This is a genomic window from Pseudomonas sp. NS1(2017), from assembly GCF_002269425.1.
In the GTDB taxonomy this organism is placed as follows: Bacteria; Pseudomonadota; Gammaproteobacteria; order Pseudomonadales; family Pseudomonadaceae; genus Aquipseudomonas; species Aquipseudomonas reactans.
The window spans coordinates 2,374,993-2,429,833 of record NZ_CP022960.1; the positions used below are offsets into that span (position 1 = coordinate 2,374,993).

Here is a 54,841-nt window from a genome sequence, read left to right on the forward strand (position 1 = left end):
GGCTTCGCGCCGGTATTACGGGCCCACGATGTGATGGTGGGCGAGGGCAGCAGTGCCTTGCGCCTGGATCAGGTCGAAGTGGTGCCGGATATGTGGGCCAGCCTGATGGCCCGTGAAGTGCGCATTGCCCATCTGCAAGTTAGTGGCTTGCAGCTCAGCGTCAAGGAAGACAAGGACGGTAAATGGGCGTTGCAGGGCTTGCCGGTGCAGGACGACCAGCCCGTGGACCCTGAGCAGTTGCTCAAGAACATGCAAAAGGTCAAGCGTGTGTCGCTGCTCGACAGTCAGGTGACTTTGCAGCCGTTTGACCAGGCGCCGGTAACCCTGACGTATGTCGGCCTGAGCCTGCACACCGGCATCACCCGTCAACGCCTGGATGCGCGCCTGACGCTGCCCGACGGTCAACCCTTGGCGGTGAACCTGCGCACGCGCATTCGCGCCAACCAGTGGAAGGACGGCGAAGTCCAGGCGTACCTGAGCCTGCCGCAAAGCGACTGGGCCAAGTGGATCCCAGCCAAGCTGACCCAGCAATGGAAGCTCACACAATTCAAGGCTGGTGGTGAATTCTGGCTGACCTGGGCCAAAGGTACCGTGCAAAGCGCGGTGGTGCGCCTCAACTCGCCACAGGTAAAAGGCAGCTACGCCGACCGCAAACCTGTGCATATCGAGAACCTGGCGCTCACCGCCTACCTGCAACGCAGCGATACCGGTCTCAAGGTGCTGTTCGACTCGCTGGCGATGAACCTGGGGGAAACCCGCTGGGAATCGCGCCTGCAACTTCAGCAAACCCTGGCCACCGACAAGGATCAGGAAATCTGGAAGCTCCAGGCCGACCGCCTGGACCTCACGCCGATCACGCCGCTGCTCAATGCCTTGGCGCCGCTGCCGGAGGGTTTCGCCAAGACCATTCAGCACCTCAAGGCGACGGGCCTGCTGCGTAATGTGCTGGTGGATTTCCGTCCTCAAGATACGACGGATCAAAAAGTCAGCTTCGCCGCCAACCTCGAACGCATCGGTTTTGATGCCTACTTTGGCGCACCCGCCGCGCGCAACGTGTCCGGCAGTATCAGCGGTGACTTGGGGCATGGCGAGTTGCGCATGGACAGCAAAGACTTTTCCCTGCACCTCGACCCGATCTTTGCCAAGCCGTGGCAGTACATCCAGGCCAATGCGCGCCTGACGTGGAAGCTCGATAAGCAAGGCTTTACCCTGATCGCCCCGTATATCGAGGTGCTGGGTGAGGAGGGCAAGGTCGCTGCCGACTTCCTGATTCGCCTGCATTTCGATCACGACCAGGAAGACTACATGGACCTGCGGGTCGGCATGGTCGATGGCGATGGGCGTTTCACCCCCAAATACCTGCCGGCGGTGTTGAGCCCAGCGTTGGATGAGTGGCTGCGTACGGCGATTCTCAAGGGCGCGGTGGACCAAGGCTTTTTCCAGTATCAGGGTTCGCTGAACCACGACGCGCTGCCGGCTTCACGCAATATCAGCCTGTTCTTCAAGGTGCATGATGCCGAACTGGCGTTCCAGCCGGGCTGGCCGCATGTGAGCAAGGTCAGTGGCGAAGTGTTTGTCGAGGAGAGCGGCGTGCGCATCCTGGCCAGCAAGGGCCAGTTGCTCGACACCAAGGTCAAGGACGTCTACGTCAATATCCCCCACGCGCCGGCGGGCAAGGACAGTCATCTGTTGCTGACCGGCGGGTTTGCCGGCGGTTTGGGTGACGGTTTGAAAATCCTTCAGGAAGCACCGATCGGCACCGCATCGACCTTTGCCGGGTGGAAGGGGGAGGGCGACCTGCAAGGCAGCCTTGACCTGGATGTACCGTTGGCGAAGGGCACCGAGCCGAAAATCGTGGTGGACTTCAAGACGGATAAAGCGCGCCTGCAACTGGCCGAACCGACCCTGGACCTGACCCAGCTCAAGGGCGATTTCCGCTTCGACAGCGCCAAAGGCCTCAGTGGCCAGAACATCACGGCCCAAGCGTTCGACCGGCCGATCACCGCGCAGATCGTTGCCGATGGCAAGCCGGGCAATATCAGTACGCGTGTGACTGCCAAGGGCCAGGTAACGGTCAAGCGACTGACGGACTGGTTGAAAGTCAGCCAGCCGTTGCCGGTGTCCGGCGATATTCCCTACCAGTTGCAACTGACCCTGGACGGTGCCGATAGCCAACTGATGGTCAGCTCCAACCTGAAGGGCGTGGCCGTGGATTTACCCGCTCCGTTCGGCATGCCGGCGAGCCAGGGGCGTGACAGCGTGTTCCGCATGACTTTGCAAGGTGCCGAGCGGCGTTATTGGTTCGACTACGGCGAGCTGGCCAACTTCACCTTCGCTGCGCCGCCGGACAAATTCAATGAGGGGCGAGGAGAGCTATTCCTCGGTGATGGCGATGCTGTGTTGCCAGGAGCCAAGGGCTTGCGCATTCGCGGCGTGCTGTCTGAACTCGATATCGACCCGTGGAAGAAGCTGGTAGACCGCTACGCGGGCAACGATCCGGGCGGCAGCGCCAAGCAGTTGCTCAGCGGCGCTGACTTCAAGGTGGGCAAGCTGACCGGCTTTGGTACCCAGTTCGATCAGGTCAACCTCCTGCTGGACCGCAAGCCCGCAGCCTGGGGTTTGCAGCTCGACAGCCAGCAGGCCAAGGGCACGGTCAACCTGCCGGACGCCAAAGGCGCGCCGATTGCGATCAACCTGCAGTATGTAAAGCTGCCGGCAGTGGATCCGACGGTGCAGGCTGATGAAAACGCACCGGACCCCTTGGCCGATGTCGACCCCAAAAATATCCCTGCGCTGGATATCGCCATCGATCAACTGTTCCAGGGCCCTGACCTGATAGGCGCCTGGTCGCTGAAAATCCGCCCGACCGCCAAAGGCCTGGCCTTCAATAACCTGGACCTCGGCCTCAAGGGCATGCAGCTCAAGGGTGCGGGTGGTTGGGAAGGGGCGGCTGGTGACAGCAGCAGTTGGTACAAGGGCCGACTGGATGGCAAGAATATCGGCGATGTGCTCAAGGGGTGGGGTTATGCGCCTACCGTCACCAGCCAGGATTTCCATCTGGATGTGGATGGTCGCTGGCCCGGTTCGCCAGCCTATGTCGGGCCCAAGCGATTCTCCGGCAGCCTGGATGCGGCGTTCCGCAACGGCCAGTTTGTGGAAGTGGAAGGCGGTGCCCAGGCGTTGCGGGTGTTTGGCCTGCTGAACTTCAACTCCATCGGGCGACGTCTGCGCCTGGACTTCTCGGACTTGCTCGGCAAGGGCTTGAGCTATGACCGTGTGAAGGGCTTGCTGGCGGCGAGCAATGGGGTATTCGTGACCCGTGAGCCGATCACCATGACCGGGCCTTCGACTAACCTGGAGCTAAACGGCACCCTTGACCTGGTCGCAGACCGTGTCGACGCCAAGCTGCTGGTCACCCTGCCGGTGACCAACAACCTGCCGATCGCAGCGCTGATCGTGGGTGCGCCGGCTATTGGCGGTGCGTTGTTCCTGATCGACAAGTTGATCGGTGATCGGGTTTCACGTTTCGCCAGTGTGCAATACAAGGTCGAAGGGCCGTGGAAGGACCCGAAAATCACCTTCGACAAGCCATTTGAAAAGCCAAACTGAGGGCCTGTGGAGTAGCATGGCCGCATGCCCATGACGGAGAGACGGCCCATGTCCTTTGCGGTAATTCAAATGGTCAGCCAGAGCGATGTGCTGGCCAACCTGGCCCAGGCCCGGCGCTTGCTGGAACAAGCCGCAGCGGGTGGGGCGAAGCTGGCGGTATTGCCGGAAAACTTCGCTGCCATGGGCCGCCGCGACGTGGCCGACATCGGTCGCGCCGAAGCACTGGGCGAAGGCCCGATCCTGCCGTGGTTGAAACAGACCGCCCGCGACCTCACCTTATGGATAGTGGCTGGTACTTTGCCGCTGCCGCCAAAGGACCAGCCGAACGCCAAGTCTAATGCCTGCTCGTTGCTGGTGGATGATCAGGGTGAAATCGTTGCCCGTTACGACAAGCTGCACCTGTTCGATGTGGATGTCGCCGATGCCCGCGGCCGTTATCGCGAATCCGACGACTATGCTTTCGGAGGCAATGTGGTGGTGGCGGACACGCCTGTTGGCCGGTTGGGCCTGACGGTGTGTTACGACCTGCGCTTCCCCGAGCTGTACAGCGAGTTGCGTGCGGCGGGGGCTGAGCTGATTACCGCGCCGTCGGCGTTTACGGCGGTGACCGGCGCGGCGCATTGGGATGTGCTGATTCGCGCACGCGCCATCGAGACCCAGTGTTACCTGCTGGCGGCGGCTCAAGGCGGCGTGCATCCGGGGCCACGGGAAACCTATGGTCATGCGGCGATTGTCGACCCTTGGGGCCGTGTGCTGACACAACAGGATCAAGGCGAAGCGGTGTTGCTGGCCGAACGCGATAGCAGTGAACAAGCGTCGATACGGACGCGCATGCCGGTGGTCAACCATCGGCGCTTTTTCTCGCAGGGCGCACAGCGACCTGCTTCGGAACGATGAATTTAAGGCCATACCTATGAGCGAGTTGTTGTCCTCAGTCAGTGATCACCTCCTGGCGCCCGGTGGCGTGACCATCGAAAGCTTGCAGACCGTACTCGGCGACTTGGCGGGGCCGGGCATCGACGCCGCCGACCTGTATTTCCAGGGCCAGATTTCCGAGTCCTGGGCCCTGGAAGACGGCATCGTCAAGGAAGGCAGTTTCAACCTCGACCAGGGTGTGGGCGTGCGCGCGCAATCCGGCGAGAAAACCGGTTTTGCCTACAGCAACGCAATCACCCTGGAAGCCTTGGGCCTGGCCGCGCGTGCTGCGCGTTCGATATCCCGTGCCGGGCAAAATGGCACGGTGCAGGCATTCAGCACCCAGGACGTAGCGCAGTTGTACGCGCCGGATAACCCCCTGGAAGTGATCAGCCGTGCGGAAAAAGTCGACTTGCTCAAGCGTATCGATGCCGCTACCCGCGCTCTCGACCCGCGTATCCAGCAGGTCACCGTGAGCATGGCCGGTGTGTGGGAGCGCATTTTGGTCGCGTCTACCGACGGCGGCCTGGCGGCGGATGTACGCCCGCTGGTGCGCTTCAACGTCAGCGTGATCGTCGAACAGAACGGTCGCCGCGAGCGGGGTGGTCATGGCGGCGGCGGGCGTACCGACTACCGTTATTTCCTCACCGACGACCGTGCCATGGGTTATGCCCGTGAGGCGCTGCGCCAGGCGTTGGTCAACTTGGAAGCCATTCCTGCCCCGGCCGGCACTTTGCCTGTGGTCCTGGGTTCGGGCTGGTCCGGCGTGTTGCTGCACGAAGCGGTCGGCCATGGCTTGGAAGGTGACTTCAACCGCAAGGGCAGTTCGGCCTACAGCGGGCGCATGGGCGAGATGGTCGCGTCCAAACTCTGCACTATCGTCGACGACGGCACCTTGGCTGGGCGCCGGGGCTCGCTGAGCGTCGACGACGAAGGCACCCCGACCGAGTGCACCACCCTGATCGAAAACGGTGTGCTCAAGGGCTACATGCAAGACAAGCTCAACGCCCGCCTGATGGGCGTGGCGCGCACGGGTAACGGCCGTCGCGAATCCTATGCGCACCTGCCGATGCCGCGCATGACCAATACCTACATGCTCGGTGGCGAAAGCGACCCGGCCGAGATCATCGCTTCGGTCAAGCGCGGTATCTACTGCGCCAACCTCGGGGGCGGCCAGGTGGATATCACCAGTGGCAAGTTCGTGTTCTCCACCAGCGAAGCCTATCTGATCGAAGACGGCAAGATCACCGCGCCGGTCAAAGGCGCAACGTTGATCGGTAATGGGCCGGAAGCCATGAGCAAGGTGTCGATGGTCGGTAACGACCTGTCGCTGGACAGCGGCGTGGGCACCTGCGGGAAAGACGGGCAGTCGGTGCCGGTGGGTGTCGGCCAGCCAACGCTGAAGATTGATGCGATCACCGTGGGTGGCACGGGCTCGTAAGAGGTGGAGCTTCGGGTGACGCAGAGCGCCACCCGGGGCAGAGGATCAACGCAGGCCGCGTTGAGTCTCGTCCAGCTCACGGATGTACTTGAAGATTTTACGGCTGGTCGCCGGCGCCTTGTTATGCGCCAGTTCGTGCTGGGCCTGACGGATCAGGGAGCGCAGTTGCTGGCGGTCCGCGTCCGGATAGTCCACCACGAATTTCTCCAGCACCGCGTCATCGCCCGAGATCAGGCGGTCACGCCAACGTTCCAGGTTATGGAAGCGTTCGTTGTACTGGCGAGTGGAGGCATCGGTTTGATCGAGCAAGGTCAGAATGGCGTCGATGTCCTGATCGCGCATGAGTTTGCCGATAAACGAGATGTGCCGTTTACGCGCGATATTCGCGGTGTGCTTGGGCGCATCGGCCAGGGCACGACGCATTTCGTCGGTCAGTGGCAGTTTTGCAATCAAGTCTTTTTTGAGCGTTGTGAGGCGCTCGCCGAGGTCAACCAGAGCATGCAGCTCACGTTTGACCTGGGTTTTGCTTTTCTCCCCATCGAGGGAGTCGTCGTAAGAATCAACCATGGTGGCAGTCCGCAAAGAAACGCCGCCATGATAACCAGTCGGGGGCCGCTTGTCCGGCCCGGTCGCTCGATGGCCTTAACCGAAAGCAGAATTTGAGTGGAGAAAACCATGAGTGCAGCCCAAAGCGTCGGTCCGCAAGCGTTACCGGCACTGCAGGAACAAGTCGAGCAGATCCTTGCCGAGGCCAAGCGCCAGGGGGCCAGTGCCTGTGAAGTGGCCGTGTCGCTGGAGCAGGGGCTGTCGACGTCGGTGCGTCAGCGGGAAGTGGAGACCGTTGAGTTCAACCGCGACCAAGGCTTTGGTATCACCTTGTATGTCGGGCAGCGCAAAGGTTCGGCGAGTACCTCGGCCAGCGGGCCGGAAGCGATTCGCGAGACGGTGGCGGCTGCGCTGGCAATCGCCAAGCACACCTCTGAAGACGAAAGCTCAGGCCTGGCCGACAAGGCGCTGATGGCCAAGGACTTGCAGGATTTCGATCTGTTTCATGCCTGGGACATCACACCCGAGCAGGCCATCGAAAAGGCATTGATCTGCGAAGCCGCCGCGTTCGACGCCGATGCCCGCATCAAGAACGCGGATGGCACCACGTTGAGCACGCACCAGGGTTGCCGCGTGTATGGCAACAGCCATGGTTTTATCGGGGGTTATGCGTCCACCCGCCATAGCTTGAGCTGCGTGATGATCGCCGAAGCCGATGGCCAGATGCAGCGCGATTACTGGTACGACGTGAACCGCCAGGGCGAGTTGCTGGCGGACCCGGTCAGCATTGGCCAGCGCGCCGCGCAGCGTGCAGCGAGCCGCCTGGGCGCGCGCCCGGTGCCAACCTGTGAAGTGCCGGTACTGTTTTCGGCAGAACTGGCCGGTGGGTTGTTTGGCAGTTTCCTGGGCGCGATTTCCGGTGGCAACTTGTACCGTAAGTCCTCGTTCCTGGAGGGGGCGATTGGCCAAAAGTTGTTTCCAGAGTGGCTGACCATCGATGAGCGTCCGCACTTGATGCGCGCCATGGGCAGTACGTCGTTCGACGGTGATGGTCTGGCGACCTATGCCAAACCGTTCGTCGAGAAGGGCGAGTTGGTGTCTTACGTACTGGGCACGTACGCCGGTCGCAAGCTGGGCCTGCCAAGCACCGCAAACTCCGGTGGCGTACACAACCTGTTCGTCACCCATGGCGATGAAGACCAGGCGGCGCTGCTGCGGCGCATGGGGCGTGGACTGTTGGTGACTGAGTTGATGGGCCACGGCCTGAACATGGTGACCGGTGATTACTCCCGTGGTGCTGCAGGTTTCTGGGTGGAAAATGGCGAGATTCAGTTCGCTGTCCAGGAGGTGACCATCGCCGGCAATATGCGTGACATGTTCAAACAGATCGTCGCGGTCGGAAACGACCTGGAACTGCGTAGCAACATTCGCACAGGTTCGGTGTTGATCGAGCGGATGACTGTCGCCGGCAGCTGATCTTTCCGACGTTTAAGCAAAAAAGGCGCGCCACCCATTGGGTGGCGCGCCTTTTTTTGTGGGCGTTTTGCAGGCGGATCAATTTGCAGCTATTGTTTTGATTCTCAATATCATTTAATAATAAATATCATTACCGAATGAGCGTGGATCATGAGTTCTGTCCTGCATGAGGATCCTTACCTGGAGAGCTGGCGCTGGATGAGTCGCCAGATTCGCTGCGGCCTTGACCCCAACGAGCCGCGCCTGATCGAACACTACCTCAATGAGGGTCGATACCTGGCGTGCTGCACCGCGACCCATCCGTGGACGATCGCAGAAACCTCATTCCGCCTGCTGCTCGATACCGCCAGCGACATCGCGCTGCCCTGGCATTGGCGCTCCATGTGCCTGGATCAGGCGTGGCGCCCATTACGCGACTTGGAAAAACTCTCTCACTGTGCCTGCCGCCTCAAGCGCTGGCAGTCCTTTGCGTGGCGATTGGCGACCTGCGAATTGCTGCCGTCTATTTCTCACTCCGACCTGGTGCAAGGATCTAACGATGAGTAACACCCGTATCGAACGCGACAGCATGGGCGAACTGCAAGTGCCGGCCGAGGCCTTGTACGGTGCGCAAACCCAGCGCGCGGTGAACAACTTTCCGATCAGTCACCAACGCATGCCGGCGCAATTCATCCGCGCCCTGATCCTGGCCAAGGCCGCCGCCGCCAAGGTCAATGTCGACCTCAAGCAAATCAGTGAAGGGCAGGGCAAAGCCATCGTCGACGCCGCTCAAGGCTTGCTGGAAGGCGACTTCATGCAGCACTTCCCGGTGGATATCTTCCAGACCGGTTCCGGCACCAGCTCCAACATGAACGCCAACGAAGTGATTGCCACCCTGGCCACCCGCTTGCTCGGCGAGTCGGTCAACCCCAACGACCACGTGAACTGCGGCCAAAGCAGCAACGACATCATTCCGACCACCATTCACGTCAGTGCCGCGCTGGTCCTGCACGAGCAAACACTGCCGGCCCTGCTGCACTTGGTGCAGGTGATTGAGCAGAAGGCCGAAGAGGTTCACCCGTTCATCAAAACCGGCCGCACGCACCTGATGGATGCCATGCCAGTGCGCATGAGCCAGGTGCTCAATGGCTGGGCGCAGCAGCTCAAGGCCAATATCGGGCATTTGCAGGACCTTCTGCCGAGCTTGCAGGCGTTGGCCCAGGGCGGCACTGCGGTAGGCACCGGGATCAACGCGCACCCCGAGTTCGCGGCACGTTTCAGCCAGCAACTGAGCAGCCTGAGCGGCGTTAAATTCACGCCCGGCAAGAACCTGTTCGCCCTGATTGGCTCCCAAGACACCGCCGTCGCAGTCTCCGGCCAGTTGAAAGCCACTGCTGTGTCGCTGATGAAAATCGCCAACGACCTGCGCTGGATGAACTCCGGCCCGCTTGCCGGCCTCGGTGAAATCGAGCTGGAAGGCTTGCAGCCTGGTTCTTCGATCATGCCCGGCAAGGTCAATCCGGTGATCCCCGAAGCAACCGCGATGGTTGCCGCTCAGGTCATCGGCAATGACACAGTGATCACTGTCGCCGGTCAATCGGGCAACTTCGAGCTGAACGTGATGCTGCCGATCATTGCGCAGAACCTGCTCAGCAGTCTCGAATTGCTGGCCAATTCCAGCCGTTTGCTGGCGGACAAGGCCATCGCCAGCTTCAAGGTCAATGAAGCCAAGCTCAAGGAAGCGCTGTCGCGCAACCCGATCCTGGTGACGGCACTTAACCCGATCATCGGCTACCAAAAGGCTGCTGAAATCGCCAAGAAGGCCTATCAGCAAGGCCGTCCGGTGATTGATGTCGCCCTTGAGCACACCGACTTGCCACGTAGCCAACTGGAGATCCTGCTGGATCCGGAAAAGCTCACGGCCGGCGGCGTGTAATAAACGACCCTGCTTTGGAGGCTCACCATGGAGCACTGGAAACGCACGATCGAACGGGCCAATCGCTGCTTTATGGCGGGCGAATTGGTTGACGCTCGCGAGGCTTACTTGCAAGCCCTGGCCCTGGCCCAAGTGTTGTTCGAACGCTGGGCGGATGCCGACGAAGCAGTGGCGGCCTGCGTCATTTCCCATCACAACCTGGCGGACCTGCACCTGCGGCTGAACCAGCCCGAGGAGAGCGCCGAATACCTCTGCGCGATCCACCAGCGCCTGCTGCAGACCATGCAGGACCCGCGCCTGAACCCGCAATTGCGCGAAGCGGCGCTGCGCCAGAGCAGCAAGACCTACGTCGAGCTATTGAATTTCATCAGCGATCACGGCGAATACCCTCGCACCCATCGCCTGTTGGGTGGCGCTGCGGCGCAACCCACCACTCCTCAATATGGAGCACATTGATATGACCTACACCTTGCCTGCCTTGCCTTACGCTTACGACGCCCTGGAACCGCATATCGATGCGCAAACCATGGAAATCCACTACACCAAGCACCACCAAACCTACATTAACAACCTCAACGCTGCCGTCGAGGGCACCGAGTTCGCCGGCTGGCCGGTCGAGAAGCTGGTTTCCAGTGTGCAGCAACTGCCGGAAAAACTGCGTGCAGCGGTGATCAATCAGGGCGGTGGTCATGCCAACCACTCGCTGTTCTGGGCGGTGATGTCGCCCAAAGGCGGTGGCAAGCCCGAAGGCGCACTGGGTAAAGCCATCGAGGAGCAATTGGGCGGTTTTGATAGCTTCAAAGAGGCGTTTACCAAAGCTGCACTGACCCGTTTCGGCAGCGGCTGGGCCTGGCTGAGTGTCACCCCACAAAAGACGCTGGTGGTGGAAAGCAGCGGTAACCAGGACAGCCCGCTGATGGGTGGCAACACACCGATCCTCGGCCTGGACGTGTGGGAGCACGCCTACTATCTGCTTTACCAGAACCGCCGCCCGGAATACATCAATGCCTTCTACAGTGTCATCAACTGGCCGGAAGTCGCTGCACGCTATCAGGCCGCCGTGGCCTGACATTCACCTTCATAACAAGATCTAAGGCCGACTATGGGCACTGAAACACTGGCGATCAGCAGCGGGCGAATGTTTCGTTATGCGTTCGGCTCGCTGTTGCTATTGGCAGGTACTGCATTGCTGGTGGCCCATGGGCTGGCCTGGCTGAACCTGGAACCACGGATTCTGCGTGCGCTTCAGGGTGGATCTATCTGCGCTCTCGGTACGGCGCTCGGCGCGGTGCCGGTGCTGGTCATTCGGAGGATGCCGGTGGCGTTGAGCGATACGTTGCTGGGCTTCGGGGCTGGGGTGATGTTGGCGGCGACCGCATTTTCGCTGATCGTGCCGGGTATTGCTGCGGCTGAAAGCCTGGGGCTTTCGCCCTGGGGCGCCAGTGGATTGATCAGCTTCGGCATCATGCTGGGGGCATTCGGGCTGTATCTGGTGGACCGCAAGGTCTCCGGTGCCAGTCCGGAAATGCTGGTGGGCACACCGGAAAAGCCGGTGATTCCGCCACGTATATGGCTGTTCGTGTTTGCCATCATCGCCCACAACATCCCGGAAGGTATGGCGGTCGGCGTCTCGGCGGGCGGCGGCATGCCGGATGCCGACAGCCTGGCCATGGGCATTGCCTTGCAGGACGTGCCCGAAGGGCTGGTGATTGCGTTGGTGCTGGCCGGGGCCGGGATGTCGCGGGTCAAGGCGTTCCTGATCGGCGCGGCGTCAGGCCTGGTCGAGCCGGTATTCGCCGTGCTCTGCGCTTGGTTGGTGAGCCTGGCCGAGGTGCTGTTGCCGTTGGGGCTGGCCCTGGCCGCCGGCGCGATGCTACTGGTGGTGACCCACGAGGTCATTCCCGAATCGCGGCGCAATGGTCACGAAAAGCTCGCCAGTTTGGGGTTGTGCATCGGTTTTTGCTTGATGATGGTGATGGACACGGCCTTGGGGTAAACCGCTCCCTTGTAGGAGCCGGCTTGCCAGCGATCGGTCGCGAGTCTTGCGCGGGATGGAAGGACGCCATCGCCGGCAAGCCGGGCTCCTACAGGGGGTTATTCGCCTTCGTCGAAGAAGTTATTGATCAGCGCCACCAGTGCGGCCATCGCTTCGTCTTCCTGCTCGCCTTCCGTCTTCAAGTGAATCTTGGTGCCCTTGCCCGCTGCCAACATCATCATGGCCATGATGCTTTTACCGTCGACCATGGACTCCGGCGTGCGACCGGCGCGGATCTGGCAGGGAAACTGCCCGGCCACGCCCACGAATTTAGCCGAAGCGCGGGCATGCAGACCCAGTTTGTTGATGATTTCAATTTCCAGAGCGGGCATCGCGAAGGTGTTCCTTTCAGCTAAGGTCGCGGTGGCGGACCTGGACGTTCTTGAGGGTTTTTTGCAGGACCTGGCCCAGGCGCTCGGTCAGGTAGACGGAGCGGTGGTGCCCGCCGGTGCAGCCGATGGCAATGGTGACATAAGCCCGGTTGCTGGCGGCAAAGCGCGGCAGCCATTTGAGCAGGTAACTGGAGATGTCATGGAACATCTCCTCCACATCCGGTTGTGCGGCCAAGTAATCGGCCACGGGCTGATCCAGCCCGGACTGTTCGCGCAGTTCCGGCTTCCAGTAAGGATTGGGCAGGCAACGCACGTCGAACACCAGGTCGGCGTCCACTGGCATGCCGCGCTTGAACCCAAACGACTCCACCAGAAACGCCGTACCCGGCTCTGGCTGGTTCAGCAGGCGCAGCTTGATGGCATCACGTAACTGGTACAGGTTGAGGCTGGTGGTGTTGATCTTGAGGTCGGCGAGGTCAATGATCGGGCCCAGCAGCTTGGTTTCGTCTTCGATGGCTTCGGCCAGGGAGCGATGAGGGCTGCTGAGGGGGTGACGCCGGCGGGTTTCCGAGAATCGCTTGAGCAGAGTCTCTTCGTCGGCATCCAGGTACAGCACGTCGCAATGAATATGCTTAGCCCGCACTTCCTCGAGCAATTGCGGGAAACGCTCAAGGTGGCTGGGCAGGTTGCGGGCATCAATCGAGACGGCGACCAGCGGTTGCGCCAGTTCGGTGTGGATCAACGCGCGTTCCGCCAATTCCGGCAGCAGGCCGGCGGGCAGGTTGTCGATGCAATAGAAACCGTTATCCTCAAGTACGTTGAGGGCGGTGCTTTTACCCGAGCCGGAGCGGCCGCTGACGATGATCAAACGCATGATTACTGCCCGCTCTGTTCATCCAGGACAACCTGATACAGCGCCTCGTTGCTGCTGGCGCTGCGCAGTTTGTCGCGCACTTCCTTGCGGTCGAGCATGCTGGCGATCTGCCGGAGCAGTTCCAGGTGCGCATCGGTGGCGGCTTCCGGGACCAGCAGCACGAACAGCAGGTCGACCGGGGCGCCGTCGATGGCATCGAAATCGATGGGATGGTCCAAGTGCAGCAGGGCGCTGACGGGGGTCTCGCAGCCTTTGAGGCGGCAGTGAGGAATCGCGATGCCGTTACCAAAACCGGTCGAGCCAAGTTTTTCACGGGCAATCAATGCCTCGTACACAGCTTGCGTATCCAGTTCGGGCACTTCTCGGCCGATCAGGTTGGCAATTTGTTCGAGGGCGCGCTTTTTACTGCCGCCCGGCACGTTCACAAGAGAACGGCCGGGGGTCAGGATGGTTTCAAGTCGGATCATGGGGGGAGAGTTAACGACCTGTACCTTGCATCAGGTGCAGATTCTTTTCCTTATGCTTTATGAGTTGGCGGTCCAGCTTGTCGTAGAGCGAGTCGATCGCCGCGTACATGTCTTCATGCTCCGCATTGGCGACGAGCTTTGCATTCGGTACGTGCAGGGTGGCCTCGATTTTCTGCTTGAGCTTATCGACCTCCATGATGACCTGCACGTTGGTGATCTTGTCAAAATGCCCCGCCAGCTTGTTCAGCTTGCTTTCGGTGTATTCGCGCAGGGGTTTGGTGACTTCCAGCTGGTGTCCACTGATGTTGACTTGCATACAGCTTCTCCTTCGTTGCCAGTGCATAAAGCGGTGGGCAGGAATACCCACCACTGGAACGCTGTGGCCCGCCCGTCACATCAAACGCTTACGCTCGCTGGAAGGCGCGATCCCGAGGGACTCGCGGTACTTGGCGACGGTTCGACGGGCGACCTGAATGCCTTGTGCCTCCAGTAAACCAGCGATCTTACTGTCACTCAATGGCTTTTTCTGATTTTCCGCGGCAACCAGTTTCTTGATGATCGCGCGGATCGCCGTGGACGAGCATTCACCGCCTTCGGAGGTGCTGACGTGGCTGGAGAAAAAGTATTTCAGCTCATATATACCCCGTGGGGTATGCATGAATTTTTGCGTAGTAACCCGTGAAATCGTCGATTCATGCATGCCGACCGCTTCGGCGATGTCATGCAGCACCAGCGGTTTCATCGCTTCGTCGCCGTATTCCAGGAAGCCGCGCTGGTGCTCGACAATCTGGGTGGCCACTTTCATCAGGGTTTCGTTGCGGCTTTGCAGGCTCTTGATGAACCAGCGGGCCTCCTGCAACTGGTTGCGCATGAAGGTGTTATCGGCACTGGTGTCGGCGCGGCGTACGAAACCGGCGTATTGCGGGTTGACGCGCAGGCGTGGCACCGATTCCTGGTTCAGTTCAACCAGCCAGCGCTCGTTGTCCTTGCGCACGATCACGTCAGGCACCACGTATTCGGCTTCGCTGGACTCGATTTGCGAACCCGGGCGCGGGTTGAGGCTCTGTACCAGCTCGATGACCTGGCGCAGGTCGTCTTCCTTGAGCTTCATGCGGCGCATCAACTGGCTGTAGTCGCGGCTGCCCAGCAGGTCGATGTAATCGGTGACCAGGCGCTGGGCCTCGGCCAGCCAGGGTGTCTTGGCTGGCAGTTGGCGCAGTTGCAGCAGAAGGCATTCACTCAGGGTGCGTGCGCCGATCCCGGCAGGCTCGAATTGCTGGATGCGGTGCAGGACGGCTTCGATCTCGTCCAGCTCGATGTCCAGTTCCGGGTCGAAGGCCTCAAGAATCTCTTCGAGCGTCTCGTCTAGATAACCCTGGTTGTTGATGCAGTCGATCAGGGTCACGGCGATCAGGCGATCGGTGTCCGACATCGGCGCCAGGTTCAGTTGCCACAGCAGGTGGCTCTGCAGGCTTTCACCGGCGGAGGTGCGGGTGGTGAAGTCCCACTCGTCATCGTCATTGCTGGGCAGGCTGCTGGCGCTGGTCTGGTAGACGTCTTCCCAGGCCGTGTCGACGGGAAGTTCGTTGGGGATGCGTTCGTTCCATTCGCCTTCCTCAAGGTTATCCACCGTAGGGGCGGTTTCCTGATAGGAGGGTTCCTGCACGTCGGAATTGGGTTTTTGCTCGATGTTATCGGCCAGCGGGTCTGCGTTATCGAAGTCGTCGCCTTCTTCCTGGCGTTCGAGCATCGGATTGGACTCCAGGGCCTCCTGGATTTCCTGTTGCAGGTCCAGGGTCGACAATTGGAGCAGGCGGATGGCCTGTTGCAGCTGCGGTGTCATCGTCAGCTGCTGGCCCATTCTCAGGACTAGCGATGGTTTCATGGCAGGGGCTTAACACCTTATTCGCCGGCGCAATGCGCCATCCACGACAGGGCGCGTGAGCGCCAAACATAAGCAAATTATATGCCTGATGTCGGGTGCTTTGCCTAGAGCGCGGTAACAATAAAAATCCGGAGGTTTTCATTGACTCCCGCGCACTTCGGCAAACGGCCGTGACACCACGGTGTTTACAGGCGGAACTCGTGACCCAGGTACACTTCCTTGACCAGTTCGTTGGCCAGGATGGTGGCGGAATCGCCTTCGGCGATCAGCTGGCCATCGTTGACGATATACGCGGTTTCGCAGATATCGAGGGTTTCACGGACGTTGTGGTCAGTGATCAGCACGCCAATGCCCTTGGCCTTGAGGTGATGGATGATCTGCTTGATGTCGCCGACCGAGATCGGGTCAACGCCGGCAAACGGTTCGTCCAACAGGATGAACTTGGGCGCAGTGGCCAGCGCGCGGGCGATTTCCACGCGACGACGCTCACCACCGGACAGGCTCATGCCGAGGTTGTCGCGGATGTGGTTGATGTGGAATTCCTGCAACAGGCTTTCCAGCTCCTTGCGACGGCCATCACGGTCGAGTTCCTTGCGGGTCTCGAGGATCGCCATGATGTTATCGGCGACCGACAGTTTGCGGAAGATCGACGCCTCCTGCGGGAGATAGCCGATACCGGCGCGCGCACGACCGTGCATTGGCTGGTGGCTCACGTCCAGGTCGTCGATCAGGACGCGACCCTGATCCGCCTGGACCAGGCCGACGATCATGTAGAAACAGGTGGTCTTGCCGGCGCCATTCGGGCCGAGCAAGCCGACGATCTGGCCGCTGTCGATCGACAGGCTGACGTCGCGCACGACCTGACGGCTTTTGTAGGCCTTGGCCAGATGCTGGGCTTTCAGGGTTGCCATTACTCGGCCTTCTTCTTCGGCTGGATAACCATGTCGATGCGTGGGCGTGGTGCGGTGACTTTGGAGCCATTGGCGCGGCCTGCCTGAGCGACCTGTGTCTTGGTGTTGTAGACGATTTTCTCACCTTCAGTGGAGTTGTCGTCCGCGCTGACTACCTTGGCTTGGTCTATCAGGACGATACGATTTTGCTGAGCGTGATACTGGATAGTCTTGCCGTAGCCTTTCATTGGTTTTTTATCGGTGGCTGCCTGCTTCTGCTCGAAGTAAGCCAAGTTGCCCACCGAGGTCACCACGTCGATATCCCCTGCCGGGGTACGGGTCAGCGTCACCGTGTTGCCGGTGATCTTCATCGAACCCTGGATGATGATTACGTCACCGGAGTAGGTCGCAACGCCTTGCTTATCATCCAATTGAGCATCGTTGGCCTGGATGCGGATCGGTTGTTCGCTATCGTTCGGCAGAGCCCAGGCGCTCACGCTTCCCAGTGCTGCGCCCAGACTGAGCAAAATAGGGAGAGTTTTAACGAGCCTCATACTGTCCTCTTACGTTCGATAGCAGGTGTATCCTGCTTTCTTTCAAATACGCTTTCATTCCCTTGCCAGTCGATACACCGCCAGCGCCGTCGATTCTAACGTCTTGCTCGGTCTGCGCATATTGCTTCTGCGGGAATACGGTCATGCGACTGCTGGTAATCACGGTCTCACGGTTTTTATCGTCAGTGCGCGCAACGCGCACCGAGTCGATCAGTTCCACCTCGGTACCGTCCGGGTTGACCTCGCCACGCTTGCTGGTGACGTGCCACGGAAACTCGGTGCCGCGGTAAATGTTCATGTCAGGGTTGGTCAGCAGCGTGATTTCGCTGGCCTTCACGTGCTCGACCTTGTCCGAGGTCATTTCGTACTGCACCTTGCCGTCGGGCAGGAACTGCACGCTCTTGGCATTGATGGCGTAATAGTCGATAGCACCCTCGTCAACCTGCGCGGCAGGCTGGTCGAGAAAGCGCTCCGGGCTGATATTCCAGTAGCCTACCGCCAGGAACAGCGCGGCAATGACCCCGAATAACAGGAAGTTGCGAATCTTTTTGCTCAGCATAAAACGCTCTATAAGTAGGCGGCGTGGGCCGCTTCAAGGCTGCCCTGGGCACGCAGGATCAGCTCGCAGAACTCGCGGGCGGCACCTTCACCGCCACGGGCGGTGGTGATGCCATGGGCGTGCTCGCGAACAAACGCCGCCGCATTGGCGACGGCCATGCCCAGGCCTACTCGACGGATCACCGGCAGGTCTGGCAGGTCATCGCCCAGGTAGGCGACCTGCTCATAGCTTAGGTTGAGTTGGCCAAGAAGCTCGTCCAGAACCACCAGTTTATCCTCACGGCCCTGATACAGGTGAGGAATCCCCAGGTTTTGTGCGCGGCGTTCCACAACCGGCGTTTTCCGGCCGCTGATAATCGCCGTTTGCACGCCCGACGACATCAACATCTTGATGCCCTGGCCGTCGAGGGTGTTGAACGTCTTGAATTCGCTGCCGTCTTCGAGGAAGTACAGGCGGCCATCGGTCAGCACGCCATCCACGTCGAAAATCGCCAATTTGATGTTTTTACCGCGTTGCAACAAGTCGCTGGTCATTTACATCACTCCCGCACGCAGCAAGTCGTGCATGTTCAGGGCGCCGATCGGGTGGTCATTGCCATCGACTACCACCAGCGCGCCGATCTTGTGGTCTTCCATGATTTTCAAGGCTTCGGCTGCCAGCATCTCGGGGCGGGCGGTCTTGCCGTGAGGGGTCATCACCGCGTCGATGGTAGCGGTGTGGATATCTATGGTGCGGTCCAGGGTGCGACGCAAGTCGCCGTCGGTGAAGACCCCGGCCAGGCGGCCGTCGGCTTCCAGGATCACGGTCATGCCGAGGCCCTTGCGGGTCATTTCCATCAGCGCGTCCTTCAATAAGGTGCCGCGCTGGACGTGGGGCAACTCATCACCGGAATGCATGACGTTTTCCACTTTCAACAGCAGGCGACGGCCCAAGGCGCCACCTGGATGGGAAAACGCGAAGTCTTCAGCGGTAAACCCACGGGCTTCCAGCAACGCCACGGCCAGGGCGTCGCCCATGACCAGTGCGGCGGTGGTGGAGGAGGTCGGTGCCAGGTTCAACGGGCAGGCTTCGTGGGCCACGTGAACATTCAGGTTCACTTCGGCGGCCTTGGCCAGCGTCGAATCCGGGTTGCCGGTGAGGCTGATCATCTGGATGCCCAGGCGCTTGATCAGCGGCAGCAGGGTCACGATTTCGTTGGTGGTGCCGGAGTTGGACAGCGCCAGGATGATGTCATCCTTGGTGATCATGCCCATGTCGCCGTGGCTGGCTTCGGCCGGGTGCACGAAAAATGCGGTGGTCCCGGTGCTGGCCAGGGTGGCGGCGATTTTGTTGCCGACGTGGCCCGACTTGCCCATGCCGACCACGACAACGCGGCCCTTGCTGGCCAGAATCATCTCGCAGGCGCGTACGAAATCTGCGTCGATATGCGCCAGCAAGCCTTCTACGGCTTCAAGCTCGAGGCGGATGGTGCGTTGTGCGGATTGAATAAGGTCGCTGGATTGGCTCATGTCTGAAATCGTATAGCCTGACGAAAAGTCGGCGATTATAGCGGTAATGATCAATTCCCTCACGCTAGTTCGTCAGGGTTTGTTCGCAATGCACCTGAGATTCATCCTGAGTAACGACTTTTCCCTGTCCCCAATCTGAACAAGCGCTGTTCCGGCCTTGGGCGCCTTGTACCAGCAGTGATATAGTTCGCCGCCAGTTCGGTCCGCCCAGCCCACGTGCCAACTATTGCACAACGGTTGCAAACGTTTGTCACAAGCGTGGTGTCTGAGTGAGAGGCTGCATCCCAAGGAGTTTAGATGAGTGCCGATAACGCCTACGCGGTCGAGCTGAAGGGACTGACCTTCAAGCGCGGGACGCGCAGCATCTTCAATAACGTCGATATCCGCATTCCGCGCGGCAAGGTCACGGGCATCATGGGGCCTTCCGGTTGCGGCAAGACCACCCTGTTGCGCCTGATGGGCATGCAGTTGCGTCCCAGCGCCGGCGAAGTGTGGGTCAATGGCCAGAACTTGCCGACGCTGTCGCGCAGTGATCTGTTCGATGCGCGCAAGCATATGGGTGTGCTGTTCCAGAGCGGTGCACTGTTCACCGACCTCGATGTGTTCGAGAACGTGGCCTTTCCGCTGCGGGTGCATACCCAGCTGTCCGATGAAATGATTCGTGACATCGTGTTGCTGAAACTGCAGGCCGTAGGCCTTCGTGGTGCCATCGACCTGATGCCTGACGAGCTGTCCGGCGGCATGAAGCGCCGTGTGGCCCTGGCGCGCGCCATTGCCCTCGACCCGCAGATTCTCATGTATGACGAGCCCTTCGTCGGCCAGGACCCCATCGCCATGGGCGTGCTGGTGCGCTTGATCCGCTTGCTCAATGATGCGCTGGGCATCACCAGTATTGTGGTTTCCCACGATCTTGCAGAAACCGCGAGCATTGCCGATTACCTCTATGTTGTTGGCGATGGCCAAGTGCTGGGTCAGGGCACGCCTGAAGAGCTGATGAACGCCGATAACCCGCGCATTCGCCAATTCATGACCGGCGATCCCGATGGTCCGGTGCCTTTTCATTTTCCGGCAGCGGATTACCGCTCAGATCTTCTGGGGAAGCGCTGATGCGCAAGACATCTCTCATCGAGAAGGTTCGCCTTTTCGGCCGCTCGGGTATCGACATTGTCGAAGTGCTCGGCCGTTCGACGATTTTCCTCTTCCACGCCCTGCTCGGTCGCGGCGGCATTGGCGGCGGCTTTGGCCTGCTGATCAAACAGCTGCATTCGGTCGGCGTGATGTCCCTGGTGATCATTGTGGTCTCCGGGGTGTTCATCGGCATGGTGCTCGCGTTGCAGGGCTTCAATATTCTTTCCAGCTACGGTTCGGAGCAGGCGGTGGGGCAGATGGTTGCCCTGACGCTGTTGCGTGAACTGGGGCCGGTGGTGACCGCCTTGCTGTTCGCCGGGCGTGCGGGTTCGGCGCTGACTGCTGAAATCGGCAACATGAAGTCCACCGAGCAACTGTCCAGCCTGGAAATGATCGGCGTGGACCCGCTCAAGTACATTGTTGCCCCGCGCCTGTGGGCTGGTTTCATTTCCCTGCCACTGCTGGCGATGATCTTCAGCGTGGTGGGTATCTGGGGCGGTTCGTGGGTGGCGGTGGACTGGCTGGGCGTCTACGACGGTTCCTACTGGGCCAACATGCAAAACAGCGTGACCTTCAGCGGTGACGTGCTCAACGGCATCATAAAGAGCATCGTCTTCGCCTTCGTCGTCACCTGGATCGCCGTATTCCAAGGCTACGACTGTGAGCCCACTTCAGAAGGGATCAGTCGCGCCACCACCAAGACCGTTGTGTACGCCTCGCTGGCGGTACTGGGCCTTGACTTCATTTTGACCGCCTTGATGTTTGGAGATTTCTGATGCAAAACCGCACTGTGGAAATCGGTGTCGGCCTTTTCTTGCTGGCTGGCATCCTGGCTTTACTGTTGTTGGCCCTGCGAGTCAGTGGCCTGTCGGCCAGTCCCACCGCCGACACTTATAAACTTTACGCGTACTTCGACAATATCGCCGGTTTGACTGTCAGAGCTAAAGTGACCATGGCCGGTGTGACTATCGGCAAGGTCACGGCAATCGATCTGGATCGCGACAGCTTCACCGGGCGAGTGACCATGCAACTGGACAAGAAGGTAGATAATCTGCCGACCGACTCCACTGCATCTATCCTCACTGCGGGTCTGCTGGGCGAAAAATACATCGGTGTCAGCGTGGGTGGGGAGACAGCCCTGCTCAAGGATGGCTCGACAATCCACGACACACAGTCGTCGCTGGTGCTTGAAGACCTGATCGGTAAATTCCTGCTTAATACGGTCAATAAAGACGCCAAATGAGGAATCTGTTCATGATCTCTACCTTGCGACGTGGCCTGCTGGTGTTGTTGGCAGCGCTGCCGCTGATGGCTAACGCTGCAGGTTCTGCCCACGACCTGGTGCAGGACACTACCAGCAAGATGCTGGCTGACCTGACTGCCAATAAAGAGCAGTACAAGCAAGATCCGAGTAAGTTCTACGACGCACTCAACACCATTGTCGGCCCAGTCGTCGATGCAGAGGGCATTTCCCGCAGCATCATGACTGTCAAGTATTCGCGCAAGGCGACCCCGGCGCAGATGCAGACCTTCCAGGAAAACTTCAAGCGTGGCCTGTTTCAGTTCTATGGCAACGCACTGCTTGAGTACAACAACCAGGGCATTACCGTCGCTCCGGCCGGTGACGAGTCCGGTGATCGCACCAGCGTCAACATGAGTGTCAAGGGCAACAACGGTGCCGTCTACCCGGTGCAGTACACCCTGGAGAAGGTCAACGGCGAGTGGAAGTTGCGTAACGTGATCATCAATGGCATCAACATCGGCAAGCTGTTCCGTGACCAGTTCGCCGATGCCATGCAGCGTAATGGCAACGACCTGGACAAAACCATTAATGGTTGGGCCGGCGAAGTCGCCAAGGCCAAGGAAACGTCCGATAAAGAAGCCGGGAAGCCTGCACAATGACTGAAGCGGCTGTTCGTCTAGGCGATGCCGGCGAGCTGTTCATCAGCGGCGTGCTGGATTACCGCACCGGGCCTGACCTGCGCAAGCAGGGCCAGGCCCTGATCAACACCAGCTCGGCGCTCGCGCTGGTGCTGGATTGTTCGGCAGTGACCAAGTCCAGCAGCGTTGGTTTGTCGTTGCTGCTGTGCTTTATGCGCGATGCCGAAGCGGCCAAAAAGCCGGTCAGCATTCGTGCAATGCCCGAAGACATGCGTGAAATCGCCGAGGTTTCCGGGCTGACCGAGCTGCTGGCCCATCCTTAATACACATTATTAAAGAGGCCCCCCGTCAGAGTCCTGCTATGCGGGGTTCGCAGGCGCGGGGCTTTTTTGTATGATGTGCGACCCGCGCGCACTGGGCGCCGATAGAGGTTGAGCATGCAGGCCCTAGAAGTTAAGAGCTTTCTTGAAGGAAAGCTGCCGGAAACGACCGTTGAAGTTGAAGGCGAAGGCTGCAACTTCCAGCTGAACGTGATTAGCGATGAACTGGCGGCACTCAGCCCGGTCAAGCGTCAACAGCAGATCTATGCCCATTTGAACCCGTGGATCACCGATGGCAGCATCCATGCGGTCACTATGAAATTTTTCAGCCGCGCGGCCTGGGCCGAGCGCACCTGAGCCCCCAAGGCGTCGAGATTCTTATGGATAAATTGATTATTACCGGCGGTGCCCGCCTTGATGGCGAGATTCGCATCTCCGGTGCAAAAAACTCCGCCTTGCCGATCCTGGCAGCGACCCTGCTGTGCGATGGCCCGGTCACCGTGGCCAACCTGCCGCACCTGCACGACATCACCACCATGATCGAGCTCTTCGGTCGCATGGGCATCGAGCCGGTGATCGACGAGAAGCTGGCCGTTGAAATCGACCCGCGCACCATCAAGACCCTGGTCGCCCCGTACGAACTGGTGAAAACCATGCGTGCGTCGATCCTGGTGCTGGGCCCGATGGTTGCCCGTTTCGGTGAAGCCGAAGTCGCCCTGCCTGGCGGCTGCGCCATCGGCTCGCGTCCGGTGGACCTGCACATCCGTGGCCTCGAAGCCATGGGCGCAGTCATCGACGTCGAAGGCGGCTACATCAAGGCCAAGGCGCCGGAAGGCGGCCTGCGTGGCGCGAACTTCTTCTTTGATACCGTCAGCGTGACCGGTACCGAGAACATCATGATGGCCGCTGCCCTGGCCAAAGGCCGCAGCGTGCTGCAGAACGCCGCGCGCGAGCCGGAAGTGGTCGACCTGGCCAACTTCCTGAACGCCATGGGCGCCAAGGTTTCCGGCGCCGGCACCGACACCATCACCATCGATGGTGTAGAGCGCCTGCACACCGCTACCTACAAGGTCATGCCAGACCGTATCGAGACCGGCACCTACCTGGTTGCCGCCGCCGTGACCGGTGGCCGCGTCAAGGTCAAGGACACCGATCCGACCATCCTGGAAGCGGTCCTGGAAAAACTGCGCGAAGCCGGTGCCGAAATCACCACCGGTGAAGACTGGATCGAGCTGAACATGCACGGCAAGCGTCCTAAAGCCGTCAACGTGCGTACCGCTCCGTACCCGGCTTTCCCGACCGACATGCAGGCGCAGTTCATCTCCTTGAACGCCATTGCCGAAGGCACCGGCGCCGTGATCGAGACCATCTTCGAAAACCGTTTCATGCACGTGTACGAGCTGCACCGCATGGGCGCGAAGATTCAGGTTGAAGGCAACACCGCCATCGTTACCGGCACCGAGAAACTCAAGGGCGCGCCAGTGATGGCCACCGACCTGCGGGCTTCGGCCAGCCTGGTGATCTCGGCACTGATCGCCGAAGGCGACACATTGATCGACCGCATCTACCACATAGACCGTGGCTACGAGTGCATCGAAGAAAAACTGCAGATGCTCGGCGCAAAAATCCGCCGCGTACCGGGCTAGTCCCTGCTGCGCTGTAGGAGCGAGCTTGCTCGCGAAAAACTTCAACGATAACGTGTTTATCTAGAATCAACGCGGTGTCCATGAGTTCTTCGCGAGCAAGCTCGCTCCTACAAATACAGATTTGTTTCAAGTCGAGGCTGTTATGGCCTCGATCTGTGTCCGGCGCCGCTTGCGACCGGGCAGCAATAGCCTGATGAAGGACTGACGTTTCCCATGTTAACCATCGCACTGTCCAAGGGCCGCATCCTTGACGACACTTTGCCGCTTCTGGCTGAAGCGGGCATCGTGCCGACCGAGAATCCGGACAAGAGCCGCAAGCTGATCATCCCCACGACCCAGGACGACGTTCGCCTGTTGATCGTGCGGGCTACCGACGTGCCGACCTACGTTGAGCATGGTGCGGCCGACCTCGGTGTCGCCGGTAAGGACGTGCTGATGGAATACGGCGGCCAGGGCCTGTACGAGCCGTTGGACCTGCGTATTGCCCTGTGCAAGCTGATGACCGCCGGCCGTGTTGGCGATGTCGAGCCTAAAGGCCGCCTGCGCGTGGCGACCAAGTTCGTCAACGTTGCCAAGCGTTACTACGCCGAACAAGGTCGTCAGGTCGACATCATCAAGCTCTACGGTTCGATGGAGCTGGCGCCGCTGATCGGCCTGGCCGACAAGATCATCGACGTGGTCGACACCGGCAACACCCTGCGTGCCAACGGTCTTGAGCCGCAAGAATTCATTGCCGACATCAGCTCCCGCCTGATCGTCAACAAAGCTTCGATGAAGATGCAGCACGCCCGTATCCAGGCGTTGATCGACACCCTGCGCAAGGCAGTGGAGTCGCGACACCGCGGTTGACTTACCCGCGTAGCCGGAAGGCTGCGCCCGTCTATCCGCCTCATAGCCAGAATTCTCAGGTGCCCAAGCGGAAACGACTGCTAGTTTAGGGCGCCTGAGTTTTTGCCAATTCTATTGAGGCCCTCGCTATGACCACGTCCACTGCAATTGCCCGACTCAACGCTGCCGACCCGGATTTCGCCCATCATCTGGATCATCTGCTGAGCTGGGAAAGCGTGTCCGACGAGTCGGTCAACGGGCGAGTGCTCGACATCATCAAGGCCGTGCGCGAGCGCGGTGATGCGGCGCTGGTGGACTTCACCCGCCAGTTCGATGGCCTGGACGTCGCGTCGATGTCCGACCTGATCCTGCCCCGTGAACGCTTGGAGCTGGCGCTGACGCGCATTACTGCACCTCAGCGCGAAGCACTGGAAATCGCGGCGTCGCGCGTGCGCAGCTACCACGAAAAACAGAAACAGGACTCCTGGAGCTACACCGAGGCCGACGGCACCGTGCTCGGCCAGAAGGTCACACCGCTGGACCGCGCTGGTCTGTACGTGCCGGGCGGCAAGGCGTCGTATCCGTCGTCGGTGTTGATGAACGCGATCCCTGCCAAAGTGGCGGGCGTAACCGAAGTGGTCATGGTGGTGCCGACCCCGCGCGGTGAAATCAACGAACTGGTGCTGGCCGCCGCCTGCATCGCCGGTGTCGACCGCGTGTTCACCATCGGCGGCGCTCAAGCCGTCGCGGCCTTGGCTTATGGCACCGAGAGCGTGCCGAAAGTCGACAAGGTGGTCGGCCCTGGGAATATCTACGTCGCCACCGCCAAGCGCCACGTGTTCGGCCAGGTCGGTATCGACATGATCGCCGGCCCGTCGGAAATCCTCGTGGTGTGCGACGGTCAGACTGATCCGGACTGGATCGCCATGGACCTGTTTTCCCAGGCCGAGCACGACGAAGACGCCCAGGCGATCCTGGTCAGCCCGGACGCCGCGTTCCTCGACCAGGTCGCCACCAGCATCAACAAGCTGCTGCCGACCATGGACCGCGCCGAGATCATCGAGAAATCAATCAATGGCCGTGGCGCGTTGATCCTGGTGCGCGACATGGAGCAGGCCATTGAAGTGGCCAACCGCATCGCGCCGGAGCACCTGGAGCTGTCCGTCGCCGATCCGCAAGCCTGGCTGCCGTCGATTCGTCACGCCGGCGCGATCTTCATGGGCCGCCACACCAGCGAAGCCTTGGGCGACTACTGCGCGGGCCCGAATCACGTGCTGCCGACGTCCGGCACCGCGCGTTTCTCCTCGCCGCTGGGGGTGTATGACTTCCAGAAGCGTTCGTCGATCATCTTCTGTTCGCCACAGGGTGCTTCCGAACTGGGCAAGACCGCCTCGGTGCTGGCCCGTGGTGAGTCCCTGAGCGCTCACGCCCGTAGCGCTGAATACCGCATCCTTGAAGAGAAGGGGAACTGAGACATGAGCAAATTCTGGAGCCCTTTCGTCAAGGACCTCGTGCCTTACGTGCCCGGCGAGCAACCCAAGCTGACCAAACTGGTCAAGCTCAACACCAATGAAAACCCCTACGGCCCATCGCCCAAGGCGTTGGCCGCGATGCAGGCCGAGTTGAACGACAACCTGCGCCTGTACCCGGACCCCAACAGCGACCTGCTCAAGCAGGCGGTCGCCAAGTATTACGGGATTGATGCCGGCAAGGTGTTCCTCGGCAATGGTTCCGATGAAGTCCTCGCGCACATTTTCCACGGCCTGTTCCAGCACGACCTGCCGCTGCTGTTCCCGGACATCAGCTATAGCTTCTACCCGGTGTACTGCGGCCTGTATGGCATCCAATCCGACCCGGTGCCGCTGGACGAACAGTTCCAGATTCGTGTGGCGGATTACGCCAAGCCCAACGGTGGGATCATCTTCCCCAACCCGAACGCGCCGACCGGCACAGTGCTGGTGCTGGACGCGGTGGAGCAGATCCTCAAGGCTAGCCCGGATTCGGTGGTGGTGGTCGATGAAGCCTATATCGACTTCGGTGGCGAAACCGCCATTAGCCTGGTGGACCGTTACCCGAACCTGCTGGTGACCCAGACCCTGTCCAAATCGCGCTCACTGGCCGGTTTGCGGGTGGGCCTGGCCGTGGGCCATCCGGACCTGATCGAGGCGCTGGAGCGGGTCAAGAACAGCTTCAACTCCTATCCGCTGGATCGCCTGGCGATTGTCGGCGCGGCGGCGGCGTTCGAGGACCGTGAGTACTTCGACAAGACGTGTCAGTTGGTGATCGACAGCCGCAACAAGGTGGTCGGGCAGTTGGAGGCGAAGGGCTTTGAAGTGTTGCCGTCGGCAGCGAACTTTATCTTTGCTCGTCACCCCAAGCACGACGCTGCCGGCCTGGCGGCCAAGTTGCGTGAGCAAGGTGTGATCGTGCGGCACTTCAAACAGGCGCGGATTGCGCAATTCCTGCGGATCAGCATCGGCACGCCGGAGCAGAACCAGGCGCTGATCGATGGCCTTGGTGAGCTGTAACACCGACGCTTGAAACAAAAATGGGAGCCTGTGGGCTCCCATTTTTATTGGCTCAACCGTCAGATCAACGGCTCATCCGGCTTCTTGTTCTTCCAACCATCATTGCCCGGCAGCAGCAGGTTCAAGCCAATCGCTACCACCGCACACAGGGCGATGCCCTTGAGGCCGAAGTCGTCCGGGCCGGTGCCGGTGCCGACCAGCACACCGCCAATCCCGAACACCAACGTCACTGACACGATCACCAGGTTGCGCGCCTCGCCCAGGTCAATCTTGTGGCGGATCAGCGTGTTCATGCCCACCGCCGCGATTGAGCCGAACAGCAGGCACAGAATCCCGCCCATCACCGGCACGGGGATGCTCTGCAGCAGTGCGCCGAACTTGCCGATGAACGCCAGGCTGATGGCAAACACTGCCGCCCAGGTCATGATCTTCGGGTTGTAGTTCTTGGTCAGCATCACCGCACCGGTCACTTCCGCGTAGGTCGTGTTAGGCGGGCCACCAAACATACCGGCTGCCGTAGTGGCAATGCCGTCGCCCAGCAGGGTGCGGTGCAGGCCAGGCTTCTTCAGGTAGTCGCGACCGGTCACGCTGCCCACCGCAATCACACCACCGATATGTTCGATCGCCGGGGCCAGGGCCACGGGAACGATGAACAGGATCGCCTGCCAGTTGAATTCCGGCGCGGTGAAGTGGGGCAGGGCGAACCACGGCGCGGCGGCGATCTTCGCCGTGTCGACCACGCCAAAGTAGAACGACATGGCAAAACCCACCAGCACGCCAGAGATGATTGGCACCAGGCGGAAAATACCCTGGCCGAACACCGCCACGATCAACGTGGTCAGCAGCGCCGGCATCGAGATCAGCATCGCTGTCTTGTAGGGGATCAGTTCGGCACCGTCACCGCCTTTGCCCATCGCCATGTTCGCGGCAATCGGTGCCATGGCGAGGCCGATGGAGATGATCACCGGGCCAATGACCACGGGAGGCAGCAGTCGGTCGATGAAACCGGTGCCCTTGATCTTCACGGCAGCGCCCAGGAAGGTGTAGACGAAACCGGCCGCCATCACCCCGCCCATGGTCGCCGCGAGGCCGAATTGCTGCTTGGCGAGAATGATCGGGGTGATGAAGGCAAAGCTCGACGCCAGGAAGACTGGCACCTGGCGGCCCGTTACGACCTGGAACAGCAACGTGCCCAGGCCGGCGGTGAACAATGCAACGTTTGGATCAAGACCTGTGATCAGCGGCATCAACACCAACGCGCCAAATGCTACGAAGAGCATTTGTGCGCCAGACAGGATCTGGCGCCAAAGCGGGTCGTTGAATTCATCCTGCATGCTCACGCGTCCTTCTGCTTGGTGCCGAAGATCTTGTCACCGGCATCGCCCAGGCCTGGGATGATGTAGCCGTGTTCGTTCAGGCGCTCGTCGATGGAGGCGGTGTAGATCTGCACGTCCGGGTGGGCCTTCTCGACGGCCGCAATGCCTTCGGGCGCAGCGACGAGAACCATGGCGCGGATGTCCCGGCAACCGGCTTTTTTCAGCAGGTCGATGGTGGCAACCATGGAACTGCCGGTGGCCAGCATCGGGTCGATGATCATCGCCAAGCGCTCGTTGATTTCCGGAACGAGTTTTTCCAGGTAGGTGTGGGCCTCCAGCGTCTCTTCATTGCGGGCTACGCCCACGGCGCTGACCTTGGCGCCAGGGATCAGGCTGAGGACGCCTTCGAGCATGCCGATACCGGCGCGCAGGATCGGGACCACGGTGATTTTCTTGCCAGCGATTTTCTCCACTTGGACGGGACCGGCCCAACCGGGGATCTCGTAGGTTTCCAGGGGCAAATCCTTGGTGGCTTCGTAAGTGAGCAACGCTCCGACTTCCTGAGCAAGCTCACGGAAGTTCTTCGTGCTAATGTCGGCGCGGCGCATAAGGCCGAGCTTGTGTCGGATCAGCGGGTGGCGGATCTCGCGAGTGGGCATGGGAAAGGCTCCGGCGGCGGGCAAAAAAACCGGCCTAGATTAATCTATCCGAGGGTGTTGTCCTATAGACATCTAGTACGTTAGTCCATTAACGCTTGCTCGGAGCGCACGAGAAGCGTACCTTCGCCCGCTTTTCTTGCCACAGCACCCCCTTGGAGAGCGCCATGTCCGCTGATCTCGAGCATATCCGTCAAATCATGCGCGAGGCTGACTGCCTGTACACTGAAGCGCAAGTCGAAGCGGCGATCGCCAAGGTCGGCGCGCACATCACCCGCGAAATGGCCGACACCAACCCGGTGGTCTTCTGCGTGATGAACGGTGGCCTGATCTTCGCCGGAAAATTGCTGACCCACCTGCAATTCCCGCTGGAAGCGTCTTACCTGCACGCCACCCGCTATCGCAACGAAACCAGTGGCGGCGACCTGTTCTGGAAAGCCAAGCCGGAAGTTTCGTTCATCGACCGCGACGTGCTGATCATCGACGACATCCTCGATGAAGGCCACACCCTGGGCGCGATCATCGACTTCTGCAAACACGCCGGCGCGCGCAACGTGCACACCGCCGTGCTGATCGATAAAGACCACGACCGCAAGGCCCGCCCAGACCTCAAGGCCGATTATGTCGGCCTGCCGTGCATCGACCGCTACATCTTCGGTTACGGCATGGACTACAAAGGCTACTGGCGCAACGCCAATGGCATCTACGCCGTCAAAGGGATGTAAGCCATGGCCCGCTTTCTTGATCAGACGCTGTTTGCCGAACTGGCCGAGAAAGCGGGCGCCAGCCCTCGTGGCCGGCACCATCACAACTTCCATCAGATGGAAGAACCTTGCCACCGTCTGGCCGTAGGGTTGCAACCCAGCACTTATGTGCCGCCCCATCGTCACCTGAGTGCGGACAAGGCGGAAACCTTGCTTGTGCTGCAGGGCAGCCTGGGTTTGCTGGTGTTCAGCGAAACGGGCGAAGTGCTCGCCAAGCGTGTGATGCAGGCCGGTGGTGAATGCGCCGGCGTCGATCTTCCACCCGGCGTATTCCACGGTTTGGTGGTGCTGGAGCCCGACACCGTGATGTTCGAGTGCAAGGCTGGGCCCTATCGTCCGGTGGGCGAGGGTGAACAGGCCGACTGGGCGCCCCGCGAAGGCGATGCCGGGGTGGCCGAGTATCAACGCTGGATGCTTGCCCAGTTCGATTGAGCTACAGTGCTGGGCCCATCTTACCGGAGCGGCCCATGAGCCTGTTGATACGCACCTGCGCCGCCCTGGCGCTGACCCTCAGCCTGCCGCTGGCCGCTGCGCCTGCACCGATGCACAGCCAGTTCCTGCCCTCGGATGACCTGACCCTGCGCGCCGAAGCGCCGGACCAGCAGCAATTGCTGCAAGTCACCGAGTACGCGGTGGTGGTGGGCAACCAGCGCCAGTCCAGCCAACAGCCGATCCCGGTGACCTCGCCGCTGATGATCCGCCTCAAGGGCAAGCCCCTGAACAAAGGCGCGACGATCGCCCAAGTGGTGCTCAATTTCGACGCCGAAAGCAAAAGCCTGAAAAAGCCGGCCTACGATGACAAGAGTAAAACCCTGACCTTGTCCTACCCGCTGGCTCAATACCGCGTGATTGTCGACCTGCTGCGCAATGACGCCGTGTATGTGCAGTTCCTGAGTTATGCCAATGGGCATATCTGGGCGGATCTGCACACAGGGGCTGCAAAGGCCAGGTAGCCCCGCCTACACAAGCCCGCGCCCCGCAGGTAGACTTCAAACCCCGTGTAAATGTCTGCAGGCTGGAGTCGGTAATGCGTAAAGATAAGAAACAGGTGATTGGTGACGAGATCGGCGACGATCAGATCAAGTTGTTCCTGGACTTCGAGCCGGTCGACGCGACTTCCCCGTCCCTGCACAAACTGATCAAGGCCTACCGTGGCCTGCGTATCGACGATTTCGAGCGGTTCCTGGGCTTTTTCAAGGAAGCGGGTCTGGACCTCGACGGCAAGGATGAGCATGGCCAGACCTTCGTCGACCTGATCAAGGACCAGCGCAACGCGGACGAGTACATCGAACTGATCGAAAGCACTCGCGGCTGATTATCCGAGACATAAAAAAACGCCCCGTTCTCATTGCGAGAGCGGGGCGTTTTTGCTTTCTACTGTAGGAGCGAGCTTGCTCGCGAAAAACCAGAGAGCGCTGCGTTAATCCATATGCGCTGCGTTATCGTTGACGTTTTTCGCGAGCGAGCTCGCTCCTACGGGTTCAACCAGCTCCAGGCTGATGTTGTTCTGCGCGTTGATCTTGCGATACAGCTCCGCATCCGTTTCCAAGACTTTTTCCCGTGCCGGGAAAATTTCCTGCAACTTGGCGGCCCATTCACCCGCGGCTTTGCTCGGGAAGCACTTCTCGATCAATTCCAGCATGATCGAAACGGTCACCGAAGCACCCGGGGATGCACCCAGCAGCGCGGCCAGCGAGCCGTCTTTGGCCGCGACCAGCTCGGTGCCAAATTGCAGCACGCCGCCTTTTTTCGGGTCTTTCTTGATGATCTGCACCCGTTGGCCGGCCACTTCCAGGCGCCAGTCTTCGGCTTTCGCCTCCGGGTAGAAGCGACGCAGGGATTCCAGGCGCTGCTCCATGGACTGGCGTACTTCGCTGACCAGATACTTGGTCAGGTCCATGTTGTCGCGGGCCACGGCGAGCATCGGGCCGATGTTGCCGGCGCGAATCGACATCGGCAGGTCGAGGAACGAGCCGTGCTTGAGGAACTTGGTTGTAAAGCCGGCGTATGGCCCGAACAGCAGGGATTTCTTGCCATCCACCACACGGGTGTCCAGGTGTGGCACGGACATCGGTGGCGAACCTACGGCAGCCTGGCTATAGACCTTGGCCTGGTGATGCTTGACCACTTCCGGGTTGTCGCAACGCAGCCATTGGCCGCTGACCGGGAAGCCGCCAAAGCCTTTGCTCTCCTCGATGCCCGAAGCTTGCAGCAGCGGCAGGGCCGCGCCACCGGCGCCGAGGAACACGAACTTGGCGTCCACTTCACGGCTGTTGCCGCTGTTGACGTCCTTGATGCTCACGGTCCAGCCCGCGCCGTTGCGCTTAAGGCCGGTCACGCGCTTGCAGTACTTGACCTGGGCGTCGGGCGAGCTGGTCAGGTGGCTGAGCAGTTGGTTGGTCAGTGCGCCGAAGTTGACGTCAGTGCCGTTCATGACACGGGTGGCCGCGATTTTTTCGTCGAGCGGGCGGCCCGGCATCATCAGCGGCATCCACTCGGCCATTTCGCTACGGTCTTCGGTGTAGTGCATGTCCGAAAACGCGTGGTGCTGGCTGAGGGTTTCAAAGCGTTTCTTGAGGAAGTCCACGCCTTTGTCGCCCTGCACGAAGCTCAGGTGCGGCACCGGGCTGATAAAGGACTTGGACGAGCCAAAGGTGCCCTTTTTGGTCAGGTACGCCCAGAACTGCTTCGACACCTCGAACTGAGTGTTGATGTGCACGGCTTTCTTGATGTCGATGGAGCCATCGGCGGCCTGGGGTGTGTAGTTCAGCTCACACAGCCCGGCGTGGCCGGTCCCGGCGTTGTTCCACGGGTTGGAACTTTCCGCGGCACCCGAATCCATCAGCTCAACGACTTCCAGCTTGAGGCCGGGGTCGAGCTCTTTGAGCAGTACGGCCAGGGTGGCACTCATGATGCCGGCCCCTACCAGTACTACGTCGACTGCTTCGTTATGCGCCATTTAACGCGTCTCCAAAATCTGCAGCACCAAATTGACGGCATGGCTGCCAGGAGTGACGGGGCGGTTCACGTGTTGCCCCAGGTTACCCATGGCCAGGATCGCCATGTCCGATTCGCAATTCTTTGCATGTTCAGCGCACGCTTCCTGCCGGGCTAATCTGCCTATGAACGCATTCATGGGCGCCTGTGGCAATTCGACTTATGGTCAAAGCGTGCGATTCGTGCAACCAATCCGTAGCGGACAGGCTCAAGCTCCGGTTTTTAAGGCGTGCTCGGTCCTGTGTGGTTGGGCTGTTCCAGACGCTGATGGTGCTTGTACAAACGCCAAACTATTCATTTGCTCGCCACACTCTTGTGAAGTTGTGAAAACCCGTTTTTTCACGCTCTTTTGAAGACGTGAACCTCAAAAAAGGGCTGCCCCAGCCTGGCACCTGGCCCCTAGCCGACACGCGGCAAAACGGGCAAACAACTCAAGTGGCCGAGCGCAATGGCAGCTCTGGCAGATTCGGTAAAGGCGGATGGTTTGCAAGGAAAACAGCAAGCACACCAGCTTCACTCGATCTGTGTGGGCGGCTCTCTGTGGGCGATTGTGGGGTTAGTGCCGAGGCATTAACGATGCTGCGAGGCCCGATCAGGAGACGTCCTTATAATCGGGGGGAGATTGTAGCGAAGAACGCCAGGGAAATGGGCGTGTTTTATGACTTTTATTAAGGATCTGGTCAGGAAGCCAGCGCGTGGCGTGGGTGCCCATGTGTCGACATCGAGTTCACCCGGGCGCTGGCCGGCAGCGGACGGTGCATCCAACCCAGATGGGTCTCCGCTACTTCCACCCAGCCCTCGCCGACCGGAGGCAGGCTGCACTGTTTGAACGCCAGGCAATGGCCGCGTGCGTCAAGCAAGGCATAGTGGCGATGACGGGCGTTTGGCATGAACAGCGATTTGAGAAGGCGCATGGCTTTGTACCTATGGTGTTACATGCTTGAAGGTTGCCAGTGTGTCATGACATTGGAATGACGAATTTATGCGAAGTTGTAATTTCAACGCGGCTTCAGCTCCCGTTCAGGATGGCTGGTGAGTGGCGTGCGTGCACCGTTATACTGCTGGCCTGTTTGCGCCTAGTCTTGGAGAAATGAGTATGTTGCAACGCCTGTTGTTCGGTTTGATCACTGTGACCAGTTTGACCCTGGTTGGCTGCGCCAACAGCCCGCAACAACTCAGTCCAGAGCCGAAAGTCACCTCGCAGCTGGCGCCTGTCGGGCACGGCCAGCCGGTGTCGGTGCGTGTGGTGGATGGCCGTCCATCGCCAACCCTCGGCTCGCGCGGTGGCCTGTACCCTGAGACCGCTTTGGTTTCTGTGAATGCCCAGGACGTACTGCCCAAGCTGCAGGCCCAGGCTGAAGCCGCCGTGCGTCTGCTGGGTTTCACCCCAAGCCCCAATGCGCCGGGTGCGCCGCAATTGACCATCACCCTGGCCGAGCTGAAGTACCAGTCGCCTAAAGACGGCCTGTACGTGACCGAAGCGTCCATCGGCGCGACCTTCAAGTCCGACGTCAGCGCCGGCACCCGTCGCTACAGCGGTCGCTACGGTGCGTCCCTGAACCAGCGCTTCGGCATGTCGCCGAACCAGGAAACCAACACCAAGCTGGTCAGCGACGTCCTCAGTGATGCGTTGACCCGCCTGTTCAAGGACCCAAGCATCGGTTCCTTGCTCAGCTCGCAATAACCGATTCAACAAAAAGCCGGGCCCAGTGATGAGCCCGGCTTTTTTTCGCCTCCAGTTTCACGCGGCGGTGTCGATACAGAAATCCAGCAGGCTCACCCCTGTCAGCAGATCGGTCTCCGGCAGGTCCGCGTGCTGGTGCCCGCCGAGGGCGCAATACACCAGCCAGTGGCGGTCCTGGACGTTGAAGGCCAGGCCGCCGACCAGTGCTTCTTGCTCATCACTTTGGGTGATCAGGTACAGCCGATCCTGGTTTTGCGCGTGCAGCATGACAAGCTCCTAAGCGTCGAAGGGCAACAGAGTGGCTTGTTAAGGTGACGTTCAGGTGACGGCGTAAATTACTGGATACATTAACCGTCAATGGGGGAGGGAGCATTTACGGCGCCGGAGGCCACTATCGTTCAGGTTTGTATCTGAACCGATACCAAAATACTGTTCTACCGAGGTTTGCGATGGCGCTGCCCGCATTATTGACCAATGTTGTTGCGTTAGCGGTGGCTTGCCCGGGCGCTGCGTTGCTGTTCATTACCCGCCTGCGCGAGCAGCGCGCAATGGCCGACCTGACCGCGCAGGGCGAAGACCGCGCGATCGACCAACCGATGTTGTTTCTGGATGTGCGCACCGAACGGGCGCATCGTCTGGCTTACCGCATCGGATTTGCCTGCCTTGGGCTGGCGCTGGCCATCTCCTGGCTCAGCACCCGCCTCTAAAACGCCACAACACAAATGATCAGTGTTTACAAAGGTATTCCGGCTTTAACTCGATACTGATTACGCACCGGCGTTGCATATTGCACCACCAGGAAGGGGCGGTGCTCGGCCGGGCACTCGTTCAAGCGTCGCTCCCACTCCGCCTTCGCCTTGGCCAGTTCGTCCGCCGGGAACACTTCGGCGGCGGTCGGCACCTGCAATTGCGGGTCGGCATCGCTCCACTGGGCGTAGGCTAGGTAATGCACCGGGAACAGTCGATAACCACCGAGAATCTGCCGGTCCATCTCTGCGGCCAGCAGCTTGGTGTCTTCGAAGCGCTCGGTGATCGGCGGCGCAAAGTTCACGTGCACCCGACCTTTGTAGCCGGTGATGCCCAGGGCAATGCTCACGTCATCCTCGCCCGGCGCCTTGCTGTAGGTACCGGTAGTAGCGCGGATGTACAGTTCGCGGGCCTTGGCTGAATCGCACGGGTCGTATTCGTAGCTGATGGACACCGGCGTCAGGTTCAGCGACTGGATTACCTCGGCAAACGGCTCATCCTTGCGGCTGACGTGGAACATCTTGAGGATCGCCGACTCGGTGCGATCATCCCCATCCTTGGCGCGGCCTTCAGCCTGGGCGATCCAGATCGATGCAACGTCGTTGCGGATCGAATGGTTGATGTACGCCGACAGCAACTGATACGCCGCCATCTTCTCTTTGCGCCCGGTGATCGAGCGGTGCACGATGAAACTCTTGTTCAGGCGCATCAGGTCGCTGACAAACGGCTTTTGCAGCAGGTTGTCGCCGATGGCGATACGTGGCGTCGGCAGGCCGGCGTGGTACACGGCGTAGTTGACGAAGGCCGGGTCCATCACGATATCGCGGTGGTTGGCCAGGAACAGGTAAGCCGTGCCGGACTTGAGTTGCTCGACGCCGGTGTAGGTCACGCCGTCGGTCGCCCGGTCGATGGTGTGGTCGACGTAGTACTCGACTTTGTCCTGGAGCGTGGCCACGGTGGTGACGCCGGCGAACTCACGGCGCAATTTGCGGGCGATCATCGGCTTGAGCAGCCAGCCCAGGGCGCCGGCAAAGCGCGGGAAGCGGAAGTGAGTCAGGATGTCCAGAAAGGCCTTGTCACTGAACAGACGTGCCAGCACTGCCGGGACTTCGCTGTCGTTGTAAGGTCGGATGGTATCGAATTCGCCCATCATGCTCTCTTGTTAGAAACGGCTAGGGTAAGTAAAGGAAATACCAGGGGGCGGACTGAGGAATGGCCCCAACCGAAAATAGCCCTGTCAATAGACCGGCGATTATACGCACAAGTCACCTTGGAGGCTGCGATGCTGGAAAACGCGACGTACGATTGTCCTTATTGTGGTGAAGTGGTCGAAACGACGGTGGATTTGTCTGGCGGTGACCAGACCTATATAGAAGACTGCCAAGTGTGTTGCCGGCCGATCATTTTCGATCTGCAGGTGCATGGGGAAGAGTGGATGCTCGAAACCCGAAGCGAAAACGAATAACGGGTACGCTGATGCTGCGAATCTACGAACCGGAAAACCTGATGGAAGGCGAGCTGCTGCAACAGATGCTCGCCAGCGAGGGCATCGAGGCGCACCTGGTGGGCCGGCATTTGCTCGGCGGCACTGGCGAGCTGCCGATCTTTGGTCTGTTGGGCCTGGAGGTGGAGAATGACCGGGCCATGCACGCCCGCGAGCTGATCACTGCCTATATCGGCGCACAACCGCTGCCCGGTGATGAACCTGACAGCTTCCCCGACGTGCTGGTCTGTTAGGCTGTCGGTCGGTTTACCCAAGAGTCGTGTTGCCCCATGTGTGGACGTTATGCCCTGTTTCGCTGGAACCCTGCCTTTGCTGCCTTGCCGGGCTTCCCGGCCGATCAGCAGGCCCAGTGGAATATTTCCCCGAATGATTCGGTGCTGATCCAGCGCGCCACCGACGGCGAGCGCACGCTGGCCCGCGCTCGCTGGGGTCTGACGCCGCCGTGGTTGACCGATCTTTCCCGCACGCCTGCCCATGCCCGCGCCGAAACCCTGGCCGAACAACCGATGTTCCGCGAAGCATTCCGTCAGCGTCGTTGCCTGCTGCCCGCCAATGGGTTCTACGAATGGCGCGGCACCCAGCGCAAACGCCCGTACTGGTTGACACCGGGGGAGGGCTCCACGTTGTTTTTCGCCGCGATCTGGGAAGCGTATCCAGTGCAGGAGCAGGTGTGGCTGAGTACGGCGGTGGTGACCCAGGCGGCGCAGGCCCAGCGTCGCCCGCTGATTCTGGATGAGGCCGGGCAGGCAGCCTGGCTCGATCCCGAGACGCCGTTGCATGTGTTGCAAGGCCTGCTGGCCAGTGAACCCGTCGCGTTGCGCGAGCGGGTCCTGGCCAACATGGTCAACGATCCCAAGCTCAATGGGCCGGAGTGTCTGACCCCGGCTTAGACCTTGAACTGATTGATCAGTCGGCGCTGCTGCTCCGCCAGCTTGGTCAAGTCCGCACTGGCCGCGCTGGATTCATCCGCGCCGCCTGCTACTTCATTGGCCACCTGGCCGATATTGATCACATTACGGTTGATGTCCTCGGCCACCGCGCTCTGTTCCTCGGCGGCACTGGCGATCTGGGTGTTCATGTCGTTGATCACCGACACTGCCTGAGTAATTGTCTCCAGCGCTTCAGCCGCCTTGGCCGCGTGTTGCACGCTTTCATCGGTGCGGTTCTGGCTGTCCTCCATCACCCGCACCACGTCCCGCGTGCCTTGTTGCAACTGCTGGATCATGGTCTGGATTTCTTCGGTAGCCTTCTGGGTCTTTTGCGCCAGGTTGCGCACTTCGTCGGCGACCACCGCAAAACCACGGCCTTGCTCCCCGGCCCGCGCCGCTTCGATGGCGGCATTGAGCGCGAGCAGATTGGTCTGTTCGGCAATCCCGCGAATCGCCGTGAGGATGGCGTTGATGTTCTCGCTGTCCTTGGCCAGTGTTTGCACCACGCCCACCGCCTTGCCGATTTCTGCCGCCAGTGCGCCGATGGAGGTCGAGGTGTCGCGCACGATGCGCATGCCTTGGCTTGCGGCCTGGTCGGCATGGCTGGCGGCTTGGGCGGCCTGGGTGGCGTTGCGCGCAACATCTTGCGCAGTCGCGGTCATCTCATGCACAGCGGTGGCGACCTGGTCGATTTCCACCATCTGTTTGTGCACGCCCTGGTTGGTGCGGATCGCAATGTCGGCAGTGTGCTCTGACGAATCGCTGACCTTCTGCACCGAACTCACCACCTGGGTAATCATGCCTTGCAGCTTGATCAGGAAGGTATTGAAGCCGCTGGCGATCGCGCCCAGTTCATCGGCGCGGTCGCTGGTCAGGCGCCGCGTCAGGTCACCTTCGCCCTGGGCGATGTCATTGAGCATCGCGACCATTTGTTTGAGTGGGCGGGCAATGCCGTGGCCGACCAGCCAGATCACCAGCAAGCCGATACCGGCGATCAACAAACCGGCGATGGTCATGCCGAAGATGTCAGTCTTGCGCTGGGCTTCCAGGTCGCTTTGCAGCTTCTGCGAATCGGCCATCACGGCGCTGAGGGGCAGTTGCAGCATCAAGGTCCAGCGCGCGTCGGCCTGGCCGATGTTGAACGGCAGGAACAGCTCGATGTGCCCGTGTTCCTTGTCGATGTCGTAGCGCACTTCGCCGACTTTCAACTGGCCGAGGTTGGCCAGTTCATTGCTGTCGAGCAGGTCGCTGGCCTTTTCGCCGAGCTTGCTGGCGTCCTTGGTGTAGGCCACCAGGCGACCGTTGCTGGAGATCAGCGCCAGTTCACCAGCACCGTTGTAGAGTTTTTGATCTGCGCTGGTGAGCATGTCCTGGATGAAGTTCACCGACAGGTCGGCACCAACGATGCCCTGGAAGGTGCCGTCGATCATGATCGGCTCGATGAACGAAGCCAGCATCACCATCGCGTTGCCCACTTTGTAAGGCGCCGGGTCGATGGCGCAGGCCTTTTTGTTTTCCTTGGAGCACAGGTAGTACTCACTGGCGCGCACGCCGGTGGAGAGGATGTTCTGGTCGTTGACGTCGGCGAGCTTGTCCAGGCCCAGGCTGCCATCGGCGTTGCGATACCACCACGGCAGGAAGCGGCCGTCGGCGGCCATGCCGATAATGGGGCTGTTCACGTAGGCTGCGTCGTTGTGATCGATCGCATTGGGCTCCCAGCCGATGTAGGCGCCGAGGATCTTCGGGTTGCGCACCACGGTTTCATGCAGCAGGTTGATCAGTTGCTCGCGGCCGACTTGCAGCGCCGGCTGGCCCTTGGCGTCTTTCATGCCGAGCAGGGCGTTGGCGGTGGCCAGGCTCTTGGCGGTCACCAAGGGCGCTTCCAGTTCGCGCTGGATCAAGGTGGCCTGGGTTTGCGCCAAGGCGGTCAGGCGCTGCTCGATGATCTGTTCGAATTGCACCTGGGTGCGATCCTGCACCATCTCTTGGGTCCGCGCTCCGGCAAACAAGGCGTACAGCACCAGCACCGCGACCACGCTCAGGACAATCGCCCCGGCCAGTGCCGCGACAGAAAATTGGATCGACTTGAATTTCATGAAGGCTCCGGGCACAGGGGAGAGAATCCGCCTTTTTGTATCGGCCACGGGCGCGCAGGGCATTAGGGGTTGTCCTGCAAAAATGTTTGGGGTGTCGCAAATGGAAAGCCCGTCGACGTTATTGGCGCCGTGGGATGTATCTGAAAATCAGCGGTTACACGTCTGGTGTATCTGGCGTCGATACAAACGAGCGCCTACGATACGCGCCATGTTTTAAGGGCGTGTTTTCAGGGAGAGGTTCATGAAGAAGTCATTGGCAGTTAGCGGCCTGGTTGCAGCGATGCTGCTGGCCGGGTGTCAGTCGGTCAACACCACCAGCGGCGGCGCCGTTGGGGTTGAGCGTAAGCAGTACATGTTCAGCATGCTGTCGAGCCAGGAAGTCGACCAGATGTATGCCCAGTCCTACCAGCAGACCCTGGGAGAGGCCAGCAGCAAGGGCCAACTGGACAAGACCAGCGCCAACGCCAAGCGCGTGCAGGCCATCGCCAACCGCTTGATCGCCCAGGCGCCGACCTTCCGTGCGGATGCCGCGCAGTGGAAGTGGGAAGTGAACCTGATCAAGAGCGACGAGATAAACGCCAACTGCGGGCCTGGCGGCAAGATCTTCGTGTACAGCGCATTGATCGATAACCTCAAGCTCACCGATGACGAACTGGCCGCCGTGATGGGTCATGAAATCGCCCACGCCTTGCGTGAACACGGCCGTGAAGCCATGTCCAAGGCCTACGGGATCGAGATGGCGAAGCAGGGCGCCGGTGCGTTGTTCGGCCTCGGCCAGGACAGCCTGGCATTGGCCGATACCGTGGCCAACTACGGCATGACCTTGCCCAACAGCCGCAGCAATGAAAACGAAGCGGACCTGATCGGCCTGGAGCTGTCGGCTCGTGCGGGCTACAACCCGAACGCTGCCATCACCTTGTGGAACAAGATGGCTAAAGCCTCGGAAGGTGCGCCGCCGGAGTTCATGAGTACTCACCCGGCCTCCGACAGCCGAATCGCCTCGTTGCAGGCGGCGATTCCGAAGGTGATGCCGCTGTACCAGCAGGCCAAGAAGTCCTGAGTTAACGCTGCCCCTTTGTAGGAGTCCGGCTTGGCGAATCGTCGCACCGCGGCGATAGCGCCCTGAAGATCGCTATCGCCGGCAAGCCGGGCTCCTACAAGGTGTGTGTTAGATCCAGCCGCTGCTCTGCATGGCCTTGTAAACCGCCACGATCGCCAGGATGAAGAACGCCGACGCCGCCAGTCGACGAATCAGCGTCAACGGCAGTTTCTCCGCTGCAAAATTCCCCGCCAAGACCACCGGCACGTTGGCAATCAGCATGCCCAGGGTCGTCCCGATAATCACCAGCCACAACTCCGGGTATTGCGCCGCCAGCATCACCGTGGCGATCTGCGTCTTGTCACCGATTTCCGCGAGGAAGAACGCGATCAGCGTGGTCAGGAACGGGCCGAATTTGCGCGTGGTACTGGCTTCATCATCGTCGAGTTTGTCCGGCACCAGGGTCCACAACGCCGTGGCGCAGAAGCTCGCCGCGAGGATCCAGTGCAACACCGCATCCGAGAAGAAACTGCCGAACCAGGCCCCAACGGCACCCGCGGCCGCATGGTTGGCCAGGGTCGCGGCGACGATGCCGGCGATGATCGGCCAGGGCTTGCGGAAACGGGCTGCAAGGATGAGCGCGAGCAGTTGTGTCTTGTCGCCGATTTCGGCCAAGGCAACGATTGCGGTAGGAACGAGTAATGAATCCAGCATCAGGTAGGTTTCCAGGGGCGGGTCGACACGGCTATGACACGTACAGCCTTCCCGCCCCGGGTAAGGTGTGCGTGTCATAGGTCTTGTCAAACCCCGGTCCGTCTGTGCGGACTCCTGGGTCGCATACGCCATGGTCTGCTGACCAAGTATGTTGACGTATGCCGGACGAGCGTGGCGCTCGTGGGAGACTACTCCCCTAGGACGGAGCGGATTCTGCCTAGGCAAAATCCATTCGGCAAGCCTTCTTTTTCAAACGCCCGTCAGCCGCGCTTGGCACGGTAGATGCGAAAACCATTGCCTTCGGCCTTGATCGCGCACACGCCCAGGTGCTCTTCGATCAGCGGCTGGTACTTCAGGAAGCTGTTGGCGACCAGGCGAAGTTCGCCACCTTTTGCCAGGTGTTTCGCCGCTTTTCGCAGCAGGTTCTCAGTGGCGAAATAATCGGTGTGCACGCCGACATGGAACGGCGGGTTGCTCAAAATCGCGTTCAAACCCATCGGTGCTGCGTCGATGCCATCACCGGTCAACACCTCGGCTTCCAGACCATTGGCAGCCAGGGTCAATCGACTGCTGGCGGCGGCGAAGGCATCGACGTCGAGCATCGTCACCGTGTTGTGCGGGTAGCGACGTTTGACCGCAGCCCCCAGCACCCCCGCGCCACAACCAAAGTCCAGCAGATGGCCGCTTGGCAGTTTGTCCAGATGTTCCAGCAGCAGTTCGGTGCCACGATCCAGGCGCCCGTGGCTGAACACGCCTGGCAGGCTCACCACTTTGAGCGGGCCCTCGGCCAGCGGCACCTCGAAGACCTGCGCGAGGCTCACCAGCTCGACGGCCTGCGGGGCGTTGGCCACGGTGATCTGCCACAACTGGCAATGCCGCGCACTGTCGAGCTTGCGCGGTTTACCGAAGGGGATCAGCTGTTTGGCGGCGCTTTCGATACCGGCTTTCTTCTCGCCGACCAAAAACAGCTCGGCGCCTGGCAAGCGCGAGGCCACGGCGTTAAGCAGGTAGTCGGTGAGGTCCTTGGACTTGGGCAGGAAGATCACCGCCGTATCAAACGCCCGGTCAGGCACGTTCACGCCAAACTGGCTGCGCTCAGGAAAACGTGCGTCGAGTGCCGCCTGATCGCCGGCATGCCAGCACCAGCCGTGGGCGTTGGGCAGGCGACCCAGCAGGTCGTCTGCAGGCAACCCCACCAACAGCAGGTTGCCTTGAAAAAGTTCGGCCTGACGAAGCAGTACTTCACTGCGCGGATCCATGGTCTGCTCCTTGAAAAGGGGCGCAGTTTATCAACTGACGACGCGCAGCGGGGCCCCGTTGAAAAAGCCCCGGGCGTTTTCCGCCAGTTGGCCGACGATGCGCTGGCGCGCTTCGCGACTGCCCCAGGCGTTGTGCGGGGTGACGATCAGTCGAGGGATATCACCGGCCAACAGTGGGTTGCCATTCACCGGCGGTTCCACGCTCAGTACATCGGTGGCCGCGCCGCCCAGATGGCCGCTGCGCAAGGCGTCCGCCAGGGCCTGTTCGTTGATCAAACCACCGCGCGCCGTGTTGACCACAAACGCGCCAGGCTTGAGCCGCGCCAATTCGCGCGCGCCGATAAAGTCGCGGGTGTGTTCGTTGAGCGGGCAGTGCAGGGTGAGTGCGTCCACCTGCGCCAGCAACTCATCCAGCGGCACGCGATCGGCACGGGCTGGGCGGCCCGGAATAGCGCCGAGCAGGACACGCATGCCGAACGCTTCAGCCAGTCGCGCGACGGCGCCGCCCAACTCACCATGGCCGAGCAGGCCGAGGGTCTTGCCTTCCAGCTCGACAATGGGGTGGTCCAGCAGGCAGAACTGCTTGGCCTCCTGCCACTTGCCGGCGCTGACGTCCCGTTGATAATCCTTCAAGCGCGTCGCCAGGTTGAGCAACAGCATGATCGTGTGCTGCGCCACCGATGGCGTGCCGTAGCCCTGGCAGTTGCTCACGGTGATGCCGTGGGCGCGGGCGGCGTCGAGGTCGACGTTATTGGTGCCGGTGGCCGACACCAGGATCAGCTTGAGGTCCGGGCAGGCCGCCAGGGTTTCGGTGTTGAGGGCGATTTTGTTGCTGATGACCACGTGGGCGCCTTTTACGCGTTCGATCACGTTCTGCGGCGTGGTGCCGGTAAACAACTGCAACTCGCTGAAGCTGTCTCGCAGCTCGCTGAGGTCGAGGTCCCCCAGGTCCAGGGACGGGTGATCAAGGAAGACGGCGCGGCGATTGTTCGTCATCAACTGTACCTTTTGCGACAGGGTTCGAAGGCGTAATCTCCCGAGCCTATCAGATGAAATAATCAGTTACTTAATTGGAGTGAGCATGTACGCCGCCGAATTTTTGACCGTAGCCCTGATTCACTTGTTGGCGGTGGCCAGCCCCGGCCCGGATTTCGCGGTGGTGGTGCGTGAGAGTGTCACCCACGGCCGTCGCGCCGGGACCTGGACTGCGCTGGGCGTCGGCTCGGCGATTTTCCTGCACGTAGGTTATTCGTTGCTCGGTATCGGCTTGATCGTGTCCCAGTCCATCGTGCTGTTCAACGCCCTGAAATGGGCGGCCGCCGCCTACCTGCTGTACATCGGCTTCAAAGCCCTGCGCGCGCAGCCGGCCAAGCCAGTCGCCGAAGGCGAGTTGCACCGCGAAGCGGGCGAGCGCACCCCACGTGGTGCGTTTACCGCAGGCTTTGTCACCAACGGCTTGAACCCCAAGGCCACGCTGTTCTTCCTGTCGTTGTTCACCGTGGTGATCAACCCCCATACACCGCTGGCGATCCAAGCCGGTTACGGCGTGTACCTGGCGGTGGCGACGGCGCTGTGGTTCTGTTTGGTGGCGATGCTGTTCAGCCAGCAGCGCGTGCGTGCCGGGTTTGCGCGGATGGGGCACTGGTTTGATCGGACCATGGGCGCGGTGTTGATTGCCATCGGCGTGAAACTGGCCTTCACCAGCATGAAATAGGCTGGATGCTGGCGCAAGGCTAGCATTCATTGGGGTCTGCAAATCATTCCTTTGGCTGATTTGGCTGAAACATATGCGCTCTACAGTGCAGTTCTTTCAGCCAAGACCATGCAGTCATAAAAGGGATTCGTATGTTGCAGACCCGTGTTATCCCGCCCGCCGAAGGTGCGTACCAATACCCGCTGTTGATCAAACGCCTGTTGATGTCCGGCACCCGCTATGAAAAGACCCGGGAAATCGTCTACCGCGACAAACTGCGCTACACCTACCCCACCCTGATCGAGCGCGTTGCGCGCCTGGCCAATGTGCTGACTGAAGCGGGCGTGAAGGCCGGTGATACCGTGGCGGTGATGGACTGGGACAGCCATCGTTACCTGGAATGCATGTTTGCCATCCCGATGATTGGCGCGGTGATCCACACCATCAACGTGCGCCTGTCGCCGGAACAGATCCTGTACACCATGAACCACGCCGAGGACCGCTTTGTGCTGGTCAACAGTGAGTTCGTGGGGCTGTACCAGGCGATTGCCGGGCAGTTGACCACGGTCGACAAGACCCTGCTGCTCACCGACGGTGAGTCCAAGACCGCCGAACTGCCCAACCTGGTGGGCGAGTACGAAACACTGCTGGCCGCCGCCAGCCCGAAGTATGACTTCCAGGACTTCGACGAACACTCCGTCGCCACCACCTTCTACACCACCGGCACCACCGGTAACCCCAAGGGCGTGTATTTCACCCACCGCCAGTTGGTACTGCACACCATGGGCGTGGCGACCATCATGGGCAGCGTCGACAGCGTGCGCCTGCTGGGCACCAACGATGTGTACATGCCGATCACGCCGATGTTCCATGTGCATGCGTGGGGCTTGCCGTACGTGGCGACCATGTTGGGCCTGAAGCAGGTCTATCCCGGCCGTTACGACCCGGAGTATCTGGTGGAGCTGTGGCGCAAGGAAAAGGTCACCTTCTCCCACTGCGTACCGACCATCCTGCAAATGGTGCTCAATGCCAAGGCGGCCCAGGACGTGGATTTCGGTGGCTGGAAAATCGTCATCGGTGGCAGTGCGCTTAACCGTTCGCTGTACGAAGCGTCCAAGGCCCGTGGCATTCAGTTGACCGCCGCGTACGGCATGTCCGAGACCGGGCCGCTGGTGTCCTGCGCCCACCTCAACGAAGAGTTGATGGCTGGCAGCGAGGATGAACGCACGACTTACCGCATCAAGGCTGGCGTGCCCGGGCCTTTGGTGGAAGCCGCGATCATTGATGGCGACGGCAACTTCCTGCCGGCCGACGGTGAGTCCCAAGGTGAGCTGGTGCTGCGCGCGCCATGGCTCAGCGAAGGGTATTTCAATGAGCCGCAAAAAGGCGCCGAGCTGTGGGAAGGCGGCTGGATGCACACCGGCGACGTGGCCACGCTGGATGCCTTCGGCGTGATCGACATCCGCGACCGGATCAAGGATGTGATCAAGACCGGCGGCGAGTGGATCTCCTCCCTGGCCCTTGAAGACCTGGTCAGCCGCCACCCGGCGGTACGCGAAGTAGCGGTGGTGGGCATCGCCGATCCGCAGTGGGGCGAGCGTCCGTTTGCGTTGCTGGTGGTGCGTGATGGCCATGTGATAGGGGCCCGAGAGCTCAAGGAGCACCTCAAGCCGTTCGTGGAACTGGGCCACTTGAGCAAGTGGGCGATTCCGAGCCAGATTGCCGTTGTTACTGAAATTCCCAAGACCAGTGTCGGCAAGCTCGACAAAAAACGTATCCGTATCGACATCATCGAATGGCAGGCCAATAACAGCACGTTCCTGTCCACCCTTTGACGCCCCTCGCCGTGCCCGTTCGGGCACGGCAATGCTCTATCTGGCGCCTTTACTTGTGATTTGCCAATTTTCAGCCATCCTTGCCGCGTCGGCCTTCGTCGACGTGGCGAAAGGGTCGTGGCAGACGGGTTGGTGATGCAAATCACACTTTAGAGGGATCAAGCACTACCCCCCGCTGGCTATAGTCCCTTCCAGAGTTTTTCAAGGATGTTCCGCTTCGGGCCATGGGGGCTCGGCTGCCGAGCGGCATTGGAATCGTTGTATTCCGGCCGTTACATGCATCACAGAAAGAACTCACTGCCATAACAATAATGCACATGGAGTAGCGTCGATGACCTCAGTAAACCAGTTCTGGCGCCGGGCAAGACTGCCCCTGGCCGTCAGTCTCGCTTCTACGCTCGCCGGGCCCGCATTCGGCGTCAGTTTCAACATTGGTGAAATCGAAGGGAGTTTTGACTCGTCGCTTTCCGTGGGGGCGAGCTGGTCGACAGCCAAGCCCAACAAGGACCTGATCGGCGCCAACAATGGCGGTCGTGGCCTGTCCCAGACTTCCGACGACGGCCACCTTAACTTCAAGCGCGGCGAGACCTTTTCGAAGATCTTCAAGGGCATCCATGATTTGGAACTGAAGTACGGAGACACCGGTGTTTTTGTACGAGGCAAGTACTGGTATGACTTTGAGCTAAAGGACGAAAGTCGCCCCTTCAAGGACATCAGTGACAACAACCGTAAAGAAGGCGCCAAGTCCTCTGGCGGGCAGATTCTCGATGCGTTCATCTACCACAACTATTCCATTGCCGATCAGCCCGGTAACGTGCGATTCGGTAAGCAAGTAGTGAGCTGGGGTGAAAGTACCTTCATCGGCGGCGGCATCAACTCCATCAACCCGATCGATGTATCGGCGTTCCGTCGTCCGGGTGCAGAAGTCAAAGAGGGTTTGATTCCGGTCAACATGTTCTATGTGTCGCAAACGCTGACGGATAATTTGTCGGCGGAGGCGTTTTATCAGTTGGAGTGGGACCAGACGGTAACGGATAACTGCGGAACGTTCTTCTCCCAGCCCGATATTATTTCAGATGGCTGCACCGATAACCTGCGTGTATTGAACAAGCGTTCTCGAATTAACCCCGCAGCTTATCCGACCCTCAACAGCTTTGGTGTTGATGTAAACGAAGAAGGGGTAAAGGTTGCTCGTGGCGGTGACAGGGATGCCCGGGACAGCGGGCAGTTCGGCGTTGCCTTCCATTACAACTATGAGCCGTTGGACACGGAGTTCGGCGCTTACTTCATGAATTACCATAGTCGGGCACCTATCTTCAGTGCTCGCGGCGCCTCCCAGTCCCTCTATAACCTGCTCAATAACCCAGGCGCGCCCGCGGCGTTACGGCAATTGGCGCCTGTGATAATCGCCGGAAACTCCCAGTATTTTGTCGAGTATCCAGAAGATATTCGTTTGTATGGCTTGAGCTTCTCCACCACCCTGCCTACCGGCACTGCGTGGAGTGGTGAGGTGAGTTATCGTCCGAATGCTCCGGTGCAACTGAACTCGACGGATATTCTATTTGCCGGTGTCACACCGTTGAACGGTTATTCCAATGCCTCTGTGCTCAAAGGCGTTCCAGGACAGGATCTCAATGGTTATCGGCGTAAGGAAATTACCCAGCTACAAACAACATTCACGCATTTCTTTGATCAGGTCATGGGGGCAAGCCGCCTGACGACGGTGGGCGAAATCGGCGTCACACATGTGGGCGGACTGGAAAGCAAGTCCAAGACTCGTTATGGCCGCGACCCGGTTTTCGGCCCTGGTAGTCTGCCTGCCGGTTTCTGCAATGGCCTCAACGCCTCGACCGCCGCAGGTGCCGGTGTGCCCGTTGCGGACCTGAACACTAACTGCAACAACGACGGTTTCACCACCTCCACCTCCTGGGGCTACCGCGCCCGTGCCATTTGGGAATATCCGGACGTCTTCGCCGGTGTGAACCTGAAGCCCAACGTCGCGTGGTCCCATGACGTCAGCGGTTATTCGCCAGGCCCTGGCGGTAACTTCGAAGAAGGTCGCAAGGCGGTCAGCCTGGGCCTGGATGCCGAGTACCAGAACACCTACACCGCCAGCCTGGCCTACACCAACTTCTTTGGTGGCAAGTTCAGTACGGTGGATGACCGCGACTTCGTCGCTTTGAGCTTCGGCGCCAACTTCTAAGCACACTGCATTTCAGGAAGACCAGAACATGAAAATAACCAAAAGTCTGTTGCACGTGGGTGTGCTTGGGCTGTCGATCCTGGCGAGCAACGTCATGGCGGCAGTGTCGGCGGATGAAGCCGCCAAGCTGGGCACGACCCTAACCCCGATGGGCGCCGAAATGGGCGGCAACGCCGCAGGCACCATTCCTAAATGGTCGCCGCTGCCCACCAACGCAGGCGCTGTTGACGCCCGTGGGTTCCTGGCCAACCCATACGCCAGTGAACAACCGCAATTCACCATCACTGCGGCGAACGTCGAGCAGTACAAGGACAAGCTGGCGCCGGGGCAGTACGCGATGTTCAAGCGCTACCCGGAAACCTTCAAGATGCCGGTTTACCCGACCCATCGCGGTGCCACCGTGCCGGCCGATGTGTTTGCGTCCATCAAGAAAAACGCCACCAACACCAACCTGGTGTCTGGCGGCAACGGCCTGGAAAACTTCGAAACCGCCGTGCCGTTCCCGATCCCGAAAAGCGGTGTTGAGGTGATCTGGAACCACATCACTCGCTATCGCGGCGGCAGCGTAACCCGTTTGGTAACCCAGGCTACGCCGCAAACCAACGGTTCCTACAGCCTGGTGTATTTCCGTGACCAGTTTGTGTTCCGCGACAAAATGAAAGACTACGACCCGAAAAATCCGGGCAACGTGCTGTTCTACTTCAAGCAGCAAGTGACTGCGCCGGCACGTCTGGCCGGTGGTGTACTGCTGGTGCACGAAACCCTGGATCAGGTGAAGGAGCCGCGTTCGGCCTGGGTCTACAACGCCGGCCAGCGCCGTGTGCGCCGGGCGCCGCAAGTGTCCTATGACGGACCGGGCACCGCAGCCGACGGCCTGCGTACCTCCGACAACCTCGACATGTACAACGGTGCACCGGATCGCTACGACTGGAAGCTGGACGGCAAGAAAGAAATCTACATCGCCTCCAACAGCTACAAGATCGACGATCCGAAGCTCAAGTACGCCGATATCATCAAGGCCGGCCACATCAACCAGGACCTGACGCGTTACGAGCTGCGCCGCGTCTGGCACGTGGTCGCCACCTTGAAGGAAGGCCAGCGCCACATCTACGCCAAGCGTGACTTCTTCATCGACGAAGACACCTGGCAAGCGGCAGTGATCGACCACTACGACGGTCGTGGTCAGCTCTGGCGCGTGGCTGAGGCCCATGCCGAGAACTACTACGACAAGCAAGTGCCGTGGTACGCCCTGGAAACCCTCTACGACCTGCAGTCCGGCCGCTACCTGGCGCTGGGCATGAAGAACGAAGAGAAGCAGGCGTATGACTTTGGCTTCACCGCCACCACCAGCGACTTCACCCCGGCGGCCTTGCGCCAGGATGGTGTTCGCTAACCCGCGTTAACCGAGGCCGCATCCTCGCAAAGAAGCCCCGACCGGTTCGGGGCTTTTTTGTGCGCGTATTTTTTTGTCGCAGTTCTTTTTCAGGCAAATGTTGCAAAGATCTACAAACCGGCGGCTTTTACCGCTAGTCTGCGGACATCTGCAATGCCGACAACAGCCTTCTACAAGAGCCCGGCGATGACTGATCTGTCCCGAATCCAAGGGCCTGCCAGTGCGGTAATCCCGACCCTGGAAGGTCGCTTCTACAGGCCACCTCTGCCTGACGGCTATGTGCTGCGTCCGCGCCTGTGCGAACGCCTGAGCGCCGGGCTGGAAGGGCGGTTGCTGCTGGTCAGCGCACCGGCTGGGTTTGGCAAGAGTTCGTTGGCGGTGGAGTTCTGCCAGAGCTTGCCGGCCCATTGGCAAAGCCTGTGGCTGGGCCTCAGCCCACGGGATAACGACCCCGGGCGTTTCCTTGAACGCCTGCTCGACGGTTTGCAGCAATTCTTCCCGCAACTCGGCGCCCAATCCCTGGGCCTGCTGAAAATGCGCCAGCGTCATCAACCCTTTGCCTTTGAAGAATGGCTTGATGGCCTGCTCGACGAGCTGGCTGTGCACCTGTCCGCCCGTGCGCCGCTGTTGCTGGTGCTGGATGATTACCATCTGGCCCAGGGGCCGGTGCTCGACCGTTGCCTGCAGTTTTTCCTCAATCATTTGCCTGATGGTTTGGTGGTGCTGGTCACCAGCCGTCAGCGTCCGGACTGGCATCTGGCGCGGCTGCGGCTGTCACGTCATCTGCTGGAACTGCACGAACAGGATTTGCGCCTGACGCACGACGAATCACTGGCCGTACTGGATCGCCACAGCAGTTCCTTGCGCGGTGAAGCGCTCGACAACCTGATCCGCCGCAGTGAAGGCTGGGTCGCCGGCCTGCGCTTCTGGTTGCTGGCCGCCTCCGAGGCCGGCAGCGACGGCGCCTTGCCGCAAAGCCTGCACGGCGGCGAAGGGCTGATCCGCGATTACCTGCTGGAAGAGGTCATCGACTGCCTGCCGACCGAAGTGCAGGCGTTTTTGTACGACACCGCCCCTCAGGACCGATTTTGCAGCGAACTTTGCGATGCGGTGCGTGAAGCCCACGACAGTGCCGAAATCCTGCGTTACCTGCAGGCGCACCAAGTATTCCTGGTGCCGCTTGACGAGCAGGGGCATTGGTACCGTTATCACCATCTTTTTTCGGACTTGCTGCGCACGCGGCGTGCCAGCAGCAACGTGCTGCCGGCGGCCAGCCTGCACCTGCGCGCGTGTCGCTGGTTCAATGCCCAGGGGTTGATCGACGAGGCGGTGGAGCAGGCGTTGCGCGCCGGTCACCTGGATGTGGCGGCCAACCTGGTACAGAACCTGTCTGAAGAGCAACTGCTGGCCGAGCAGAATGTGGGCATGTTGCTGCGCTGGAAAATGGACTTGCCCGACAGCTTGCTGATCAGCACCCCGCGCTTGATCGTGCTCTACAGCTGGGCCTTGGGCCTGGCCTGCCAACTGGATGCGGCGGAAGAACTGTCCAGCTACCTCAGTCGCTTTTTGCCGGCGCCGTCGGCCACTGCGCAAAAGTCGATGTTGGCCCAGTGGCTGGCGTTGAGCGGGATCATCGCCCGTGGTCGGGGCAATCGTGAACTGACTCAGCGCTATTGCAGCGAAGCGCTGGAAAGCTTGCCGCAACGGCGTTACGGCCAGCGGTTGATGTGCTTGTCGACCCTGTCCAACCTGGCCATTGTCGATGCCGACCTGTGGCGTGCACGTGGCTTGAACCGCGAATCCCTGGAGCTGGCGCAGCGCGTCGGCAACCCCTTGTTCGAAGCCCTTGCCCATTACGACCGTGCGCGAGTATTGCAGGCGCGCGGTGAAATCCTGCGCTCCCTGGATGAAGTGCGCCAAGGCTTGCAACGTCTGCACGGCTTGGCACCGCAGCGCTTGTATGCGGTGCGTGCGCGGTTATCGCTTTATGAGGGTTTTCTGCTGCTGGTGCGCCTCCAGCCCGAAGCCGGGCTCGTCCGTTTGCGCGCCGGTCTTGCTGAAGCCAGGGCTTGCCGCGACATCAGTGTGCTGATCGGCCATTGCGTGATCGCCAATTTCGAAGGGCGCCGTGGCGATTTTGCCAAAGCCTTCGCCGAGCTGGCCGAGGCCGAGCGGTTGATGCATATCTGGGACGTGCCGCCAATCTACTACCTGGCAATGATCACCCTGATCAAGTGCGAGCTGTGGCTGGCCCAGGGCCGCACCGACTTGGCTGACGCCTGGTTGACGCGCCTGGGGCAAACCTACAATGGCGAAAACGCCGCCGCCGCGCCGGAGTTCCACCCACACTTGCCGCAGCATATCGGGCTGCAACAGGCTGCGTTGGACGCGACTCGCCATCAACCTGCTGCAGCGTTGCAGCGCCTTGAAGAACTGGCGCAACAGGCGCACAACAGCGGGCGTCAGATGATCGCGCTGATGGCCCTGACCCAGCGGGTGCAACTGCTGCTGGAGGACGGCCAGGAGGCCAAGGCGCGCCCGGTGTTTGCCAAGGCCCTGGAGGCCGGCATGGGTGGCGCGCTGCAACCCTTCCAGCGTTTGCTGGAGACTCATCCAGACTGGATGCGTGAGCAGCTTGCCAAAGATCCCCATGGACTGCTGAATCAGAGCCTGCTGGCGTTGTTGCCGTCGGTCGTGGTGGTGGAGGTCGTTTCAACCCATGAGACGTTGAGCACGCGGGAGCTGGCGGTGTTGCAATTGATTGCTCAGGGGTGTTCCAACCAAGAGATCAGCAACCGGTTGTTTATCTCCCTGCACACGGTCAAGACACACGCGAGCCACATCAACAGCAAGCTGGGTGTGGAGCGGCGTACCCAGGCGGTGGCTAGGGCTCAAGAGCTGAGGTTGATCGGCTAGGAGGGGCCCAGTCTGTTTTAATGGTGCAATTATTCTGGCGATACCTGCCCGGAATCGACATTTCACTTGCACGACAGGACCCTGAATGGAAACCGCCAAGCCGACCCTCATCCGCGAAACTTTTCCCGTCGGCCCCCTGCAGTGCAACTGCACCATCATCGGCGACCCCATCAGCAAAAAGGCCATCGTGGTCGATCCGGGCGGTAATCATGAGCTGATCCTGGCGCGGCTTGATGCCTTGGGACTGAAGGTGGTGAGCATCATCCACACCCATGCTCATCTTGATCACTTCCTGGCGTCCGGCCAGTTGAAGGAGAAGACCGGTGCCACCTTGCACCTGCACAAAGAAGATCAATTCCTTTGGGACAATCTCGAAATGCAATGCCAGATGTTTCGCGTGCCCTATACCCCTGTGCCTTCGCCGGACCGTTGGTTGGAACATGATGAAGAGTTGGCCTGCGGTTGTGGTGTGGCGTTGCACACGCCCGGCCATACGCCGGGGTCGATGAGCTTCTGGTTTGCCGATGCCAAGTTGCTGATTGCTGGTGATACGCTGTTCCGCCGAGGCATAGGGCGTACAGATTTGTGGGGCGGTGACCAGGCTACGATTGTGCGCTCTATCAAGCAGCGGCTGTACACCCTGGACGAGGGTGCGACGGTGGTGACCGGGCACGGGCCGGATACCCGGCTGGGCGATGAAATGCGTGAGAACCCTTTTGTGCGGGCGTGAAGGAATAATTGCCGGGCTGAACGCGTTCTATAACAGGCAAACCTTGTAGCAAAAACTCAGGTCGTGTTCAGCGCGCGTCTGCTACGGTTTCTGTAGCCACGGAATTTTTACCGTTTGTCGCGTTCCAAACTCGGCACAGGTCCATTGCCAATGTCCTTTGCACCATAGAATGCAAAAGTAGGAGCTCCCTTCATGTTCACTTCGCGTCGTCTGCTTGTTGTCGCTACCGCCGTAGCCTTGTTGTCCGGCTGCGCATCACCTAACCCTTATGACGGCAGCAGCCAGGGACAGGCGAGTAATGAATCAGGCGGTATGAGCAAGACCGCCAAGTACGGCGGCCTGGGTGCCCTGGCCGGTGCACTGGCGGGTGCGGCCATCGATCACAACAACCGTGGCAAGGGCGCACTGATCGGTGGTGCGATTGCCGGTCTCGGCGCTGCGGGCTACGGCTACTACGCCGACCAACAGGAAAAGAAGCTGCGTGAAAGCATGGCCAATACCGGTGTTGAAGTTCAGCGCCAGGGCGATCAGATCAAGCTGATCATGCCAGGCAACATCACCTTCGCTACCAACTCGGACGCGATCTCCAGCAGCTTCTACCAGCCGCTGAACAACCTGGCCAACTCGCTCAAGCAATTCAACCAGAACACTATCCAGATCGTCGGCTACACCGACAGCACCGGTAGCCGCCAGTTGAACATGGACCTGTCCCAGCGTCGTGCGCAGAGCGTGGCCAACTACCTGACCTCGCAAGGTGTCAGCCCGACCAACCTGAGCGCTCGCGGTGCCGGCCCGGATAACCCGATTGCCAGCAACGCCGACGTCAACGGCCGTGCCCAGAACCGTCGCGTAGAAGTCAACCTCGGCCCGATCCCAGGCCAGCAGTATGGCCAGCCAGGTGCCCAGCAACAGGCGCCACAACAAAACAACCAGTTCCAGGGCAATCCGTATTCGCAGTACCAGTAAACATTCGCTAATAAAAAAGGGCGCCGTGCGGCGCCCTTTTTTGTGGCTGTCGTTTCGGTCAGT

Annotated in this window: 58 protein-coding genes, 1 pseudogene and 1 riboswitch (2 of these 60 running past the window's edge); of the genes and pseudogenes, 36 read left to right on the plus strand and 23 right to left on the minus strand. The window is 60.3% G+C overall.

Annotated elements, in window-relative coordinates:
- The 3 genes in view from CI807_RS11245 to tldD are tightly spaced (at most 48 nt apart) and all read left to right on the plus strand, a layout consistent with a single transcriptional unit that may run on beyond the window.
- A protein-coding gene (locus CI807_RS11245; RefSeq protein WP_095014714.1) for a YhdP family protein crosses the window boundary here: on the plus strand, positions 1-3,609 show its 3' portion. Its footprint begins 207 nt before the window's first position; the window shows 3,609 of its 3,816 coding nt (coding positions 208-3,816); its start codon lies beyond the left edge, outside the window; it ends in the stop codon at positions 3,607-3,609.
- 48 nt (positions 3,610-3,657) lie between these two features.
- Positions 3,658-4,506: a carbon-nitrogen hydrolase family protein gene (locus CI807_RS11250; RefSeq protein ID WP_028618849.1), complete on the plus strand. Its 849-nt coding sequence runs from the start codon at positions 3,658-3,660 to the stop codon at positions 4,504-4,506.
- A gap of 16 nt (positions 4,507-4,522) precedes the next feature.
- Positions 4,523-5,965, plus strand: a complete 1,443-nt coding sequence (tldD, locus tag CI807_RS11255) for a metalloprotease TldD (RefSeq protein ID WP_095014715.1) — start codon at positions 4,523-4,525, stop codon at positions 5,963-5,965.
- A gap of 45 nt (positions 5,966-6,010) precedes the next feature.
- On the opposite strand, the gene yjgA is transcribed toward tldD, so the two are convergent.
- A complete protein-coding gene (gene yjgA / locus CI807_RS11260) occupies positions 6,011-6,532 on the minus strand; it encodes a ribosome biogenesis factor YjgA (protein WP_033899348.1) in 522 nt (173 codons plus the stop codon).
- A gap of 108 nt (positions 6,533-6,640) precedes the next feature.
- Between yjgA and pmbA the strand changes: the two genes are divergently transcribed.
- The 6 genes from pmbA (at position 6,641) to CI807_RS11290 (ending at position 11,898) form a co-directional block, all read left to right on the plus strand.
- The gene (gene pmbA / locus CI807_RS11265) at positions 6,641-7,987 is read left to right on the plus strand and encodes a metalloprotease PmbA (protein ID WP_095014716.1); all 1,347 of its coding nucleotides are present in this window, start codon (positions 6,641-6,643) and stop codon (positions 7,985-7,987) included.
- 150 nt (positions 7,988-8,137) lie between these two features.
- Positions 8,138-8,533 carry a FagA protein gene (locus CI807_RS11270; protein WP_095014717.1) on the plus strand — a complete coding sequence of 132 codons (396 nt, stop codon included), beginning with the start codon at positions 8,138-8,140 and terminating at the stop codon, positions 8,531-8,533.
- Positions 8,526-9,902: an aspartate ammonia-lyase gene (locus CI807_RS11275; RefSeq protein WP_095014718.1), complete on the plus strand. Its 1,377-nt coding sequence runs from the start codon at positions 8,526-8,528 to the stop codon at positions 9,900-9,902. The genes CI807_RS11270 and CI807_RS11275 overlap by 8 nt, the downstream gene beginning before the upstream one ends.
- Before the next feature lie 27 nt (positions 9,903-9,929).
- Positions 9,930-10,358 carry a hypothetical protein gene (locus CI807_RS11280; protein ID WP_095014719.1) on the plus strand — a complete coding sequence of 143 codons (429 nt, stop codon included), beginning with the start codon at positions 9,930-9,932 and terminating at the stop codon, positions 10,356-10,358.
- A 1-nt stretch (position 10,359) separates the two neighbouring features.
- Complete coding sequence (locus CI807_RS11285) at positions 10,360-10,971, plus strand: superoxide dismutase (protein WP_016976209.1); 612 nt, start codon at positions 10,360-10,362, stop codon at positions 10,969-10,971.
- 33 nt (positions 10,972-11,004) lie between these two features.
- Positions 11,005-11,898, plus strand: coding sequence for a ZIP family metal transporter (locus CI807_RS11290; protein ID WP_095014720.1), 894 nt, complete (start codon positions 11,005-11,007; stop codon positions 11,896-11,898).
- Positions 11,899-11,996: 98 nt separating this feature from the next.
- On the opposite strand, the gene CI807_RS11295 is transcribed toward CI807_RS11290, so the two are convergent.
- The 10 genes from CI807_RS11295 to CI807_RS11340 all read right to left on the minus strand — a co-directional run bounded on the left by CI807_RS11295 (position 11,997) and on the right by CI807_RS11340 (position 19,006).
- Positions 11,997-12,269 (minus strand): HPr family phosphocarrier protein, encoded by a 273-nt coding sequence (locus CI807_RS11295; protein WP_016974292.1) that lies wholly within the window; start codon positions 12,267-12,269, stop codon positions 11,997-11,999.
- Positions 12,270-12,285: 16 nt separating this feature from the next.
- The gene (rapZ, locus tag CI807_RS11300; RefSeq protein WP_016976207.1) at positions 12,286-13,143 is read right to left on the minus strand and encodes an RNase adapter RapZ; all 858 of its coding nucleotides are present in this window, start codon (positions 13,141-13,143) and stop codon (positions 12,286-12,288) included.
- Positions 13,144-13,145: 2 nt separating this feature from the next.
- Entirely contained in the window at positions 13,146-13,610 is a 465-nt protein-coding gene (gene ptsN / locus CI807_RS11305) for a PTS IIA-like nitrogen regulatory protein PtsN (RefSeq protein WP_095014721.1), read from the minus strand.
- Between the two features lie 10 nt (positions 13,611-13,620).
- Positions 13,621-13,926 (minus strand): ribosome hibernation-promoting factor, HPF/YfiA family, encoded by a 306-nt coding sequence (gene hpf, locus CI807_RS11310; RefSeq protein ID WP_003171804.1) that lies wholly within the window; start codon positions 13,924-13,926, stop codon positions 13,621-13,623.
- Between the two features lie 75 nt (positions 13,927-14,001).
- Positions 14,002-15,495: an RNA polymerase factor sigma-54 gene (locus CI807_RS11315; RefSeq protein WP_016974289.1), complete on the minus strand. Its 1,494-nt coding sequence runs from the start codon at positions 15,493-15,495 to the stop codon at positions 14,002-14,004.
- 185 nt (positions 15,496-15,680) lie between these two features.
- Positions 15,681-16,406 (minus strand): LPS export ABC transporter ATP-binding protein, encoded by a 726-nt coding sequence (gene lptB / locus CI807_RS11320; RefSeq protein ID WP_003171806.1) that lies wholly within the window; start codon positions 16,404-16,406, stop codon positions 15,681-15,683.
- A complete protein-coding gene (lptA, locus tag CI807_RS11325; RefSeq protein WP_095014722.1) occupies positions 16,406-16,939 on the minus strand; it encodes a lipopolysaccharide transport periplasmic protein LptA in 534 nt (177 codons plus the stop codon). Before lptA ends, lptB begins: the two co-directional genes overlap by 1 nt.
- Positions 16,926-17,498 (minus strand): LPS export ABC transporter periplasmic protein LptC, encoded by a 573-nt coding sequence (lptC, locus tag CI807_RS11330; RefSeq protein ID WP_016976204.1) that lies wholly within the window; start codon positions 17,496-17,498, stop codon positions 16,926-16,928. Before lptC ends, lptA begins: the two co-directional genes overlap by 14 nt.
- An 8-nt stretch (positions 17,499-17,506) precedes the next feature.
- Positions 17,507-18,031 (minus strand): HAD family hydrolase, encoded by a 525-nt coding sequence (locus CI807_RS11335; protein WP_095014723.1) that lies wholly within the window; start codon positions 18,029-18,031, stop codon positions 17,507-17,509.
- Positions 18,032-19,006 (minus strand): KpsF/GutQ family sugar-phosphate isomerase, encoded by a 975-nt coding sequence (locus CI807_RS11340; protein WP_033899378.1) that lies wholly within the window; start codon positions 19,004-19,006, stop codon positions 18,032-18,034.
- 297 nt (positions 19,007-19,303) lie between these two features.
- Between CI807_RS11340 and CI807_RS11345 the strand changes: the two genes are divergently transcribed.
- The 10 genes from CI807_RS11345 to hisC all read left to right on the plus strand — a co-directional run bounded on the left by CI807_RS11345 (position 19,304) and on the right by hisC (position 27,337).
- Complete coding sequence (locus CI807_RS11345; protein WP_003171811.1) at positions 19,304-20,113, plus strand: ATP-binding cassette domain-containing protein; 810 nt, start codon at positions 19,304-19,306, stop codon at positions 20,111-20,113.
- Entirely contained in the window at positions 20,113-20,910 is a 798-nt protein-coding gene (mlaE, locus tag CI807_RS11350) for a lipid asymmetry maintenance ABC transporter permease subunit MlaE (protein ID WP_010213107.1), read from the plus strand. The genes CI807_RS11345 and mlaE overlap by 1 nt, the downstream gene beginning before the upstream one ends.
- The gene (mlaD, locus tag CI807_RS11355; protein WP_003171814.1) at positions 20,910-21,377 is read left to right on the plus strand and encodes an outer membrane lipid asymmetry maintenance protein MlaD; all 468 of its coding nucleotides are present in this window, start codon (positions 20,910-20,912) and stop codon (positions 21,375-21,377) included. Before mlaE ends, mlaD begins: the two co-directional genes overlap by 1 nt.
- A gap of 11 nt (positions 21,378-21,388) precedes the next feature.
- Positions 21,389-22,036 (plus strand): phospholipid-binding protein MlaC, encoded by a 648-nt coding sequence (locus CI807_RS11360; RefSeq protein WP_016976201.1) that lies wholly within the window; start codon positions 21,389-21,391, stop codon positions 22,034-22,036.
- Positions 22,033-22,338 carry a lipid asymmetry maintenance protein MlaB gene (locus CI807_RS11365; RefSeq protein WP_095014724.1) on the plus strand — a complete coding sequence of 102 codons (306 nt, stop codon included), beginning with the start codon at positions 22,033-22,035 and terminating at the stop codon, positions 22,336-22,338. Before CI807_RS11360 ends, CI807_RS11365 begins: the two co-directional genes overlap by 4 nt.
- Positions 22,339-22,452: 114 nt before the next feature.
- The gene (locus CI807_RS11370; protein ID WP_003188597.1) at positions 22,453-22,692 is read left to right on the plus strand and encodes a BolA family protein; all 240 of its coding nucleotides are present in this window, start codon (positions 22,453-22,455) and stop codon (positions 22,690-22,692) included.
- Between the two features lie 23 nt (positions 22,693-22,715).
- Positions 22,716-23,981 carry a UDP-N-acetylglucosamine 1-carboxyvinyltransferase gene (gene murA, locus CI807_RS11375; RefSeq protein ID WP_095014725.1) on the plus strand — a complete coding sequence of 422 codons (1,266 nt, stop codon included), beginning with the start codon at positions 22,716-22,718 and terminating at the stop codon, positions 23,979-23,981.
- 213 nt (positions 23,982-24,194) lie between these two features.
- Positions 24,195-24,830, plus strand: a complete 636-nt coding sequence (gene hisG, locus CI807_RS11380) for an ATP phosphoribosyltransferase (RefSeq protein WP_010213102.1) — start codon at positions 24,195-24,197, stop codon at positions 24,828-24,830.
- Positions 24,831-24,958: 128 nt separating this feature from the next.
- Entirely contained in the window at positions 24,959-26,281 is a 1,323-nt protein-coding gene (hisD, locus tag CI807_RS11385) for a histidinol dehydrogenase (protein WP_095014726.1), read from the plus strand.
- A 3-nt stretch (positions 26,282-26,284) separates the two neighbouring features.
- Positions 26,285-27,337, plus strand: coding sequence for a histidinol-phosphate transaminase (gene hisC, locus CI807_RS11390; RefSeq protein ID WP_095014727.1), 1,053 nt, complete (start codon positions 26,285-26,287; stop codon positions 27,335-27,337).
- A 59-nt stretch (positions 27,338-27,396) separates the two neighbouring features.
- On the opposite strand, the gene CI807_RS11395 is transcribed toward hisC, so the two are convergent.
- Together CI807_RS11395 and upp are read right to left on the minus strand one after the other, a co-directional pair.
- Positions 27,397-28,671, minus strand: a complete 1,275-nt coding sequence (locus CI807_RS11395; protein WP_095014728.1) for a uracil-xanthine permease family protein — start codon at positions 28,669-28,671, stop codon at positions 27,397-27,399.
- Positions 28,672-28,673: 2 nt separating this feature from the next.
- On the minus strand, positions 28,674-29,312 hold the full coding sequence (upp, locus tag CI807_RS11400; RefSeq protein ID WP_010213094.1) for a uracil phosphoribosyltransferase: 639 nt from the start codon (positions 29,310-29,312) through the stop codon (positions 28,674-28,676).
- A 164-nt stretch (positions 29,313-29,476) separates the two neighbouring features.
- Here upp and CI807_RS11405 point away from each other — a divergent pair, with 164 nt between their 5' ends.
- From CI807_RS11405 to CI807_RS11420, 4 genes are all read left to right on the plus strand, one after another.
- Positions 29,477-30,034, plus strand: coding sequence for a hypoxanthine-guanine phosphoribosyltransferase (locus CI807_RS11405; RefSeq protein WP_095014729.1), 558 nt, complete (start codon positions 29,477-29,479; stop codon positions 30,032-30,034).
- 3 nt (positions 30,035-30,037) lie between these two features.
- Entirely contained in the window at positions 30,038-30,505 is a 468-nt protein-coding gene (locus CI807_RS11410; RefSeq protein ID WP_095014730.1) for a WbuC family cupin fold metalloprotein, read from the plus strand.
- Between the two features lie 35 nt (positions 30,506-30,540).
- Positions 30,541-31,026, plus strand: a complete 486-nt coding sequence (locus tag CI807_RS11415) for a hypothetical protein (protein ID WP_095014731.1) — start codon at positions 30,541-30,543, stop codon at positions 31,024-31,026.
- A gap of 74 nt (positions 31,027-31,100) precedes the next feature.
- Positions 31,101-31,388: a PA4642 family protein gene (locus tag CI807_RS11420; protein ID WP_095014732.1), complete on the plus strand. Its 288-nt coding sequence runs from the start codon at positions 31,101-31,103 to the stop codon at positions 31,386-31,388.
- A 105-nt stretch (positions 31,389-31,493) separates the two neighbouring features.
- On the opposite strand, the gene mqo is transcribed toward CI807_RS11420, so the two are convergent.
- The gene (mqo, locus tag CI807_RS11425) at positions 31,494-33,032 is read right to left on the minus strand and encodes a malate dehydrogenase (quinone) (protein ID WP_095014733.1); all 1,539 of its coding nucleotides are present in this window, start codon (positions 33,030-33,032) and stop codon (positions 31,494-31,496) included.
- A 718-nt stretch (positions 33,033-33,750) separates the two neighbouring features.
- Positions 33,751-33,984 carry a hypothetical protein gene (locus tag CI807_RS11430; RefSeq protein WP_016978309.1) on the minus strand — a complete coding sequence of 78 codons (234 nt, stop codon included), beginning with the start codon at positions 33,982-33,984 and terminating at the stop codon, positions 33,751-33,753.
- 182 nt (positions 33,985-34,166) lie between these two features.
- Here CI807_RS11430 and CI807_RS11435 point away from each other — a divergent pair, with 182 nt between their 5' ends.
- The gene (locus tag CI807_RS11435; RefSeq protein ID WP_016978308.1) at positions 34,167-34,754 is read left to right on the plus strand and encodes a YajG family lipoprotein; all 588 of its coding nucleotides are present in this window, start codon (positions 34,167-34,169) and stop codon (positions 34,752-34,754) included.
- Positions 34,755-34,811: 57 nt separating this feature from the next.
- Here CI807_RS11435 and CI807_RS11440 read toward each other — a convergent pair whose 3' ends face one another.
- Complete coding sequence (locus CI807_RS11440) at positions 34,812-35,021, minus strand: hypothetical protein (RefSeq protein ID WP_016978307.1); 210 nt, start codon at positions 35,019-35,021, stop codon at positions 34,812-34,814.
- Positions 35,022-35,203: 182 nt separating this feature from the next.
- On the opposite strand from CI807_RS11440, the gene CI807_RS11445 reads away from it, so the two are divergent.
- Positions 35,204-35,461: a hypothetical protein gene (locus CI807_RS11445; protein WP_095014734.1), complete on the plus strand. Its 258-nt coding sequence runs from the start codon at positions 35,204-35,206 to the stop codon at positions 35,459-35,461.
- A gap of 26 nt (positions 35,462-35,487) precedes the next feature.
- On the opposite strand, the gene CI807_RS11450 is transcribed toward CI807_RS11445, so the two are convergent.
- Positions 35,488-36,651: a 1-acyl-sn-glycerol-3-phosphate acyltransferase gene (locus CI807_RS11450; RefSeq protein ID WP_025999883.1), complete on the minus strand. Its 1,164-nt coding sequence runs from the start codon at positions 36,649-36,651 to the stop codon at positions 35,488-35,490.
- Positions 36,652-36,783: 132 nt separating this feature from the next.
- Between CI807_RS11450 and CI807_RS11455 the strand changes: the two genes are divergently transcribed.
- The 3 genes from CI807_RS11455 to CI807_RS11465 are packed head-to-tail and all read left to right on the plus strand — an operon-like array spanning position 36,784 to position 37,895.
- Positions 36,784-36,966 carry a CPXCG motif-containing cysteine-rich protein gene (locus CI807_RS11455; protein WP_010213079.1) on the plus strand — a complete coding sequence of 61 codons (183 nt, stop codon included), beginning with the start codon at positions 36,784-36,786 and terminating at the stop codon, positions 36,964-36,966.
- Between the two features lie 11 nt (positions 36,967-36,977).
- Entirely contained in the window at positions 36,978-37,238 is a 261-nt protein-coding gene (locus CI807_RS11460; protein WP_095014735.1) for a putative signal transducing protein, read from the plus strand.
- 36 nt (positions 37,239-37,274) lie between these two features.
- Positions 37,275-37,895, plus strand: coding sequence for an SOS response-associated peptidase (locus CI807_RS11465; protein ID WP_095014736.1), 621 nt, complete (start codon positions 37,275-37,277; stop codon positions 37,893-37,895).
- On the opposite strand, the gene CI807_RS32095 is transcribed toward CI807_RS11465, so the two are convergent.
- Entirely contained in the window at positions 37,892-38,734 is an 843-nt protein-coding gene (locus CI807_RS32095; RefSeq protein ID WP_371858004.1) for a methyl-accepting chemotaxis protein, read from the minus strand. The two genes, CI807_RS11465 and CI807_RS32095, sit on opposite strands and share 4 nt — an antisense overlap.
- Positions 38,735-38,749: 15 nt before the next feature.
- Positions 38,750-40,093: pseudogene (locus CI807_RS32100) on the minus strand (HAMP domain-containing protein); the annotation flags it as partial.
- A gap of 178 nt (positions 40,094-40,271) precedes the next feature.
- Between CI807_RS32100 and CI807_RS11475 the strand changes: the two are divergent.
- Positions 40,272-41,090: a M48 family metallopeptidase gene (locus CI807_RS11475; RefSeq protein WP_095014738.1), complete on the plus strand. Its 819-nt coding sequence runs from the start codon at positions 40,272-40,274 to the stop codon at positions 41,088-41,090.
- A gap of 108 nt (positions 41,091-41,198) precedes the next feature.
- Here the strand turns inward: CI807_RS11475 and CI807_RS11480 are convergent, their stop codons facing one another.
- The 3 genes from CI807_RS11480 to CI807_RS11490 all read right to left on the minus strand — a co-directional run bounded on the left by CI807_RS11480 (position 41,199) and on the right by CI807_RS11490 (position 44,038).
- A complete protein-coding gene (locus CI807_RS11480) occupies positions 41,199-41,783 on the minus strand; it encodes a TMEM165/GDT1 family protein (RefSeq protein WP_016978300.1) in 585 nt (194 codons plus the stop codon).
- A gap of 89 nt (positions 41,784-41,872) precedes the next feature.
- Positions 41,873-41,992: riboswitch (yybP-ykoY riboswitch) on the minus strand.
- Positions 41,993-42,043: 51 nt separating this feature from the next.
- The gene (locus CI807_RS11485) at positions 42,044-43,042 is read right to left on the minus strand and encodes a class I SAM-dependent methyltransferase (protein ID WP_095014739.1); all 999 of its coding nucleotides are present in this window, start codon (positions 43,040-43,042) and stop codon (positions 42,044-42,046) included.
- A 30-nt stretch (positions 43,043-43,072) separates the two neighbouring features.
- Positions 43,073-44,038 (minus strand): 2-hydroxyacid dehydrogenase, encoded by a 966-nt coding sequence (locus CI807_RS11490; protein WP_095014740.1) that lies wholly within the window; start codon positions 44,036-44,038, stop codon positions 43,073-43,075.
- A gap of 85 nt (positions 44,039-44,123) precedes the next feature.
- Here CI807_RS11490 and CI807_RS11495 point away from each other — a divergent pair, with 85 nt between their 5' ends.
- The 7 genes from CI807_RS11495 (at position 44,124) to CI807_RS11525 (ending at position 54,778) form a co-directional block, all read left to right on the plus strand.
- On the plus strand, positions 44,124-44,756 hold the full coding sequence (locus tag CI807_RS11495; protein ID WP_016978297.1) for a LysE family translocator: 633 nt from the start codon (positions 44,124-44,126) through the stop codon (positions 44,754-44,756).
- Between the two features lie 131 nt (positions 44,757-44,887).
- A complete protein-coding gene (locus CI807_RS11500; protein WP_033899435.1) occupies positions 44,888-46,570 on the plus strand; it encodes a fatty acid--CoA ligase in 1,683 nt (560 codons plus the stop codon).
- Positions 46,571-46,901: 331 nt separating this feature from the next.
- Positions 46,902-48,773, plus strand: coding sequence for a DUF1302 domain-containing protein (locus tag CI807_RS11505; protein WP_095014741.1), 1,872 nt, complete (start codon positions 46,902-46,904; stop codon positions 48,771-48,773).
- Between the two features lie 28 nt (positions 48,774-48,801).
- Positions 48,802-50,166, plus strand: a complete 1,365-nt coding sequence (locus CI807_RS11510) for a DUF1329 domain-containing protein (protein WP_095014742.1) — start codon at positions 48,802-48,804, stop codon at positions 50,164-50,166.
- A 186-nt stretch (positions 50,167-50,352) separates the two neighbouring features.
- The gene (locus tag CI807_RS11515; protein WP_095014743.1) at positions 50,353-53,082 is read left to right on the plus strand and encodes a LuxR C-terminal-related transcriptional regulator; all 2,730 of its coding nucleotides are present in this window, start codon (positions 50,353-50,355) and stop codon (positions 53,080-53,082) included.
- An 85-nt stretch (positions 53,083-53,167) separates the two neighbouring features.
- Entirely contained in the window at positions 53,168-53,812 is a 645-nt protein-coding gene (locus CI807_RS11520; RefSeq protein ID WP_033899442.1) for an MBL fold metallo-hydrolase, read from the plus strand.
- 192 nt (positions 53,813-54,004) lie between these two features.
- Positions 54,005-54,778, plus strand: a complete 774-nt coding sequence (locus CI807_RS11525) for an OmpA family protein (RefSeq protein ID WP_095014744.1) — start codon at positions 54,005-54,007, stop codon at positions 54,776-54,778.
- Positions 54,779-54,836: 58 nt separating this feature from the next.
- On the opposite strand, the gene CI807_RS11530 is transcribed toward CI807_RS11525, so the two are convergent.
- Positions 54,837-54,841 carry the 3' end of a BON domain-containing protein gene (locus tag CI807_RS11530; RefSeq protein WP_016974948.1) on the minus strand. The gene runs 577 nt beyond the window's last position, so only the last 5 of its 582 coding nucleotides appear in the window; its start codon lies off the right edge, out of view; it ends in the stop codon at positions 54,837-54,839.

Excerpts from the sequence above, each read along its gene's own strand:
- CI807_RS11250 (WP_028618849.1), top strand. The coding sequence starts at position 3,658 with ATGTCCTTTGCGGTAATTCAAATGGTCAGCCAGAGCGATGTGCTGGCC.
- tldD (WP_095014715.1), top strand. The coding sequence starts at position 4,523 with ATGAGCGAGTTGTTGTCCTCAGTCAGTGATCACCTCCTGGCGCCCGGT.
- yjgA (WP_033899348.1), bottom strand. The coding sequence starts at position 6,532 with ATGGTTGATTCTTACGACGACTCCCTCGATGGGGAGAAAAGCAAAACC.
- pmbA (WP_095014716.1), top strand. The coding sequence starts at position 6,641 with ATGAGTGCAGCCCAAAGCGTCGGTCCGCAAGCGTTACCGGCACTGCAG.
- CI807_RS11270 (WP_095014717.1), top strand. The coding sequence starts at position 8,138 with ATGAGTTCTGTCCTGCATGAGGATCCTTACCTGGAGAGCTGGCGCTGG.
- CI807_RS11275 (WP_095014718.1), top strand. The coding sequence starts at position 8,526 with ATGAGTAACACCCGTATCGAACGCGACAGCATGGGCGAACTGCAAGTG.
- CI807_RS11280 (WP_095014719.1), top strand. The coding sequence starts at position 9,930 with ATGGAGCACTGGAAACGCACGATCGAACGGGCCAATCGCTGCTTTATG.
- CI807_RS11285 (WP_016976209.1), top strand. The coding sequence starts at position 10,360 with ATGACCTACACCTTGCCTGCCTTGCCTTACGCTTACGACGCCCTGGAA.
- CI807_RS11290 (WP_095014720.1), top strand. The coding sequence starts at position 11,005 with ATGGGCACTGAAACACTGGCGATCAGCAGCGGGCGAATGTTTCGTTAT.
- CI807_RS11295 (WP_016974292.1), bottom strand. The coding sequence starts at position 12,269 with ATGCCCGCTCTGGAAATTGAAATCATCAACAAACTGGGTCTGCATGCC.
- rapZ (WP_016976207.1), bottom strand. The coding sequence starts at position 13,143 with ATGCGTTTGATCATCGTCAGCGGCCGCTCCGGCTCGGGTAAAAGCACC.
- ptsN (WP_095014721.1), bottom strand. The coding sequence starts at position 13,610 with ATGATCCGACTTGAAACCATCCTGACCCCCGGCCGTTCTCTTGTGAAC.
- hpf (WP_003171804.1), bottom strand. The coding sequence starts at position 13,926 with ATGCAAGTCAACATCAGTGGACACCAGCTGGAAGTCACCAAACCCCTG.
- CI807_RS11315 (WP_016974289.1), bottom strand. The coding sequence starts at position 15,495 with ATGAAACCATCGCTAGTCCTGAGAATGGGCCAGCAGCTGACGATGACA.
- lptB (WP_003171806.1), bottom strand. The coding sequence starts at position 16,406 with ATGGCAACCCTGAAAGCCCAGCATCTGGCCAAGGCCTACAAAAGCCGT.
- lptA (WP_095014722.1), bottom strand. The coding sequence starts at position 16,939 with ATGAGGCTCGTTAAAACTCTCCCTATTTTGCTCAGTCTGGGCGCAGCA.
- lptC (WP_016976204.1), bottom strand. The coding sequence starts at position 17,498 with ATGCTGAGCAAAAAGATTCGCAACTTCCTGTTATTCGGGGTCATTGCC.
- CI807_RS11335 (WP_095014723.1), bottom strand. The coding sequence starts at position 18,031 with ATGACCAGCGACTTGTTGCAACGCGGTAAAAACATCAAATTGGCGATT.
- CI807_RS11340 (WP_033899378.1), bottom strand. The coding sequence starts at position 19,006 with ATGAGCCAATCCAGCGACCTTATTCAATCCGCACAACGCACCATCCGC.
- CI807_RS11345 (WP_003171811.1), top strand. The coding sequence starts at position 19,304 with ATGAGTGCCGATAACGCCTACGCGGTCGAGCTGAAGGGACTGACCTTC.
- mlaE (WP_010213107.1), top strand. The coding sequence starts at position 20,113 with ATGCGCAAGACATCTCTCATCGAGAAGGTTCGCCTTTTCGGCCGCTCG.
- mlaD (WP_003171814.1), top strand. The coding sequence starts at position 20,910 with ATGCAAAACCGCACTGTGGAAATCGGTGTCGGCCTTTTCTTGCTGGCT.
- CI807_RS11360 (WP_016976201.1), top strand. The coding sequence starts at position 21,389 with ATGATCTCTACCTTGCGACGTGGCCTGCTGGTGTTGTTGGCAGCGCTG.
- CI807_RS11365 (WP_095014724.1), top strand. The coding sequence starts at position 22,033 with ATGACTGAAGCGGCTGTTCGTCTAGGCGATGCCGGCGAGCTGTTCATC.
- CI807_RS11370 (WP_003188597.1), top strand. The coding sequence starts at position 22,453 with ATGCAGGCCCTAGAAGTTAAGAGCTTTCTTGAAGGAAAGCTGCCGGAA.
- murA (WP_095014725.1), top strand. The coding sequence starts at position 22,716 with ATGGATAAATTGATTATTACCGGCGGTGCCCGCCTTGATGGCGAGATT.
- hisG (WP_010213102.1), top strand. The coding sequence starts at position 24,195 with ATGTTAACCATCGCACTGTCCAAGGGCCGCATCCTTGACGACACTTTG.
- hisD (WP_095014726.1), top strand. The coding sequence starts at position 24,959 with ATGACCACGTCCACTGCAATTGCCCGACTCAACGCTGCCGACCCGGAT.
- hisC (WP_095014727.1), top strand. The coding sequence starts at position 26,285 with ATGAGCAAATTCTGGAGCCCTTTCGTCAAGGACCTCGTGCCTTACGTG.
- CI807_RS11395 (WP_095014728.1), bottom strand. The coding sequence starts at position 28,671 with ATGCAGGATGAATTCAACGACCCGCTTTGGCGCCAGATCCTGTCTGGC.
- upp (WP_010213094.1), bottom strand. The coding sequence starts at position 29,312 with ATGCCCACTCGCGAGATCCGCCACCCGCTGATCCGACACAAGCTCGGC.
- CI807_RS11405 (WP_095014729.1), top strand. The coding sequence starts at position 29,477 with ATGTCCGCTGATCTCGAGCATATCCGTCAAATCATGCGCGAGGCTGAC.
- CI807_RS11410 (WP_095014730.1), top strand. The coding sequence starts at position 30,038 with ATGGCCCGCTTTCTTGATCAGACGCTGTTTGCCGAACTGGCCGAGAAA.
- CI807_RS11415 (WP_095014731.1), top strand. The coding sequence starts at position 30,541 with ATGAGCCTGTTGATACGCACCTGCGCCGCCCTGGCGCTGACCCTCAGC.
- CI807_RS11420 (WP_095014732.1), top strand. The coding sequence starts at position 31,101 with ATGCGTAAAGATAAGAAACAGGTGATTGGTGACGAGATCGGCGACGAT.
- mqo (WP_095014733.1), bottom strand. The coding sequence starts at position 33,032 with ATGGCGCATAACGAAGCAGTCGACGTAGTACTGGTAGGGGCCGGCATC.
- CI807_RS11430 (WP_016978309.1), bottom strand. The coding sequence starts at position 33,984 with ATGCGCCTTCTCAAATCGCTGTTCATGCCAAACGCCCGTCATCGCCAC.
- CI807_RS11435 (WP_016978308.1), top strand. The coding sequence starts at position 34,167 with ATGTTGCAACGCCTGTTGTTCGGTTTGATCACTGTGACCAGTTTGACC.
- CI807_RS11440 (WP_016978307.1), bottom strand. The coding sequence starts at position 35,021 with ATGCTGCACGCGCAAAACCAGGATCGGCTGTACCTGATCACCCAAAGT.
- CI807_RS11445 (WP_095014734.1), top strand. The coding sequence starts at position 35,204 with ATGGCGCTGCCCGCATTATTGACCAATGTTGTTGCGTTAGCGGTGGCT.
- CI807_RS11450 (WP_025999883.1), bottom strand. The coding sequence starts at position 36,651 with ATGGGCGAATTCGATACCATCCGACCTTACAACGACAGCGAAGTCCCG.
- CI807_RS11455 (WP_010213079.1), top strand. The coding sequence starts at position 36,784 with ATGCTGGAAAACGCGACGTACGATTGTCCTTATTGTGGTGAAGTGGTC.
- CI807_RS11460 (WP_095014735.1), top strand. The coding sequence starts at position 36,978 with ATGCTGCGAATCTACGAACCGGAAAACCTGATGGAAGGCGAGCTGCTG.
- CI807_RS11465 (WP_095014736.1), top strand. The coding sequence starts at position 37,275 with ATGTGTGGACGTTATGCCCTGTTTCGCTGGAACCCTGCCTTTGCTGCC.
- CI807_RS32095 (WP_371858004.1), bottom strand. The coding sequence starts at position 38,734 with ATGATTACCCAGGTGGTGAGTTCGGTGCAGAAGGTCAGCGATTCGTCA.
- CI807_RS11475 (WP_095014738.1), top strand. The coding sequence starts at position 40,272 with ATGAAGAAGTCATTGGCAGTTAGCGGCCTGGTTGCAGCGATGCTGCTG.
- CI807_RS11480 (WP_016978300.1), bottom strand. The coding sequence starts at position 41,783 with ATGCTGGATTCATTACTCGTTCCTACCGCAATCGTTGCCTTGGCCGAA.
- CI807_RS11485 (WP_095014739.1), bottom strand. The coding sequence starts at position 43,042 with ATGGATCCGCGCAGTGAAGTACTGCTTCGTCAGGCCGAACTTTTTCAA.
- CI807_RS11490 (WP_095014740.1), bottom strand. The coding sequence starts at position 44,038 with ATGACGAACAATCGCCGCGCCGTCTTCCTTGATCACCCGTCCCTGGAC.
- CI807_RS11495 (WP_016978297.1), top strand. The coding sequence starts at position 44,124 with ATGTACGCCGCCGAATTTTTGACCGTAGCCCTGATTCACTTGTTGGCG.
- CI807_RS11500 (WP_033899435.1), top strand. The coding sequence starts at position 44,888 with ATGTTGCAGACCCGTGTTATCCCGCCCGCCGAAGGTGCGTACCAATAC.
- CI807_RS11505 (WP_095014741.1), top strand. The coding sequence starts at position 46,902 with ATGACCTCAGTAAACCAGTTCTGGCGCCGGGCAAGACTGCCCCTGGCC.
- CI807_RS11510 (WP_095014742.1), top strand. The coding sequence starts at position 48,802 with ATGAAAATAACCAAAAGTCTGTTGCACGTGGGTGTGCTTGGGCTGTCG.
- CI807_RS11515 (WP_095014743.1), top strand. The coding sequence starts at position 50,353 with ATGACTGATCTGTCCCGAATCCAAGGGCCTGCCAGTGCGGTAATCCCG.
- CI807_RS11520 (WP_033899442.1), top strand. The coding sequence starts at position 53,168 with ATGGAAACCGCCAAGCCGACCCTCATCCGCGAAACTTTTCCCGTCGGC.
- CI807_RS11525 (WP_095014744.1), top strand. The coding sequence starts at position 54,005 with ATGTTCACTTCGCGTCGTCTGCTTGTTGTCGCTACCGCCGTAGCCTTG.